The following is a 55,269-nucleotide window of genomic DNA, read 5'->3' on the forward strand; positions in this document are numbered from 1 at the left end:
CGAGCGTGCGCCGGCGAGACCGGCGACGGTCGCGGGGGAGGCCTCGGGACTCCACAGCACGACGGCGTGGCCTTCGACATCGATGCCGCGGCGGCCGGCGCGACCGGTGAGCTGGGTGTACTCGCCGGGAGAGAGGCGCACCGGGCCGTCGGCGGTGGGTTTGACGAGGCGTTCGAGGACGACGGTGCGCGCCGGCATGTTCACCCCCACGGCGAGGGTCTCGGTGGCGAACACGACCCGCACGAGACCGCGAGCGAACAACTCCTCGACGGTGTGACGGAAGGCCGGGATCAGGCCGGCGTGGTGCGCGGCGAAACCGCGTTCGAGTCCTTCGAGCCACTCTGTGTGACCGACGGCGTCGAGATCGGCAGGCGGCAGGGCGGCGGTGTGCCGGTCGGCGACCGCACGGATCTCGGCGACGTCGGCCGCCTCGGTGAGACGGACCGACGATTCGAGGCATTCGGTGACGGCGTCGTCGCAGCCGTTGCGGCTGAACCGGAACCAGATGGCCGGCAACAGTTGTTCGGCCTCGAGCCGGGCGACGACCTCGGGCAGGTCGGCACCGGCCGGTCCGGGTGCTCCGCGCGCGCGTCGCCGTCGTCGTCCACGGCCGGTCGCGGGGGCGGGCGCGGCCTCGACGAGCTGACGGTGGGCGATGTACCGCTCGAGGGTCTCGTCGACGGTGCCGGACGGGGACAGCAGGTCGAACAGTCGCCCACCGGCGAGCATGTGCTGGGTGAGCGGGACGGGCCGGGTTTCCTCGACGACGATCGCGAGGTCGCCGCGGACGCCGCGCAGCCAGCCACCGAACTCCTCGGCGTTGCTCACCGTGGCCGACAGGCTGGTCAGCCGCACGTCGTCGGGGAGCGAGAGGATCGCTTCCTCCCACACCGCGCCGCGTTCGCGGTCGGCGAGATAGTGCACCTCGTCCATGACGACGTGGGTGAGTCCGTGCAGGAGCGGAGAGCCGCCGTGCAGCATGCTGCGCAGCACTTCGGTGGTCATGACGACTACGGGCGCGTGCGGGTCCAGCGAGATGTCGCCAGTGAGCAGACCGACCCGGTCGTCGCCGAACCGGCGCGACAGGTCGAGATATTTCTGGTTGCTCAGCGCCTTGATGGGGGTGGTGTAGAAGCAGCGTCCGCCCGCTGAGAGTGCGAGACGGGCGGCGAATTCACCGACGACGGTCTTGCCCGCCCCAGTGGGAGCGCACACCAGCACGTCGCGGTCGTCCTCGAGGGCGCGGCAGGCCTCGACCTGGAAGTCGTCGAGGGGGAAATCGAGTTCGGTCGCGAACAGCGAGAGCTGCGACCGGTCCTGCGTGCGCACATGTCCACGCTACGGGTCGGCGTGGACACGTGCGCGGCGCAGGGGCACGTCACTCGCTCGTCACCCCTCGGGGGTGACTCAGTCGTCCGTCACCTCGAGGGTGACGGCGATGTTGCCGCGGGTCGCGTTGGAGTACGGGCACACCTGGTGGGCCTTCTCGGTGAGCTCGAGCGCCTGCTCGCGGGGGAGGTTCGGCAGGGTCACCTCGAGGGTGACGGCAAGACCGAATCCGCCGCCGTCGGTAGGGCCGATGCCGACACGGGCGCCGACCGCGGAGTCGCTGACGTCCGCCTTCTCCTGCCGGGCGATCATCTGCAGTGCCGAGTGGAAGCACGCGGCGTATCCGGCGGCGAAGAGCTGTTCGGGGTTGGTGCCCTTGCCGCTGCCGCCCATCTCGGTGGGGATGGACAGGTCGACGTCGAGCTTGCCGTCGCTGGTGCGGGCGTGGCCGTCGCGGCCTGCTCCGGTGGCGAGTGCTTCGGCGGTGTAGATGATGTTCACGATATCCTGCCTTTCTTCGAGAGTGCGCCGGGTGCTTCCTGCAACGCGGCGGTCAGGCGGTGGAGCGTCTCGCGCAGCGCGACCAGTTCGTCGACGTCGAACCGGCTGTCCCGCGTCACGCAGCCGGGGATGTCCGCGGCCTCTGTCCGGAGTGCATCTCCCGCTTCGGTGAGGTGGACGACGACACGACGTTCGTCGGTCTGCTGCCGGCGTCGTTCGACGTATCCGGCGGCCTCGAGCCGTTTGAGCAGGGGGGACAGTGTGCCCGTGTCGAGATCGAGCGAGTCGCACAGATCCTGCACGCCTCGCGCATCGCGTTCCCACAGTGCCAGGAGCACGAGGTACTGCGGGTAGGTGATGCCCAGCCGATCGAGATGCGGCCGATAGGCGGCCGTGATGGTGCGGGAGGCGCGGTAGAGCGCGAAGCACACCTGCTGGTCGAGTTCGAGTGGAGACGGCACGGGAATGAATGTAGCGCCCCGTTTTGTTGTGCACAACATTAATGGCCACAACTCGATACGTGTTCCAGATCACTTCCATGTGGGAATTGAGAGAACTCTGGGCACGTTAGTTGAGTGAGAATGGCTCAAGTTCGACAGAAAGGCTTCGGAATGCCGGCATTCTTCGGGCCTGGTGGCCCCGGCCGAATCGACATCACACGTTTCATGAGCCGCGGTATCCAGGACCTCCTCGCCCACGCAGCGCGTTATGCCACCGACCGTGGTGACGCGGAACTCGACGTGCTGCACCTCCTTCGCGCGATGGCGGAGCAGGATCCGTCCCGCACGGTCATGACGCGCGCCGGAGCCGACCCCGCCGACGTCGCTGCCGCCGTCGACCAGCGGCTGCCGCAGAGCCGCCCCGGTGAGGCCGTCTCCGCACCCGCACTGACCGGTGCAGTGAAGACCGCACTCCTCGAAGCGCACCAACTCTCGCGTGCGCTCGGCTCCACCTACATCGACCCCGAGCACCTGTTCTTCACGCTCGCGGCCGACCAGACCCGCGCTCCTGGACGTCTGCTGGCATCGCTGGGCGTGACGCCGCAGTCGTTGCAGACCGCGTTGCAGCCCACCCCCGCAGCTCCCGTCGCGGAGAAAACCCCGACGCCGACCCTCGACAAGTTCGGCGTCGACCTCACCGAGCGGGCCCGCGGCGGCGGCATCGACCCCGTCATCGGCCGTGCCGACGAGATCGAGCAGACGGTCGAGATCCTCGCCCGACGCACCAAGAACAACCCGGTGCTCGTCGGTGAGGCCGGCGTCGGCAAGACCGCCATCGTCGAAGGACTCGCCCAGCGCATCGTCGACGGCGACGTCCCGGACATCCTGCAGGACAAGCGGATCGTCCAGCTCGACCTGACGGCGATGGTCGCCGGAACCCGCTACCGGGGCGACTTCGAGGAACGCCTCACCGCGGCACTCGACGAGATCACCGCCCAGCAGGGGAAGCTCATCGTCTTCATCGACGAGATCCACACCGTCGTCGGCGCGGGCGCCGGTAACGAGGGCGCGATGGACGCGGCGAACATCCTCAAGCCGAAGCTCACCCGCGGTGAACTGCACGTCGTCGGTGCGACCACCCTCGACGAGTACCGCAAGCACATCGAGAAGGATCCGGCACTCGAACGTCGTTTCCAGCCGGTCACGGTCGACGAGCCCGCCCGCGACGACGCCGTCGCGATCCTGAAGGGTCTCGCCGATCGGTACGCCGAGTTCCACAAGGTCCGGTACACGGACGAAGCGCTCGAAGCGGCCGTCGACCTGTCGATGCGGTACCTGCCCGACCGGCACCTGCCGGACAAGGCGATCGACCTCGTCGACCAGGCCGGTGCACGACTGCGCCTGCGGGTGCCGCGCACCGACGTGACCGAACTGCGTTCGCGGCTGGACGAACTCGAAGCGGAGAAGGATCGCGCGGTCGAGGCCGAACAGTACGAGGAGGCCTCACGCATCCGCGACGAGATCCTGCGCATCCAGGCGCGGATCGATGGTGGTGAGGGTGACGGCGAGGGAACTCCCACCGTCGACCCCGAGCTGATCGCCGAGATCGTCTCGCGGGCCACCGGGGTCCCCGCCGCGCAGATGACCCGTGCCGAGAAGGAGAGGCTGCGCACTCTCGAGGACGAGCTGCACAAGCGTGTCGTCGGGCAGGACGAAGCCGTCCACGCCGTGGCACGCGCCGTGCGGCGCAGCCGCTCCGGCATGAGTGACCCGCGTCGTCCGGTGGGCAGCTTCCTGTTCCTCGGTCCCACCGGCGTCGGCAAGACCGAGCTCGCGAAGGCACTCGCCGAGGTTCTCTTCGGTGACGAGCGCACCATGCTGCGCGTCGACATGAGCGAGTTCGGCGAACGCCACACCGTGAGCCGTCTCGTCGGCGCCCCTCCCGGTTACGTCGGCTACGGCGAGGCCGGGCAGCTCACCGAACAGGTGCGTCGTCACCCCTACTCGGTGGTGCTGCTCGACGAGATCGAGAAGGCGCACCCGGACGTGTTCAACACGCTGCTGCAGGTCCTCGACGACGGTCGCCTCACCGACGGTGAGGGACGCACGGTGGACTTCACCAACACCGTCGTCATCATGACCAGCAACCTCGGTTCGGACATCATCTCGAGCCGCGGTGGCGCGCTCGGCTTCACCACCGGTGACGCCGAGGCGGCCGAGAAGCCGCTGCGCGATCGGGTCATGGGACGGCTGCGCGAATCGATGCGGCCGGAGTTCCTCAACCGCATCGACGAGATCGTGATGTTCCGCAAGCTCGACGACGACCAGCTGCATCGGATCACCGAGCTGCTGCTCGACGACAGCCGGAAGCGGCTGCAGAGCAAGGGGATCGATCTGGAGTTCACCGCCGACGCGGTGGCGTGGATCGCCCGCAACGGTCACCAACCCGAGTTCGGTGCCCGTCCGTTGCGCCGCTCGATCTCCCGGGTGGTCGACGACCGCATCGCCGACATGCTGCTCGACGACGCGCTCGCCGAGGGCAACCGGGTCACGGCGGACGTCGTCGAGGACGAACTGCTGCTCCAGGTGACCTGACCCGCACGACGAGGAAGGGGAGAGATGCCACGGCATCTCTCCCCTTCCCGCGTTCGGGCGGTGGTCAGCGGGCGGTGAGACGACGGATCGCCTCGAGCGGCAGATGCAGCCACGAGGGACGGTGCCGTGCCTCGTAGACCACCTCGTAGACCGCCTTGTCGAGCTGGTAACCGCGCAGCAGGACGTCGGAGTCCCGCGGATCCGTGCCCGAGGCAGCCGCGTAGCCGTCGCAGAAGGCGGCGCAGTTGCGTTCGGCCCACTCCCGTGCCCGGAACTCCCGCTGCGACTCCACCGCCGTGCCCTGTTCGGATTCACGGATCGAGTGGTGCGCGGCGTAGTCGAACGACCGCAGCATTCCCGCCACGTCCCGGAACGGACTGTCGGGTTTGCGGCGCTCCTCGAGGGACTTCGCGGGTTCGCCCTCGAAGTCGATGAGCAACCAGCGCTCCGGGGTGCGCAGCACCTGCCCGAGATGCAGGTCGCCGTGGATGCGGTGCACCGGAACCTGACCCTGCGCCGCGACCTCCTCGAACCGGGCCCGGACCGCGTCGGTGAGTTCGGCGAGCTCGGGGACCTCGGCCGCTGCACCCTCGAGCCGGCGGATCATGCCCTCGGCCAGTTCGGCGGCGGCGCGCTCGTCGGTGCCGAGCGCGGAGCCGAGATGGGCGTGCACATCCGCCACGGCCGCACCGATGCGATGGGATTCCCCAGCGAAGTCGGTGCCCACCTCGTCGGCGCGCAGGTCTCCTTCGAGGAGCAGGTCCCGGACACTGCCGAGCGCCATCGACCAGCCGTCGGCCGAGTTCGCCGCGAAGTCCTGCACCATCGCCAGCGTGGTGCGGACCCCGTCGACCTCCGCTTCGATCCACGCCCGGATCGGGGCGATCGACCGGCATCCGTCCTCGCCGAGCGCGAGCGGCAGCTCGACGTCCGGATTGATGCCGAGCGTGAGCCGACGGAACATCTTGAGCAGCAACTTCTCTCCGAGGACCACGGAGGTGTTGGACTGCTCCGCGCTCAGCGCACGCCCACGCAGGCCCGGTTCGATGACCGCGCCCGGCGCGGTGTGGAGATCCACCGGGCCGGCGGGGGTGCCGCTCGCCAGATTGCGCGAATACCGGTCGAGGATCTCCTGATCGCGGAGGCCGTCGTAGACGTGCAGGCCGTGGTCGTGGGAGTCGTCGGGGCCGACCACGCTCCACGACTGCAGTTCCTCGGGGAGATGGGAACGGAAACCGAGGGGCACCTGATAGATCTGGTCCGCGGTCGAGTCGAGCGAGACCTTCACGATCAGGTGGTCGGCCCCGAAACCGGCCTCTTCCACGAGCGGATGACGAAGGACGACACCGATCCCGGTGATGGTGTGGCCCTTGGCCGCGAACCATCGCTGGTGCGGCATCCATTCGCGCAGATCCTCGACGAGCCGTTCGTCCGGGTAGAGCTCGTTGTTGGTCGTCATGGCTGCACCGCCGCTTCCGCTTCGCTGCTCACCGGGTGTTCGCCCGGTCCCTCCTTCGACGGATCGGGTTGCAGGGCGAACCAGAAGAATCCGTGACCGGGCAGGGTGATCATGTAACCCTCCTCCGTGATCGTCGGGAACGGGACGGACCCGGTCAGCTCCACCGGGATCCACCCGGCGAAGCGCGACAGATCGAGGACGACCGCCTGCGGATAGCGCGACAGGTTGTTCACGCACAGGATGACGTCGCTGTAGTTGCGTTCCGGGCTGGGCGACATCTCGCGCAGATAGGACAGGATCGCGGGATTCGCGCTGCCGAGTTCGGTGAACGAGGCCTTGCCGAAGGCGGGATGCTGCTTGCGGACCTGGATCATGCGACGCGTCCAGTGCAACAGCGAGTTCGTCGAGTTCATCTGCGATTCGACGTTCACCGCCTGGTACCCGTAGGTGGGATCCATGATCACCGGCAGGTACAGCCGGCCCGGGTCGGCGCGGGAGAAGCCCGCGTTGCGGTCGGGGGTCCACTGCATCGGGGTCCGAACCGCGTCGCGGTCGCCGAGCCAGATGTTGTCGCCCATGCCGATCTCGTCGCCGTAGTACAGGACGGGGGAGCCCGGCAGGCTCAGCAACAGGGCGGTGAAGAGCTCGAGCTGGTTGCGGTCGTTCTCCAGCAACGGCGCCAGACGACGGCGGATGCCGATGTTGGCGCGCATCCGCGGGTCGGTGACGTACTCGGCATACATGTAGTCGCGTTCCTCGTCCGTCACCATCTCGAGGGTCAGCTCGTCGTGGTTGCGGAGGAAGATGCCCCACTGGGCGGTCTTCGGGATCGGCGGGGTCTGGGCGAGGATCTCCGAGATCGGGAAACGGTTCTGTCGCCGCACCGCCATGAAAATGCGCGGCATCAGCGGGAAGTGGAAGGCCATGTGGCACTCGTCGCCGATCTCGGGCTCGCCGAAGTACTCGACGACGTCGGTGGGCCACTGGTTCGCCTCCGCCAGCATCACCCGGCCGGGATATTCGGCATCCATCACCGCACGGCACTTCTTGAGGAAGGCGTGCGTCTCGGGGAGGTTCTCGCAGTTGGTCCCCTCGCGCTCGAACAGATAGGGGACCGCGTCGAGGCGGAACCCGTCGATGCCGAGATCGAGCCAGAAGCGCAGGACGTCGAGCATCGCGTCCTGTACCTCGGGGTTGTCGTAGTTCAGGTCGGGCTGGTGCGAGAAGAACCGGTGCCAGTAGTACTGCTTGCGCACCGGATCCCACGTCCAGTTGGACGTCTCGGTGTCGACGAAGATGATGCGGGCTTCCTGGTATCGGTCGTCGACATCCGACCACACGTAGAAGTCGCCGTACGGCCCGTCGGGGTCGCTCCGCGATTCCTGGAACCACGCGTGCGTGTCGGACGTGTGGTTCATGACGAGGTCGGTGATGACGCGGATACCGCGTTTGTGTGCCTCGTCGAGGAAGGTCACGAAATCCTCGACCGTGCCGAATTCCGGTAGGACGGCACGGAAGTCGCGGATGTCGTAACCGCCGTCTCGGAGCGGTGAATCGTAGAAGGGCGGCAGCCAGATGCAGTCGGCGCCGAGCCACGCGATGTAGTCGAGTTTCTCGGTCAGCCCCCGCAGATCGCCGGTGCCGTCGTTGTTCGAGTCGTTGAAAGCGCGGGCGAGGACCTCGTAGAACACCGCGGTCTTGAACCAGTCCGGGTCGACGGGCAGGCTGCGCGCATGGGCGAAGTCCTCGGCCCGGCTCTCGACGAGATGACCGTCTTCGGTGTGTTCGTATTCGGGTACTCGGTCGGACGGATCCGGCATGGCACCTCCGTGCTCGTCGCGTCGCAGGGTGGACTCGCCCCAGAATGCCCCGGCGGACGGATTTCCACACCCGGACCGGACGGAACGCTATGTGAGTGCACGTGTGCGCCGATAGATTGGCGGGCATGACTGCGAACCGGCCCGAAGGGCGGGTGGCCGAACTGTGCACCCGCATGCGTTCGTTCATCGACGACGAGGTGATTCCTCTCGAACCCGTCCTGAGCCACCACGACGACAAGGCCGCCGAGGCGCTCGCCGAGCTGAAGGCCAGGGCGAAGGAACTCGGGCTGTGGGCTCTGGGGCATCCCGAGGAGATGGGCGGGGGTGGGGTTCCCTTCCTCGACTTCGTCTACCTCAACGAGATCATCGGGCGCTCCGAGTACGGTCAGCTCGCGGTGGGATCGGTGTCCATGCAGGACGCCCTGATGATCCAGCGTCACGGCACCGCCGAACAACGCGAGCGCTGGATCCCCGGGCTCGTCTCCGGCGACATCCTGCCCTCCGTCGGCATGACCGAGCCGGACGTGGCCGGATCCGACCCCGTGCTCGTGCAGACCACCGCTCGGCTCGAGAACGGCGAATGGGTGATCGACGGGCACAAGTGGTTCACCACCGGCGCCGCGCAGGCCGGCTACTGCACGGTCTTCGCCCGGACCGAACCCGAGTCGACGCCGCTGCACCGCAGCATCAGCGCGATCATCGTGCCCATCGACACCCCCGGACTCGAGATCGTGCGGGCGATCCCCACGATGGGGCACGACCCGAGCGATCACTACGAGGTGCGGTACGACGGTGTGCGGGTTCCCGAGGAGAACGTGCTCGGTGAACGCGGCAACGGCTTCGTCGTCGCACAGGACCGGCTCGGGCCGGGACGGATCTTCCACTGCATGCGGTGGCTCGGCCAGGCCCAACGGGCCTTCGAACTCATGTGTGCCCGCGCCAACTCCCGCTTCGCCCACGGATCGCTGCTCGCCGAGAAGGGCGAGATCCAGCGCTACATCGCAGAATCCGCCGCCGACATCCAGGCCGCCCGTCTGATGACGCTGGACGCCGCGCGGGTGATGGATGCGGGGGAGGACGCCCGGGTCCAGATCGGACTCATCAAGTTCCGCGGCGCGCAGATGCTGCACGATGTCGTCGACCGTGCGATCCAGGTGCACGGGGCGCTCGGTCTCACCGCCGACACGCCGCTCGAGGGGATGTACCGGCGGGCGCGCTACGCCCGTATCTACGACGGCCCCGACGAGGTGCACCGGATGTCCACGGCACGGCGGATGCTGCGCGACCCGGAACGCGTGCCGTGGCGGTAGACCGCCGGCCGCTCGTGACCGGTACGACCGACTCTTCGCACTAGGGTCTTTCGGCACGCCGGGAGGCCGATGCAAGTATGTGGCGTGGCATCGGGGGAGGTCGGCAACAGGGAGCGGTCGAGCGGCGCACGGCCCGAAGGGCGATGGCGCTGTTCGATCGACGAGGTGGCGCGCAGGATGCGCGCCGAATCCGCATGTCTCGACGACACCCTGCGCCTGATCACCTCGGCGGCCGTCGAGCTGATCCCGGGTGCCGAGCAGGTCGGCATCGCGGTGCGTACGTCCGGCCTGCGCTTCGAATCCCGCGCCGCGACCGGGCCGCTGCCGAGTGCGGTCGACGCAGTGCAGCAGGAAGCGGGCGACGGCCCCTGCGTGGAGTCGATGCGGGAGCGGAGTACGGTTCTCGTCACCGATATGCGATGTGAGAGTCGTTGGCCGGCTGTCTCTTCCGACTCTGCGGCTGCCGGTGTCGGATCGACGCTGGTGCTGTGCCTGTACACCGACGAGGTCCACGGAGCGCTGCACGTACACAGTTCTCGTGCGGAAGCGTTCGACGAGCACAGCATCGATGTGGGCACGAGCCTGGCGACCCACGCGGCGATCGCGCTGGTCGCCTCCCGTCAAGAGGAACAGTTGCGCGACGCACTCGCGTCCCGCGATGTCATCGGGCAGGCGAAGGGCGTGCTCATGGAACGCTTCGCGGTGGGTGCCGACGATGCGTTCGTCCTGCTCCGGAAGCTGTCCCAGGAACGCAACGTGCCCCTGCGACGGATCGCGGGGCACGTGGTCGACGCAGGGCAGTGAGGTATCTACGCCAGTTCGGGCGGGAAGCCTCCCGTGGCCACCGGACCCCAGCGGGTCGGGGTGATCCGGATCAGCGACTTGCCCTGATCGCGCATGGCCTGCCGGTACTCGTCCCAGTCCGAATGCTCACCGGCTATGTTGCGGAAGTACTCGACGAACGGTTCGACGTCGTCGTGGGCATCGATCACCTCCGCGGTTCCGTCGACCTGCACCCACGCGTCGTTCCAGTCGTCGGACAGCACGACGACACCGACCTCGGGCCGGCTACGGGCGTTGCGGGTCTTGGCGCGCCGGGGATAGGTCGCGATCACGATGCGTCCGCTGTCGTCGACGCCGCCGGTGACGGGGGAGGCCTGCGGTGTGCCGTCGTCGCGTTGCGTCATGAGGATCATCCGGTGCCGGGGCCGGACGAAGTCCAGCAGTTCCTGCAGGCCGACTGCGGTGTTGGTGGCGATCTTGCGGGCCATTCACGTTCTCCTGTTCCGAAGGGTCACGACTCGAGGAGCGCCGCGAGTCGCGCGAGGTCCTCTTCCACCATGCGCGTGTCGCGGTCGAACTCGTCGTCGGTCAACTCGATCTGCCGGACGGTGAAGACGATCTCGGCACCGTCCGGATGGGGGAGTACCCGCATCGGGTTGTACACCGTCGTCCTCGACGGCAGTGTCACCTCGTGGTCGAGCACCCCGTGGTCGTTGGTGCCGACGAACCGGACGGTGACCTTGCCCATCGGGGACTCCGCGACGAGGGTGTCGCCGACCCGCCGCACCTCGCTCCGCGCCAGACCGGCCGCCCACTTCGGCAAGTTGTCGGGATCCGCGGCGAACTCGTAGACCCGGCGCGGTGGGCATCGGACGACCCGAGCGACATGGCGGCTGCGGACGACGTGCGTGCTCATGCTCGCCACAGTAGAAGTTCGGCGGGGTGATCGCCGACGGAAATCGTGTTCCCGTTGCCGCACGCACACCGGTTCCCGAGGCGCACACTGGAAGTGTTCGAACCATCCGAAGGAGGCCCGGGAGCCTGCGCCGGGTTCTTCTCCTCCGAAGGAGCCGGCGGATGTCGTACACCGAAGACGACCCCAACGAAATCGCGGTCCCCGTTCACAGAGGCGCCCACATCGCCGACCCCGGACCCTTGGGTCTGGCAGCCTTCGCCCTCACGACGTTCATCCTGTCCTGCGCCAACGCCGGGTTCATCTCGGTGGAGGCGGAAGCCGCCGTCTTCGGGGTGGCGTTGTTCTACGGCGGTCTCACACAGCTCGCCGCCGGGATGTGGGAGTTCCTGAAGGGCAACGTCTTCGGGGCGACGGCCTTCAGCTCGTACGGGGCGTTCTGGCTGAGCTTCTGGTACCTGGTCACCTACACCGCCGAGGAGATGGGTGCCGAGCGGCACGTCGGGGTGGGCATCTTCCTGCTGGCCTGGACCATCTTCACCGTCTACATGTGGTTCGCCAGTACCCGGATCAGCGCGGCCCTCTTCGTCACCTTCTCGGTGCTCCTCGCCGCCTTCGTCTTCCTCACCCTCGGAGCGCTGCTGGAGCAGACCGGTCTGACGAGGGTCGGTGGGTATTTCGGGCTCGCCGCTGCCGCCGGCGCCTGGTACACCTCCGCTGCCGGGGTGCTCAGCACGACCTTCGGGCGTGTCGTCCTGCCCACGGGCCCACGCTGACGAGGCACCTCTTCGTCCCAACACCGGGGGTGGTTTGACAGGCGCATCGGCCGTCCTGGTACAGTCCGGAGCTATGCAGCGTGCATATTTCTGGTTTAGCAGGCCGGCCCGGGGTGGGTCGGTCGGCGTGACCACGCGCTGACTTCTTCACCTACGAGCCGGATCCAGACCGGCTCGTAGGAATCTCAGGTTCTCTCGGGTCGGAATCCGAACCACCGAGAACAGGAACCATCGATGAGCCCCAGCACCGGAACCGCGACCACCGGAATCTCCACGTCGAATCTCGACGAACAGCGCACCGTCAAGGTCAGCCCCCTCGTCGCACCCTCCGAGATCCGTGCCGAGTACGCGCCCGACGCCGTCGTCGCAGCGACCGTCCGTTCGGGTCGCGCCGGCACCGTCGACATCCTCGACGGAGCCGACGACCGCCTCGTCGTGGTGGTCGGCCCCTGCTCCGTGCACGACCCCGCCGCCGCGATGGACTACGCGCGCCGTCTGGCCGCCAAGGCCGAGGAACTGCGCGACGACCTGCACGTCGTGATGCGTGTGTACTTCGAGAAGCCGCGCACCACGCTCGGGTGGAAGGGCCTGCTCAACGACCCGCACCTCGACGGCACCTTCGACATCAACACCGGCCTGCGCATCGGCCGCAAGCTGCTGCTCGACGTCTCCGGTCTCGGCCTGCCCGTCGGCTGCGAGTTCCTCGACCCGATCCTTCCGCAGTACTACGCCGACCTGGTCACCTACGGAGCCATCGGCGCCCGCACCGCCGCGAGCCAGGTTCACCGCCAGCTGTGCAGCGCGCTGTCCATGCCCGTCGGCATCAAGAACTCCACCGAAGGTGACGTGCAGGTCGCGGTCGACGGCACCCGTGCCGCAGCGGCCAGCCACGTCTTCCCCGGCACCGACCTCGACGGTCAGGCCGCGCTGATCGAGACCGTCGGCAACCCGGACTGCCACGTCATCCTGCGCGGTGGCAGCGCGGGACCGAACTACGACGCCGAGACCGTGGCCGACACGATGGCCCGCCTGCGCAAGGCCGGTCTGCCCGAGCGTGTCGTCATCGACGCGAGCCACGGCAACAGCCGCAAGGACCACAACAAGCAGGTCGACGTCGTCACCGATGTCGCCGAGCGCATCGAGGCCGGCGAGAAGGGCATCGTCGGACTGATGCTCGAGAGCTTCATCGAGGCGGGACGTCAGGACCTGACCCTCGGCGAGGCCGACAAGCTCGACTACGGCAAGTCGATCACCGACGCGTGCATCGACTGGGACACCACCGCCGCGCAGCTCGACCGCCTCGCGCAGGCCGTGCGCACCCGTCGCGGCTGAACCGTCTGCGGCGCGAAGGGCCGGCGGAGTCGTCAGCGATGACGAACCGCCGGCCCTCGTCGGTCCGGTAGCGTCGTTTCCATGGCTACGAACAGGTTGTCGATCGTCGTGCCGGCCCACAACGAGGAGCGTTACATCGCGCAATGCCTCGCGGCGTTGCTCGCCCAGAAGTCGGAGATCCACGAAATCCTGGTCGTGGACAACAATTCGACCGATCGCACGGCGCAGATCATCGACGCCATCGCCGCCGGCGAGCCCCCTCGTGCGACGGATCGTCGAGCCACGACCGGGTGTCGCATTCGCGCGTAATGCCGGGTTCGACGCGGCCACAGGAGATCTCATCGGTCGGATCGATGCGGACACGCGGGTTCGTCCCGGCTGGGCGCACACCGTCCGCAGTTTCTTCGCCCGCGACGACACTGCCGAGGTGGGAGCGATCAGCGGACTCAGCAACTCCTACGATTCCCCCTACCGCAGGCTCAAACAGTGGTACATCGACAAGCGGGTCGCGCAAGGAGCATTCGGCGGGGAACGGCGGATCGACAATCTGCACGGCGCGAACATGGCACTGCGACGGTCCGCGTGGGAACGGGTCCGCGACGCCGTCAGTACCGACCCGAAGATCCACGAGGACATCGACCTCGCACTGTGTCTCCGCGAAGCGGACATCGAGATCGCCCAGCTCACCGAACTGTTCGTCGACGTGTCACCGCGCCGCGCCTACACCCCGCCGAGCGAGTACGCGGCCTACATCCGATCGGGCATCGACACTTTCGAACTGCACGGCAGACTCACGCCGCAGATCCGCAAACTCGTTCGTCTGCAGTCGCGTCTCCACGTGATCGCGTATGCGGCATACCGGCCCTACGATCGCGAGCTGGGCAGGTTCACCTTCCGGCGAGCGATCTTCGGCTCACGCGGACGCGCCATGCCCATCGACATGCAGGAGCGCACGACATCTCCGTGACAACGGCGCCCTGCCCGCGGCGCCCCGACAACGGCGCCCTGTCCGCGTCGCTCCCGACGACGGCGGCCGGGACGCCGCAGGGCGTCCCGGCCACAGCCGTGGGAGGTGCTCACCTCATGTCTGTCACTTCAGGGGCGTGAAGTCGCGGCTGCCCAGATAGGACGGACGCGGCTTCGACGCGGCGAACGGCTCGACGAGCGTGTTCTCGACGCTGTTGAACACCACGAACAGGTTCGAACGCGGGAACGGTGTGATGTTCCCGTTCGAACCGTGCATGCAGTTCGAATCGAAGACCGTCGCCGAACCTGCCGGGCCGGTGAATGTCGCGATGCCGTGCTCGGCCGCCAACCGGGTGAGGGTGTCCTCGTCGGGCGAACCCGTCGGCGGAACATGGGTGACCAGGGACTCGCGGTAGTAGTCCTCGGGCGTCTCACCCGCGCACGAGACGTACGTCCTGTGCGAACCCGGCATGATCATCAAACCGCCGTTGTAGCCGTAGTTCTCGGTCAGAGCGATCGAGATGCTCAGGGCACGCGGCTTGGGCATGCCGTCCTCGGCGTGCCACGTCTCGAAGTCCGAATGCCAGTAGAACGGGCCCCCGCGGAAGCCGGGCTTGACGTTGAGCCGCGACTGGTGGACGTACACATCGGATCCCAGCAGTTGCCGTGCGATACCGACGATCTCGGGCCTGCGGATGATGGAGTCCACGAGATCGCTGAGCCGGTGCACGTCGAAGACCGAGCGGACATCGCCGCTGCCCTGTTCGCGGACCACACGGTCGTCGTCACCGAGCTCCCGGCCGAGTCGTGCGGTCTCCTCCAGAAGGTTTCCCACATCGTGTGCGGCGAGAAGCCCTTCGGCGGTGTGGAACCCGCGGCGGTCGTATTCGACCACGGCCTCGGCGTCGAGCGGCCCGCCGGTAGCCGAACCCCAGACGACGGGATCCTTCCTCTCGACGGACTCGCAGGCGGTGCGACCGCGGGTCGGATAGTCGTCGCGAACGATCGTGCGCATAGCTCGTAAATCACCCTCTCGAAAGTCGATGACGGTTCGCTTCCGACGTTCCCACTGAAAATGCAGGAATGCAAGCCGGGCTCCGGCATGTCCGCGTGCCGGCTCCTCGCCCATAGCTCCTGGTCGAATCGAGTTTCGTTCCGGAACCGGCCGGGTATGCGTCGGCGTCGCGACGGTCGGCAGCCGCGAGCGTCAGCGGTGTTCTCGGTATGCGCGAGGGGTGTTTCCGGTCCACCTCTTGAATGCCCGGCGGAAGGCGCTCGGCTCGGAGAAGCCGAGCCGGGACGACAGATCGTCGACCGCTTCACCGCGTCTCAGACCCGCGATCGCGAGGTCGCGGAGGACCTCCTCGCGCAACTGCCCCAGCGACGTGCCCTCCTGGCGGAGCAGGCGTCGCAGATGGGGAGGGCTCACCGCGAGCCTGCCGGCGATGTCCTCGGCGGTCGCCGTCCGGCCTTCGATGCCCGACTCGAAGATCCGCCGCACCTGGGACGACACCGTCGACTCGTACTCACGTTCGGAGAGAATGAGATTCGGAGAATCCCGCAGGTACTCCTCGAGTGATTCCTCGGTCTGAACGAGCGGCGACTTCAGTGCAGCATTGTCGATCTCGAGCGCGGCCCGTCCCACGCCGAAGGTCACCGGCACGCCGAAGATCGCGTCGTAACTGCGCGCCAGGACGGGATCGGGTTCGGTGTACGGCAGGAACACCGATTCGAGGGGGACACGCCCGCCCACCAGCCACGCGGCGAAGCGGTGCAGCAGCATGAGAAGAAAATCCACCACCACACGGGTCTTGTCGTCCACGACCTCCGGCAGTTCCACGTCCAGGAAGGTGGTGGACGCCCCCGGGGTCAGGCTCAACTGCGGCAGGGACCGGATGACATGGTTCACCTCGATCATCCGTTGCAGAGCGTGGTCGAGATCGGGTCGGTGGATAAGGGTCAGGCACATCACGCGGAAGGTGCCGCGGGGCACGGGAGCCGCTGCGATGCCGAAGAGTTCGTCGTCGGTGATCTGCCAGACCACCTGCGTGAAACGACTGACCTGGGCGGGAGTGAGCCGGGCATGGGGATGGGTGAGCACCGCGCGGCTGATACGTGCCGCCTCGAGTGCCGGTTGCAGATCGATACCCTCCTCGGCTCCCACCCGTACCGCTCGCGACACGAAGTCCGACGGGATGGTCGGTCGCAACATCTAGCGCGCCTCCTGCAATCCGTTCAGACGTGCCACCGCTTCGGTGAGCACCTCGTCCTGTTTGCAGAACGCGAAGCGCACCAGATGGTTCCACGACGCAGTGTCGTCCACGAAGACGCTCACCGGTACCGCGGCCACCCCGATACGGCCCGGAAGTTCCCGGCAGAAGGCCACCGCGTCGGTCCGGCCGAGGGGTGTCAGATCGGCACACACGAAATAGGTTCCGGCGGAGTCGAACACCTTCAGACCGGCCTCGGAGAGTGCGTGGGACAGGAACGTTCGCTTGCGTTCGAGATCGGCGCGCATCGACGCGATCCACTCCTGTTCGTGCGTCAACGCATGTGCGACCGCCGGTTGGAAGGGCGCCCCACCGACGAACGTCATGAACTGTTTCGCGGCGCGCACCCCGTCGATCAGCTCGCGCGGGCCCATCGCCCACCCGATCTTCCATCCGGTGACGTTGAAGGTCTTGGCGGCGCTCGAGACCGTGATCGTCCGTTCGGCCATGCCGGGCAACGATGCGAGCGGGATGTGCGTACGGCCGTCGAAGACCAGATGTTCGTACACCTCATCGGACAGCACCAGCAGGTCGCGTTCGCAGGCGAGCTCGGCCAGGGCGGTCAGCGCTTCACGGTCGTAGACGGTGCCGGTGGGATTGTGCGGGCTGTTGACGACCAGCATCCGTGTCCGGTCGGTGACGGCGGCGCGCAGGGCGTCGACGTCGAGCACGAAACCGTTCCCGGAACGGGTCAGCGGCACGGTCCGTCGCGTTGCGCCGGCGAGCGCCACCGAGGCCGCGTACGAGTCGTAGTACGGCTCCGTGAGGAGCACCTCCTCGCCGGGTTCGACGAGCCCGAGGATGGCGGCGCTGATTGCCTCGGTGGCGCCGACGGTGACGAGTACCTCGGATTCGGGGTCGTGGTGCAGGCCGTACCGCGCGGCGCGGTCGGCGGCGACGGCCTCGCGCAGGACCGGCATGCCGGACCCGGGCGGGTACTGGTTGACCCCCTCGGCGATGGCGCGGCGGGCGATCTCGAGCATGGCGGGCGGGCCGTCGACGTCGGGAAAGCCCTGCCCGAGGTTGATCGCACCGTGCCGGACGGCGAGTTCGGTCATCTCGGCGAAGATCGTCGAGGCGAACGGTCGTAACCGGGCGACCGTACGAACTCGTCCCGAAGTCGTCGAATCAGCCATTCCTGCAGCGTAGCGCCCGCGGTGTCACATCCGTGCGGCCCGCCTCGTCTCCATGATGTAGGCCACCTCGAACCGGCGGAGTATCCGTCGGTCGCACCGGAAGGACACCGTCATGGCACGACTCGAAGCCGTCGCTCCCGACCGCACCGGTCCGATGACCCGTGCGATGTATGCGCTCGCCCGCCGCAGGTTCGGTTCGGTCCCCGAACCCTTCGCGGTGGCCGCGCATCATCCGCGGTTGATGCGTACGAGCGGAGTCCACGAGATGCTCGCCCAACGCGCCTCCACCGTCCTGCCCGCCGCGGTTCGGGAGATCGCCGTCTACCGCGTGGCGTGGACCGTCGGATGCTCGTGGTGCATCGACTTCGGGACGATGCTGCAGCGACTGGACGGACTCGACACCGAACGACTCGCCCACATCGCCGAATACGAGACCTCCGATCTCTACAGCGACGACGAGAAAGCGGCGATCGCCTACGCCGATGCGATGACCGGCGACGTGGCGAGGGAGGTCACCGATGAACAGGTCGCCGACCTCGAGCGTCGTTTCGGGCCGGCGGGCGTCGTCGAACTCACCTATCAGATCGCGCTCGAGAACATGCGTGCGCGCATGAACTCGGCGCTGGGCATCCACGATCAGGGATTCAGCACGGACGCCTGCCGGGTGCCGTGGGCCGACGAAGCCGGGAACGCATGACACCTAGTCGAAGATGCTGTCGGGCAGGAGCACTCCGCGTCCGAGCTTCTCGGGGTTCGCGATGTCGTAGGCCGCCCAGATTCGTCCGTCCCGCACGGTCCACGCTGTCACGCGCGGAGGAAAACCCGGGCGACCGTTCTCGGCCGGACGACCGCGGTTCAACAGACCCAGCTCGCCGTTGACGAGGACCGGTTCGAAGGCCGTCAACGCCTCGGCGCCGTAGAGCCGCAACAGTCCGAGGATGAAGCGCGCGACCTTCTCGGCGCCGACCACGATGTTCAGTGCCGTGCGCGTCGTGCCGCCGGCGTCGCCGATCATGCGGGCGTCGGGATGGAGCGCGGCGACGACGGCGTCGAGGTCGGCGCCCGCGAAGGCCGCGACGAGCCGCGCGACGGCCTCCTCGTGTTCGGCCGGTGAACTCGGCGGTGGAACGGCCGAGACCGTGCGGCGAGCGCGGGAGGCCAGCTGGCGCGCGGTCGAGGTGGCGACGCCGAGGATGCGGGCGATGTCGTCGAACGGGATGTCGAACGCGTCGTGGAGCACGAACGCGACGCGCTGGGCCGGTGTCAGGTTGTCGAGGACGACGAGCGCGGCCAGCCGGTTGTCCTCGTCGCGCACGATCTCGTCGAGCGGGTCCGGGGGAGCGGGGGAGCCGAGGGGCGCCACGACGGGTTCGGGTAGCCACTGGCCCACGTAGGTCTCGCGGCGCACCGCGGCCGAGCGCAGTCTGTCGAGGCACAACCGTCCCACGACGGTCGTCAGCCAGGCACGCAGGTCGCGCACCTCGGAGACATCCGCGCCCGCGAGTCGCAGCCATGCGTCCTGCACGGCGTCCTCGGCGTCGGCGATGCTGCCGGTGAGTCGGTACGCCACCGACAGCAGGTGGGTGCGGTTCTCCTCGAATGTCTTCTGGGTGCTCTCGTCGAGCATGGGGACGATGCTAGACGCGATCGGCCCCGGGGCGAAGGGGTGTCGATCGCCCGTACGGATGCCATCGGACGCTTATTCTCGTCCTCGAACGGAAGGGGCGCCGTGGACAAATACGACATCAAGCGTGAGTACCGCGAGCTGTACTCGTGCTCGACCGAGGATTTCGTCGAGGTGCACGTCCCCGAGTTCGGTTACCTCGCCGTGGACGGCAAGGGTGATCCGAACGGTTCCGAGGAGTACGCCGATGCCGTCGAGGCCCTCTACGCGGTGGCGTACACCCTGAAATTCACCTCCAAGAAGGAACTCGGCCGGGATTTCGTCGTCGGACCTCTCGAAGGTCTGTGGTGGAGCGAGGACATGACCACCTTCCTCACGCGGGACAAGGACTCCTGGTCGTGGCGCATGCTCATCGCGCAGCCTCCCTGGATCACCGACGACATGGTGGACGACGCGATCGAGACTGCGGGCGACAAGGCCGGGGCGAAGAAGAAGCCGCTCCCGTCCCTGTCGCGTGTGCGGCCGTTCCGGCTGACGGAGGGCAGGGCGCTGCAGATCCTGCACATCGGACCGTACGACGACGAAGGCCCCGTCCTGCATCACCTGCACACGCAGGTGATGCCCGAACGAGGGGTGACGTTCGCCGGCGACCACCACGAGATCTACCTGTCCGACCCTCGTCGCGCGGCACCGGAGAAGCTGAAAACCATTCTGCGTCAACCTGTCGCAGGAATACAGGAGCGATGATGGCCGTCACCAGCGCAGGTCTGATGTTCTACCGCGTCGACGACACAGGTCTGCTCAGCGTGTGGCTCGTCCACCCCGGCGGCCCGTTCTGGAAGGGGAAGGACGAAGCGGCCTGGTCGGTGCCGAAGGGGGAGTACGGCCCGGAGGAGGACCCCAGGGAGGTCGCCCTGCGCGAGTTCACCGAGGAGTGCGGGATCGAACCGCCGGACGTGCCGCTGTCGTTGCTCGGTCGCTACCGGCAGTCGTCCGGCAAGATCGTCAGCATCTACGCGGGGGAGACGACGGACGAGCTGGAATTCGCCGAAAGCAACACGTGCGAGGTCGAATGGCCGCCGAAGTCCGGTAAGCGGATCACGATCCCGGAGGTCGACGATGCGCGCTGGATCGTCGCGGCGGACGCCGAGACGAAACTGCACAAAGGGCAGCGGCCGGTGCTGGAAGCACTGCGTACGCGATTGGACGAAGAAGGCCTGTACTACCGCGTCGAACCGTAGTCCGGCAGCACCATCGGAACGAGGAACTGCCGGGCGATCGAGGCGAGAGCCTCGTCGTCGTCGATGTCGACGACCTGGCTCGGTGTGGTGAGGAACGACGCCGAGATGCGGACGAGCATCTCGGCCACGAGGTCGGTGTTCAGATCGGCGGCGACCGTTCCGGCGCGTTGTTCACGCTGCAACTGCCCCGCGACGAACCGGCGGACGGCGGCGAGCATCGTTCCGTCGTCGCCCCCGATCGCACCTGCGAACAGCACCGGTTCGGTCTCGAGCAGATTGCCGATCAGCCTGTTGGTGCGGATGACACGCAGCGCGCTGACGAATCCGAGGACCACCCGGTCCGCCACGGTGTCGGCCTGGGCGATGTCCTCGAGGAAACGCAGGAAGTAGCGGCGGAACTCGCGAAGGATGACCTCGTCGACGAGGGCGTCCTTCGATTCGAACTTGCGGTACAAGGTGATTCGCGACAGCTTCGCACGGCGGGCGATCTCCTCCATCGAGGAGCGTTGGATGCCGGTGCGGCAGAACTGTTCGTAGGCGGCATCGAGCAGGCGCACGCGGGTCTCGTCGATCTCGGTACCCATGACGGATTCGTCCGGAAGGAGAAGTGCGTCCTGAAAAGCACGTTCCAGCAACGACGCCGATTCGGCAGGGGGCGGTGGAGAGGCGGGTGAGACCGCTCGGAAAATCGGCGACGCAGAATCCACATGTCCTCCTCGAAGTGCAGAGTTTACCGTTCCGGTCCTGTCGCCGACCATCCCGAGCAGTGACATTTCACGATTCATTGTGACCCGAGCCACGGTGTGGTTCCATGTTACAGAGAAACTCCGGATGTTTCATTGCTACATCCACGAGTCGTAGGGGAGCGACAGTATGGATAATCCGAGCAGGCGCGACGTTCTGAAAACCGGTGGCCTCCTTGGCGCGCTGGGGGCGTTCGCGGTGGCGACACCGGCCCAGGCCCGACCCTGGAGGTGGTCGCCGGCAGGGTCGATACCGGGTACGGGGAGCGGTGCCGATCCGCGACAGGTATGGGACGCCGAGGCCGACCCGCTCGTCGCCTCGTTGCTCGAGCGCGGCGACGTACCGAGGGTCAACGAGCTGCTGCGCACCTGGAAGAAGAACTCCCAGCCGTTGCCCGAAGGGCTTCCGAACGACCTGCGCGATTTCATGGAACACGCCCGGCAGCTTCCGTCCTGGGCCGATCCGGCGAAACTCGAGACGGCCGTCCGGTTCAACGAGAAGCGCGGGCTGTATCTCGGTGTCCTGTACGGATTCGTGAGCGGGATGATGAGCACGGTCATCCCGAAGGAAGCACTGGCCGTCTACTATTCCAAGGGCGGCGCCAACATGAAGGGCCGCATCTCGAAGACGGCGAAACTCGGGTACGACATCGGTTCTCGCAACGCGTATCTGGGCGACGGTGAAATGATCGTCACGTCCGTCAAGACCAGGCTCGTCCATGCCGCCGTGCGCCATCTGCTCCCGCAATCGTCGCACTGGTCCAACATGGCGCCCGAGGATGTGCCGATCAGCCAGCACGACATGATGGTCACCTGGCACAGCCTGCCCACCAGCGTGATGCGCACGTTGAAGGAGTGGAAGGTTCCGATCCCGGCTGCGGAGGCCGACGGATTTCTCCACTCGTGGCAGGTCAGCGCGCACATGCTCGGTATCGAGGATCAGTACATCCCGGCCACCTGGGACGACGCCGAATCCCAGGCGCAGGAAGCGCTCGATCCGATCCTCGCGCCCACGCCCGAGGGTGTGAAGCTCGCCGATATGCTGCTCGACCTCGGTAAGGGTCTCGACTTCACGCTCCTGACCCGCCCCATCCTCGGGGCGCTGACACGGTTCGCGCTCGGCGACGAGATCGCCGACTGGCTCAACATTCCACGCGAACCCGTCTGGGGCACACTGCTCGACGTCGCGTGGGGCCCGTTCATCGCGGTACGCGAAGGGCTGTTGCCGCTCCCGCTGGCGCCGGATGCCTACTGGACGTTCGACGAACTGCTGCGCCAGTTCGTCCTGCTGTACATGGCAGAACTGCGTCCTATCAGCATCGAGATTCCGGAGTACAACAACCCCAACTACCCGTAACTCGTTGACATTTGCGGAGGCCGACGCGATGGACGTGCCGGCCTCCGCGGCCTGTCTTTTCAGCCCTTCGCCGCGTCCGCTTTCAGTGAATCGATGGCGGCCTGCAGGGCGGTGGTGGCGTCATCGGCCACGTCCGCGAGTCCCGGACTGTCGGCGACCTGCACCATCATCTGCGGGTTCATCGCGTCGACCACCACGGTGTCGGGATCCTCGGGGTCGGTGCGGACCACGACGTTGCAGGGGAGCAGGAGCCCGATCTGCCGATCGACCGTCACCGCTCGGTGGGCGAGCGGCGGATTGCACGCACCGAGGATCACGTAGTCCTCCATGTCCTCACCGAGTTTCGCCTTCAGGGTCGCCTTCATGTCGATCTCGGTGAGAACGCCGAACCCCTGTTCGGACAGTGCCTTACGAGTGCGTTCGACCGCATCTTCGAACGACGTGCGCAGGGTGGCCGTCAGTGCGAGTGCCATGATCTCTGCCTTTCTCTCGCAAGCGTTGGTCAGGCCAGCGCGAGGAAGAGCTTCTCGAGCTCGGCCTCGGTCATCGGCTCCTTGCCCTCCTCGGCGTTGCCGGTCATGCATTCCTTCAGGCCGGTTGCCACTATCTTGAATCCGGCGCGGTCCAGTGCGCGCGACACGGCTGCGAGCTGCGTGACGACGTCCTTGCAGTCGCGACCCTGTTCGATCATGGAGATCACTCCGGCGAGCTGACCCTGCGCTCTGCGCAACCGGTTGAGTACCAATGCGATGCTGTCTTCGTCGCCGACCATGGAGATGTCCTTTCGTAGACCTGCCGCCAGTGTACCCCCGGGGGTATTTTTCGAGAGGTTACCGCAGGAAGACGGCATCGACGAGCACGTAGGCGGCCACCGCGAACACCAGGAATGCGAACCAGCGTTGTAGTCGACCCGTGTCGACACGAGAACCGAACCGGCCCGCGACCAGCGAGCCGACGATCGCCGTCCCTGCGAAGGCGGCCGTGATCGCCCAGTCGATGCTCGTACCGCTCAGGTGCGAGACGAGCCCGGAAGCCGAGTTGGCGACGATGATCACCAGCGAGGTGCCCACCGCGACCGGCATCGTCACGCCGAGAAGCAGGACCAGGGCCGGGATGATAAGGAATCCGCCGCCGACACCGAACAGGCCGGTGAGGAAACCCACTGCCAGGCCTGCCGACGCCGAGCGTGGAACGCATCGGCGCCAGTCGATCCCGGAACCACCCGTCGAGCACGCGGTCCCGGTGTTCCCGCGCTCGGCGAGCATCCGCGCTCCCGCCACCGCCATCACCGCCGCGAATCCGACGAGTAGTACGCGCTCCGGGAGCAACCGTCCCACCGCGCTGCCGACGAAGGTGGCGGGCAGGCCGGTGAGAGCAAAGATGCCCGCCAGCCGCCACTGGACTTGACGGGCCCGCACCTTCGGCAGTGCACCTACCGCCGAAGCTGCGCCGACGACGATCAGCGAGATCGGGATGGCCTCCTCGATGCTCAGCCCCATGCCGAAGACCAGTGCCGGCACCGCGAGAATCGAGCCGCCACCGCCGAGCAGGCCCAGCAGCACGCCGATCGCGGCACCGAAACCGACTGCGAGTGTCATGGTCGTCCCCATGTCGGTCGCATTCACTCCCGACAGTCGGACGGGGCCGGCTGCTTCGACGCGACCAGTTGCGCGACGACGGACTGCGGGTCGCTTGTGGCGCTGCGGTTGTACGGAAGCTTGGCGAGCAGCATGCCCATTGCGCACGTGTTCGACAATGCTGCGAAAGCCAGACCGCCACCGATTCCCGCCGCGAGCCACTTCAGTTTCGGGGCGACGGCGCTGCCGAGAACCGACGACAGCACGAGCGAACCCGCGACCAGCCGGACCTGGCGTTCGAGATCCCACCGTTCCAAACCGCGGTCGACGGGGAGATCGGCCGATTCCCATGCCGTCATGCCGCCGTCGAGGATTCGGATGTGGGACAGGCCCGCAGCACGCAAGGTCTGTTCGGCCTGACCCGCGCGTTGTCCGGATCTGCATACCAGCACGATGTCCTCGTCGAGATGTGCGCAGAATTCGTCGCGGTGCTCCCGCAGCAGGTCGAGCGGCACGTTGTAGGAGCCGGGGATGTGTACCGATTCGAACTCGCCCGGCGTACGGACGTCGACGATGCGCACGCGGTCGGCGGCATTCATCGATTCGTGCAGGGCGTTCGGGTCGACGGCGATGGTTGCGGGCTCGGTCATGGGTGCCTTTCGGTGGGGTGCGGATCGGGAGGGGAGACGGGAACGGTCGCTGTGCGGAGGGCCGTACCTCCATCTGGATACCCCCGGGGGTACTTGACATACCCTAGGGGGTATCTGTCAGGCTTGTCCACAACGAGGTCGAATCGACTCATCCGGAGGAATCCATGATTCTCGAGCAGTACTACATCGAGTGCCTCTCCCACGCCTCCTACCTCATCGGCGACGAGCGCACGGGAAAGGCCGTCGTGGTCGACCCCCGCCGCGACATCGACGAGTATCTTTCCGACGCAGCGAAGTACGGACTGGACATCGAAGGTGTGATCAACACCCACTTCCACGCCGACTTCGTCTCGGGTCACCTCGAACTGGTCGACGCCACAGGTGCGTGGATCGGGTTCGGTGAAGCCGCCGAGACCGATTACCCCATCCGGCGGTTGCGCGACGGCGAGAAGATCTCCCTCGGTGAGGTCGAACTCGAGATCCTGTCCACCCCGGGCCACACCTGGGAATCGATATCGGTGCTGGTGCGCGAACACCCCGGCGCCGTCCCGGCCGCGGTTCTCACCGGCGACTCGCTGTTCATCGGCGACGTCGGACGCCCGGACCTGGTCAACCTCGGCGACGGCTCGACCGGCGATCTGGCCCGGGCGATGTACCGCACCGTGCACGACAAGCTTCTGACGTTGCCCGACGAAGTCGTCGTCATGCCTGCTCACGGTGCCGGTTCGTCGTGCGGGAAGAACCTGTCGAGCGAACTGACCTCGACCATCGGCGAGCAACGCGCCACGAACCCGTCCGTGCAGCCCATGAGCGAGGACGACTTCGTCACCCTGGTCACCGAAGGCCAGCCGGCAGCTCCGTCGTACTTCTCGGTCGACGCGGCGATGAACAAGCGGATGCACCCGCTCCTGGTGCAGGACCGCGCGATTCCCGAGTTGACGCCGGAGCAGGTGAAAGACGAACTCGTCGCCGGCACACGTGTTCTCGATGCGCGTGGTGTCGACGACTTCGCCGCCGGGCACCTGCGCGGCTCGGTGAACGTCGGGTTCGACGGCCGTTTCGCGGAGACGGGCGGCATGGTCGCCGAGGTCGGCGAGAGGATCCTGCTGATCACCTATCCCGGTGAAGAACAGGACGCCGCGGTGCGTCTCGCCCGCATCGGATCCGACGGTGCGGCAGGTTATCTGAACGTCGATCGCGACGGTGTCTTCCCGGCCGAACTGACGGATCTGATCGAGACCGCCCGACGGACGACGGTCGAGGAACTCGACCGGTTGCTCGCCGACGATGCGGTCACCCTCGTCGACATCCGTAACCTCGGTGAACGCGAATCCGGCGCGATTCCGGGATCGGTTCCGATTCCGTTGGCACAGTTGCGCGCCCGACTGGAACAGGTGCCGGTCGGTAAACCGATCGTGGTGCACTGCGCAGGTGGGTGGCGTTCGAGCGTGGCGGCATCGCTGCTGCGCGCGCAGGGTTTCGAGAACGTCACCGACCTGCTCGGCGGTTACAACGCCTGGGTCGATTCCCGCCTGTCCGCCTGAACCCGATACGACATTCGATACGAGGAGATTCCCATGTGTTATCCCGTGGCGTGCTCGACCTGCGGTAGGACCGGCTGGGGAGGGTGTGGGCAGCATGTCGACGCCGTGATGGCGTCCGTTCCCGCAGCCGATCGCTGCACGTGCAGTTCCGACAACGTGGACGGCGGACGGCGCCGGCGGAGCCTGTTCTCGCTCTTCCGCTCCTGATCACTGCTGCATCGTCCCCACTGCAACGGAAGGCCGGCACAGTCGATGTGCCGGCCTTCGGCATGCGTGGGGGGAAGGATCCGCCACTTCCGATCACGCTGCGCGCAATCGTTGCGACCCTGCACGCGGGGCGGGATGCTGTCACGGTCGCAGAACGTCGAAGGGGGACGGACCGTGTCCGAGTGTCGGTTGTGTTGTCGCTGAGCGACAATCACATCTCTTGCCGCTGACGAACAGCAGTGCCCATCACCGCACCGCCGGTGCGTAGTTCGCTGTGCCCGGCACGCTCGGGCACCACATCACCGTGCCCGGCACGCTCGGGCACCACATCACCGTGCCCGCACCACGGGCCGACACGAGGACTCGAATCCTGATGCCCGCATCCGCCCTGCGCAGAAATCTGCTGCGCGTCGCCGCTGCCACCGCAGCCTTCCTCACCCTCACCTCCGTCGCCACGGCCTGCTCGGGTTCCGAAGTCACCACCACTGCGGACGGCAAGACCGTTCTCCGCTACGAAGGCTCGGCCGGACAGGTCGGATTCCCCGAACTCGCCGAATCGCTCGGATACTTCGAGAACGTCGAGCTCGAGTGGATCGGCGACAACGGCAACGGCCCCCAGTCGCTCCAGAACACCGCGACGAACCAGATCGACTTCGGCGGCGCGTTCAACGGCGCCGTGATCAAGGCGCAGGCCGGCAACTCCCCGCTGACATCCGTGCTCGCCTACTACGGGTCCGACGAGCAGACCTTCAACGGCTACTTCGTCCTCGAGGACAGCCCGATCCGCACGGCGCGCGACCTGATCGGCAAGAAGGTCGGCATGAACACCCTCGGCGCCCATCACGAATTCCTGGTGCGGGAGTGGCTCGCTCAGCAGGGCCTGACCCCCGAGGAGATCGCGCAGGTCGAACTCATCGTGGTACCACCGGTGAATACCGAGCAGGCTCTGCGTGAAGGGCAGATCGACGTCGGGACGCTCGGCAGCGTGTTCCGCGAGACCGCGGTGGAACGGGGCGGTATCCGACCGCTGTTCACCGACGAGTCCCTCTTCGGCTCGTTCTCCTACGGGACACTCGTGTTCCGCAACGACTTCATCGAGCGGAACCGCGACGCCGTCGCCGACCTGGTGCAGGGCACGGCCCGCGCCATCCGCTGGACCCAGGTGACCCCGCGCGACGAGGTGATCGCGAAGTTCAAGGAGATCATCGACGGTCGCGGACGCAACGAGTCGACGAGCCTCGTCGAGTACTGGCGCAGTCCCGGCGTTGCCGGACCCGGCGGGGTGATCACCGACCAGGAGATCCGGACGTGGATCGACTGGCTCACGCGCAACGGCGAGCTCGACGAAGGGCAGATCGAACTCGACGACGTCTACACGAACGAATTCAACCCCTATGCCAACGGCACCTACGAGCCCACCAGCGGCCCGAACGGTGAACCCCTCGAGGAGGCGAAGTGAGTGAGCCCAAACTCCGGATCGACCACGTCACCAAGCAGTTCCCGGTGCGCGGCACGAACAACACCTTCACCGCGCTCGACGACATCGGTCTCGACCTCGCCGACGGGGAGTTCCTCGTCCTGGTCGGCCCGAGCGGCTGCGGAAAATCCACCCTGCTCGACCTTCTCGGTGGTCTCAGCACACCGACCTCGGGGCAGATCCTGCTCGACGGCAGGCCCGTCACCGGTCCCGGCCTGGACCGTGGAATCGTCTTCCAGCAGTACGCACTGCTCCCGTGGCGCACGGCGCGCAGCAACATCGAATTCGGTCTGGAGGCGAAGGGCCTGCCCAAGCGGGAGCGTCGCGACCTCGCCGGGCACTACCTCGATCTCGTAGGCCTGCACGGATTCGGCGACCGTTACCCGCACGAGCTGTCGGGAGGCATGAAGCAGCGCGTCGCCATCGCACGCAGCCTCGCCTTCGACCCCGAAGTGTTGCTCATGGACGAGCCGTTCGCGGCGCTCGACGCCCAGACCCGCGAGTCCCTGCAGGACGAACTGCTCCGCATATGGCGCGAGACCGGCAAGACGATCCTGTTCATCACCCACGGCATCGACGAAGCCGTCTATCTCGGGCAGCGCGTCGCGATCCTCACTTCCAGACCGGGCCGGATCAAGACCGTCGTCGACGTCGACATCGACCGGAACGTCGACGACGTCCGCTCGAGTGAGGCGTTCCGGGCGCTGCGGCACGACATCTGGTCGCTGCTGCACTCGGAGGTGGCCCGCGCGCACGACCTCGAACTCGCCACAGCAACGGAAGAGGCCCAGCATGTCCAGCACTAGTGCCGTTCTGACGAAGCCCGAGCTCGACGATCACGTCGCACCCGTAGCCACGCCGACCGGATCCCCCGGACGCAGCGCCGGGCGGCGCACCGGCGCCCTGGTGTGGCGTGTCCTCGAGCCGGCCGTCGCGATCATCGCCTTCCTGGCCCTGTGGGAGATCGCTCCCCGGGTCGGACTCGTCGACGAAGTGTTCCTGCCGCCCTTCACCACCGTGGTCGGAGCGTTCCTCGACCTGATCGGCAACGGTCAGCTCGCCGACCATCTGGCGGCGAGCCTGTCCCGCGCGCTCGTCGGGTTCTTCGTCGCCGTCGCGATCGCGGTGCCGCTCGGTGTGGCGATCGGTTGGTACAAGCCGGTCGCGGATCTGCTGAACCCGATCCTGGAGGTCTTCCGCAACACCGCCGCCCTCGCGCTGCTCCCGGTGTTCATCCTGATCCTGGGTATCGGTGAGACCTCGAAGGTCGCGCTGGTGATCTACGCGTGCACCTTCCCGATCCTCCTCAACACCATCTCCGGTGTGCGCACGGTCGATCCGCTGCTGGTGAAGTCCGCGCGTTCGCTCGGTCTTCCGGCGCACCGCCTGTTCCAGAAGGTCGTGCTGCCCGCGGCCGTTCCGACGATCTTCACCGGTGTCCGGATGGCGGCGGCGTCGTCGATCCTGGTGCTCATCGCCGCCGAGATGGTCGGCGCGAAGGCCGGTCTCGGCTACCTGATCACCGCGTCGCAGTTGAACTTCCGGATCCCCGACATGTATGCGGGCATCATCGCGATCTCACTCGTCGGGCTCGTCTTCAACGGCGTCCTCGTGGCGATCGAACGCCGCCTGTCGCGGTGGCGCGCCGACCAGTGATCTCTGCCGAACCGCCACCTGCGACCTGGGCGGAGTTCCTGGCGGCCTGGCGGCTCACCCACGACACAGACATGTTCGCCGGTCCGTTCGCCGTCGGCGCCGTCGCCACGCTGTCTCCGGCCGCGGTGCCCTGACCGTCGGGGGTCCGGCTCTGCTCGGAGCGGTCTGCACGTTCTGCTTCGTTCCGCGATACTCGCCATGGCCGCGGCGCACACTGGAACAGGTGGCGCCGGCCGAACCGGCACTGCACAACGTCACTTCGACCCTAGGACACGTATGCGTTTCGGATTGTTCGTCCCCCAAGGTTGGCGACTGGACCTCGTCGGCATCGACCCCTCCGACCAGTGGCAGGTGATGCGCGATCTCGCGCTCCGCGCCGATCGCGGCCCGTGGGAGTCGATCTGGGTGTACGACCACTTCCACACCGTCCCTGCACCCACCGACGAGGCCACCCACGAGGCATGGAGCCTCGTGTCGGCCTTCGCCGCCGTCACCGAGCGTGTGCGCATCGGCCAGATGTGTACCGCCATGGCCTACCGCAACCCGGCCTACCTCGCGAAGGTCGCGGCCACCGCCGACATCATCTCCGGTGGGCGCATCGAGATGGGGATCGGTGGCGGATGGTACGAACATGAATGGCGCGCATACGGTTACGGCTTTCCGTCGCCGGGCGAGCGGCTGCGCCGACTCGACGAGGGCGTGCAGATCTTCCGACAGGCGTGGACCACGGGTTCCGCGACGTTCTCGGGTAGGCATTACACCGTCGACGGAGCCATCGTCCGTCCGCTTCCGCTGCAGGACGGCGGTATTCCGCTGTGGATCGCCGGCGGCGGAGAGAAGGTGACCCTGAAGATCGCCGCGAAGTACGCGCAGTACACCAACTTCGACGGCACACCCGAAGGGTTCGCGCACAAGTCGGAGATCCTGCGCGAGCACTGCGCCGAGGTCGGCACCGACTTCGACGCCATCGTGCGATCGGCCAACTACAACGTGGCGATCGGCCGCACCGAAGCCGAGGTGCAGAACCGGCTCGAGGCACTGCGGGCCCGTCTCGAACCGATCGTCGGAGCGGAGAAGGCCGACGGGGCGCTCGACGCCTTCCGGGGGATGCCCGCCGTCGGCACCCCCGAGCAGATCGTCGAGAACCTCACCGCGCTGAAGAAGCAGGGGCTCGAGTACGCGATCTTCTACGTTCCCGAAGCCGCCTACGACACCTCGGGGCTGGAACTGCTCGAGAAGGAAGTGCTCCCGCACCTCGCGTGATGCCCACTGCCCCTGAGGCCTAGAGGGGCCAGCCCTCCACGGGTCCGGGTGGGTCGTCGGCGGACAGTCCGGCGACCCACACGTCCCGCGGCACGCCCCGCTGGAGCAGGCCGTTGCGGGCGATGCCCTCGTACCGGAACCCGACCCGTCGTGCGACGGCGGCGGAGGCATGGTTGCCGACGAAGGCACGCCACGCGACCCGCGGGACGTTCATGCCGTCCGGCGCGAACGCGAAACCGCATGCCAGGCGCACGGCGGCGGTCGCGAGTCCGTGGCGCCGCGTCGTCGGTGCGATCCAGTACCCGATCTCCGGGTCCGAGCCCTCACGCGGAACGAATCCGACCATGCCGCGCAATACTCCGTCCGCGGCGGTGCGCACGGCCCAGTCGGGCCATCCCTGGGCCCACTTGGCCGGAACGACGTCCTCGACGAAGTGCAGCGCGTCCGCTCGGGCGTAGGGGGAGGGCACGGTGGTCCACCGGGCGATCAGCGGATCCCGGCACGCCTGGGTGATGGCGTCGACGTCGGCCGGACCCGGTGGCGAGAGCACCACCGCGCCGTCGGTCAGCGTGCGTACGTCCATGTCACCGCAGTCCTGTGTCACCGCATCTCGGGCGGCAGTTCCTTGCTCGCCAGTTCGAGGCGACGCTCGTCGGTGGCGTCGACCTGGTCCACCATCTTCAGCTTGTCCTTCAGCACGCGCCACTCCACCTCGGGGATCTGCGCGACCGCGTCGGCGATGACCTTCTGATCGCGGGTGCCCCAGGCGATCGGCATGGGGCCGACCATCTGCCATACCCCCGAGTCGTTGCGGGTCGTGCGGTCGGACAGGACCGCGGCACACGGCACCCGCTCACCGATCGCGATCCGGTGACCCGGCACCGCCTCCACGTTGCGGGTGACCAGGGCGAAGTGCCGGCCGGACGTCTCGGGCTTGGCGATGTCGACCAGCGCGAGCAGCGTCAGCCCGCGGGCACGCTTGGCGGCGACGACGGCCGGGACGAGCGGGCTGTCGCGGTAGAGCTGCTCGATGGTCCCCACCTTGCGCGGCGCCCACAATGCCACCCACACCGACGTCGCTGCCGCGACCGCCAGCACGGCGGCGACGATGTACGCCCAGGCCTCGCCGAGCAGGAACAGACCCACCGCACCCGCGACACACACCAGGCCGACGAATATCGCCGACCACCGCAGACGACGGACATCCGCGAGGGTCTGGTTCACGGCCTTGGCATGGGGCAGGTCCACAGGGAAGTCGAAGCGGCGCACGCCACCAGCTTATGGGAGCCCTTCGGCCGACCACTGCCGGTCTCCGGCGGCGAGCCCGGCCGCGGCGGGCTCGAGCAGAATGCGCACAACGGCGCTTTCGCGCGCAACGGTGACTCGGTGAGGGACGTGGCCACACACTCTGCTGTAGCAGAGATCACACAATCCTCACGGCTTCGAGCCGGACCCCGCACGAACCTCCGGTCGCACCCGCGACCCGTGGTCGACGTGTGCCCGGACCGGCCCTGATCACGTCAGAAAGTGGGCACCGCCATGCTCGTCGTCCTCGGCTTCCTGATGGTCGCCACGTTCATGTACCTGATCATGTCGAAACGGGCCACCCCGGTCGTCGGCCTGATCCTGATCCCGGTCGCGTTCGGCCTGATCGCCGGAGCCGGCACCGACATCGGCGACATGATCGTCGACGGCGTCGAAAGTCTCGCCCCGACAGCGGCGCTGCTGTTCTTCGCGATCATCTTCTTCGGCATCATGATCGACGTCGGCCTGTTCGACCCGCTCGTGCGGCTCATCCTGCGGCTCGTGCGCGACGACCCGGCACGACTGGTGATCGGAACCGCAGTGCTGGCGATGGTCGTCTCCCTCGACGGGGACGGGTCCACGACGTTCATCATCACCACCTCCGCACTGTTGCCGCTCTACCTGAAACTGAAGGTCAGCCCCGTCGTCCTCACTGTCGTCGCGGGCCTGGCGAACGCCACGATGAACATCATCCCGTGGGGCGGGCCGACGGTCCGTGCGGCCAGCGCGCTCGGGTTGTCCCCGTCCGACGTGTTCGTCCCGATGATCCCGTCGCTCGTCGTGGGACTCGTGGTCGTGCTGGGCTTCGCTGCTCACCTGGGCTTCGTCGAACGTCGCCGCCTCGGGAAGCTCACGTGGAAGCCCGACCTGATGCCGCTCGGCGCCGGTCCGTCCGGAGTGGGTACGACGGTCGGAAAGGACACCGATACGACCGACGGGGAGGTCGGTCGGTTGGCTGCCGGACTCGACCCCGACCGTCCGACCCTGCGTCCGCGTCTGCTGCCCTTCAACGCGATCCTCACGGTGGCGCTGCTCGTCGTCCTCGGTCTCGACATCCTGCCGATCCCCGTGCTGTTCATGATCGCCGCCGGTATCGCGCTGGCCGTGAACTTCCCGCGCGTCGTCGACCAGTCCGCCGCGATCGCACGCCATTCGTCGAGCATCGTGTCGGTCGTCGCGATGGTGTTCGCCGCGGCCGTCCTGACGGGCGTGTTCCAGGGCACCGGGATGGTCGAGTCGATGGCGTTGTGGCTCACCGGCGTCGTCCCCGACTCGCTCGGCCCGTTCCTCGCCGTCATCACCGGTCTGCTCAGCATCCCGATGACCTTCTTCATGACCAACGACGCCTTCTACTTCGGGGTGCTCCCCGTCCTGGCGGAGACGGCAGCGCAGTACGGCATCGAACCGGTCGAGATGGCGCGCGCATCGATCACCGGACAGCCCGTCCACATGCAGAGCCCGCTGGTCCCGGCGATCCTGCTGCTGGTGACCCTCGCCGGGGTGCCGTTGGCCGACCACCACCGCAAGGTGCTGTGGCGCGCGGGAGTGGTGTCGGTCGTGATGCTCGTCGTCGGGGTGGTACTCGGGCAGATTCCGTTCGGATGAGATCGGCTCCGAGCCACACTGGACGGATGGGACGAACGGGAGCGACGCCGTGAAACTTCGCACCCAGGTACTTCTGCTCCAGTCCGCGGTGGTGGCGGTGGCACTCGGCATCGGATTCACGGTGTTCGCCACCACCACCGAGGACCGAGTCACCGACGAGCACGGTCAGCGCGCGCTCGCGATCGCACGGTCGGTGTCCGCGGACCCGACCGTGCGGGACGAGGTCGCACGCTATTCGGCCGCCGACGACGGGGTGGTCTCCCCGGACAACCCGGAACTCGCATCCGGTGCGGTGCAGCAGGCCGCCGAGGCGGTCCGCACCGCGACCGGAGCGTTGTTCGTCGTGGTCACCGACGACCAGGGGCTCCGGCTCGCGCATCCCGATCCGGAGCAGCTCGGCCGGAGGGTGAGCACCGATCCCACCGAGGCACTCGCCGGACGCGAGGTCGTGACCAGCGAGTCGGGCACGCTCGGCGATTCGGTCCGGGCCAAGGTGCCGGTGACCGATCCCGCCTCGGGCAGAGTGGTCGGGGAGGTGAGCGTCGGCATCGCCACCGACCGGGTGCGCGCCGACCTGCGCAGCGACCTCGCCGATGCCGTCCTGATCGCGCTCGCGGCACTCGGGTGCGGTGCTGTCGGATCGTTGCTGCTCGCCAACCGCTGGAAGCGGCTCACCCTGGGACTCGAACCCGAACAGCTCACCGAGCTGGTCCGCGAACAGGAGGTCGTGCTGCACGGGATCTCCGACGGGGTCGTCGGCACCGATGCCCGCGGCAACGTCACCGTCGTCAACGCCGAGGCGCGTCGCCTGCTCGATCTCGACGACCGGATCGGCCGCAACGTCGGTCCCGACGACGGAATCGGCCACAACGTCGACACCCTCGGAATGACCCCGCGGCTGCTCGACGTGCTGCGCTCCGCGGACGGCATCCCGGTCGCGGCGACCACCGGCGACCGGGTCGTCGTCGCCGTCTCGCGGCGCGTGGTGCGCGACGGCCGGGATCTCGGCACGGTGATGTCGGTGCGGGACCGGACCGACATCGAGACGCTCACGCGCGAACTCGACGCGGTCAAGGCGATGAGTACGGCACTGCGGGCCCAGCGGCACGAATTCGCGAACCGGCTCCACCTGCTCGATGGACTGCTCCGCCGGGGGCATGCGGACCAGGCGCTCGAGTACATCGAACAGATCCTCGGTTCGGGCCCGCTCGGTGAGCAGCTCGAGGGCATCGACGCGATCACCGACCCATACCTGCACGCCTTCCTCGTCGCGAAGGCCGCGCATGCGCGCGAGCAGGGAGTCGCGCTCGTGCTCGGCGAGAACACGTGGGTGCACGCCACCGTGCGAGCGCCCGTCGACGTCACCACGGTGCTCGGCAACCTGCTCGACAATGCGATCGAGGCGGCACGCACGAGCGGGCGCGCTCCGGCCGAGGTCGAGGTGGAACTGATGGAGGACGGTGCAGACCTGCACGTGAGCGTCGCGGACACCGGTGACGGAGTCGATCCCGAGCTGCCGGACATCTTCGCCGAGGGCGCGACGACCCGGAGCGATCCGACGGTGCCCGGCGGTCGCGGGATGGGGCTGGCACTGGCACGGCGCATCGCGCGGCTGCACGGTGGCGATGTCGTGCTCGCGGACCGCGGCGGGCAGCGCACCCCGGAGAATCCGACCGGGGGTGCGGTCTTCCTGGCGACGCTGCCCGGGATGCTCGACGAAAGGGACACGGGATGGGCGGAACGGATCTGAAGGTCCTCGTCGTCGACGACGACTTCCGGGTCGCCGAACTCCACGCATCCGTGGTCTCGGGTGTGGCGGGATTCGAGGTCAGCGCGGTCGCCGGGAGCATCGCGGCGGCCCGGGACGCCGTTCGGACCGGTCCCGTCGATCTCGCCCTCGTGGACGTGTACCTACCGGACGGCTCCGGGATCGACCTGATCCGGAGCCTCGAATGCGACAGTTTCGTGCTCGGTGCCGCCGGTGAGGGCACGACGGTGCGCGCGGCACTCACCGCTGGTGCACTGGTGTATCTGGTCAAACCGTTCGCGAGCACCGAACTGGCCCGGCGCCTGGCGGCCTACGCGCAGTACCGCAGGGTCGTCGCGGGGGAGGAGCTCACCCAGACCGAGATCGACACGGGGCTGGCCGCACTGCGGCCGGTGTTGCCGGCCACCCGCCCGGCACCCTCGCGTTCGATGACCGAAGAGCTCGTGATGCAGGCGCTCCGGGAATCACCGGAACCGATGTCGGCGGGGGAGGTGGCCGTGACGATCGGGGTGTCGCGCGCGACCGCCCAGCGCTATCTTGCGGCGCTCGTCGCGAAGAAACGCCTCCGGATGCAGTTGCGCTACGGCACCACCGGCCGTCCCGAACAGGAATACCGGCCGCTGTGACACGGAGTCCTTGTGACGCGTCGCGCAGGGACTCCGTGTCAGCCGATCTGCGGTCCGAGCAGGTCGTCGGCGTCGGTGATCCGGTACGCGTAACCCTGCTCGGCGAGGAACCGCTGGCGGTGCGCGGCGTACTCGGCGTCCAGGGTGTCGCGCGAGACCACGGAGTAGAAGTGGGCCTGGCCGCCGTCGTGCTTCGGACGCAGCAGCCGCCCGAGACGCTGGGCCTCCTCCTGACGCGAGCCGAAGGTGCCCGACACCTGGATCGCGACCGAGGCCTCCGGCAGGTCGATGGAGAAGTTCGCGACCTTCGACACGACGAGCACCTTCAACTCGCCCGACCGGAACCGGTCGAACAGCGCCTCGCGTTCCTTCGTCTTCGTCGAACCCTTGATGACCGGGGCGTCGAGCGCTTCACCGAGCTCGTCGAGCTGATCGATGTAGGCACCGATGATCAGTGTCGGGGCGTCCTGGTGTTGCTCGAGGATCGACTTCACGACCGGGATCTTGGTGCGCGCGGTCGAGCACAGCTTGTACCGTTCCTCGGGCTCGGCCACCGCGTACGCCATGCGCTCGGCGTCGGTGAGGGTCACTCGGACCTCCACGCAGTCGGCGGGCGCGATCCAGCCCTGGGCCTCGATGTCCTTCCACGGCGCGTCGAACCGCTTCGGGCCGATGAGCGAGAAGACGTCGCCCTCGCGTCCGTCCTCGCGCACGAGCGTCGCGGTGAGACCGAGGCGGCGGCGGGACTGCAGGTCGGCGGTCATCCGGAAGACCGGCGCCGGCAGCAGGTGCACCTCGTCGTAGATCATCAGCCCCCAGTCGCGGGAGTCGAACAACTCGAGATTGCGGTACTCACCCTTCGACTTGCGGGTGATCACCTGGTAGGTGGCGATGGTGACCGGACGGATCTCCTTCTTCTCACCCGAGTACTCGCCGATCTCGTCCTCGGTGAGGGAGGTGCGGGCAATCAGCTCGCGCTTCCACTGGCGCCCGGCGACCGTGTTCGTCACGAGGATGAGCGTCGTCGCGCCGGCCTTCGCCATCGCGGCCGCGCCGACCATCGTCTTACCGGCACCGCACGGCAGCACCACTACACCCGAGCCGCCCGACCAGAACGAGTCGGCGGCCAGTTCCTGGTAGTCGCGCAGGTGCCAGGGATTCGTCTCGAAGTCCAGCGAGATCGAATGGGCCTCGCCGTCGACGTACCCCGCGAGGTCCTCGGCCGGCCAGCCGATCTTCAGCAGCATCTGCTTGACGCGTCCGCGCTCGCTCGGATGGACGATCACGGTGTCGTCGTCGATGCGCGCACCGAGCATCGGGGCGATCTTCTTGTTCCGCAGGACCTCGGCGAGCACCGCCCGGTCGAGGCTGACCAGGGTCAGGCCGTGGGCGGGGTTCTTGACCAGCTGGAGGCGCCCGTAGCGGCTCATGGTGTCGACGATGTCGACGAGCAGCGCCTGCGGGACGGCGAACCGGGAATGCGAGACCAGCGCGTCGACGACCTGCTCGGCGTCGTGACCGGCCGCACGGGCGTTCCACAGTGCCAGCGGCGTCACGCGGTAGGTGTGGATGTGCTCGGGGGCGCGTTCGAGCTCGGCGAACGGTGCGATCGCCTGCCGCGCCTCGTTCGCCCGTTCGTGATCGACCTCGAGGAGCACGGTCTTGTCGGACTGGACGATGAGCGGTCCGTCGGCCACGAGTGCCTCCTGTGGATGGAAAGTAGAACTTTCCCATTCTCCAGGTTCGGGCCGTACCGCGCCACCACGACGGTGTACGGCCGTGCGTTCTCCCGTGGCGGGAACGCACGGCCGACCGGTTTCACGGCGTACTCACCGTGCGAGCGACTGCCGCACCTCCATCACGCACACCAGTGCCTCGGAGATACCGGACCGGTAGCCGGCGTCCTTCTCGGAGGCGGGAGGCCTCGAATCCAGTTCCGATTCGAGTCGTTCCTGGATCTTGTCCAGGGCATGCAGCGTCCGCTTCATTCCAGTACCGATTTCTCTTTTCTCAGGCCGGCTGTTTCATTGCGCCGGCACGTTCGTCGAGAACGAACACCCGTGCACGCGCCAAGGCGGCACGATATCCGTGCCGCTGTGCGTCGGTGCCCGTTTCCCGACCGGACAATCCACTTATCTTGTCGTACAGCGCTTCGAGCGCTGCGATTTCGAGATCCATGGCCTGCAACCGGATTCAGCTCCGCTTCCGCTTACGAATGAACTCGCCGGCTTCGGCGACCTTCTGCCGCTTCTCCTGGCGACGTTCCTTCAGGGACTTCGCTGGCTTCTTCGGATTCTTGCCCTTGTCGGCCATTGTCACTCCATCTTCGATGAACAACCACTCGACAGGACCACACCATACGTCATTTCCCGGAAAAAGCCAGTCGCTCGAATTATTCTGTGCACCATCCGAACACAGCGCCGAGATATTCCGTATTCCGGTGTCCGGAGTTGATTTCACCGTGCGTCGATCCCTGTCGCGGAGTTCCGCGCGGCCGATACCGTCACCGGCGATGCTGTGCAGACGGAAGGATGTCCACAGCCCGGGCAGACGGGGAGAGCGATGGGCCGGACCGTGATCGCAGGCCGCAGTGCCTCGCGTCGCGAACACCGTGCGTGTGGCGTCGTCCACCGATCGCGGTTCCGCGGTTGTCCGCACTGTCGCTGTTCTCCGTACCGCGACCGCTGATTTCGGGACTGCTGTTCCCGGGACTGCTGTTCTCGAGGCCGGGCCCGCACTCGGGTTCCCGTTCGTCTTCCGGTAGCGCGCGTCGGCGCATTCGCGCGACGTCGCGCCCATCACCTTCGCAAGGAGTTCTCATGACCGTGTCCTCACTCGTGCGCTCTCGAAGATCGCGCGCTCCGATCGTCGTTGCGGCCGCACTGAGCGTCGTGCTCACCGGGTGCGCCGGTGGTTCGACCGGGGGATTGTCCGCCGACGCCGAACTCCCCGAGGAGATTCCACCGGGGACGTCGTTGAGCATCGCGGTCAAGCCCACTCGTATCCAGCTCGAGGCGACCGGCCGTATCGACGAGTTGCCGTTCACGGTGTCGGACTGGCCCGATGTCTCGGCCGGTCCCGACGTCATCCAAGCGTTCCGCGGCGATGCCGTCGACCTCGCGGTCAATGCGGCGATTCCTCCCATCCAGGCCCACGCCACCGGGCTCGACGCCAGGATCGTCGCCGTACGCGAGAAGGATTCGCCGCAGTACTCGCTCGCGACGGCACCCGGTACCGACATCGATTCGCTGGCCGACCTGCGCGGCAGGAAAATCGCGTTGTCGCCGGGGCAGGCTCAGGGTGTCGTCGTGCTCCGGACGCTGAAGTCGGCCGGAATCGGCCTCGACGAGGTGGAATTCGTCGAACTGCCGAGCACACAGTTCCTCACGGCGCTCCAGGCGAAACAGGTCGACGTCGCACCGCTGGCGGAACCGACCCTCACGAAGTACCTGAACCAGTACGAAACCGAGGGTGCGCGAGGGGTGTTCACGCCCGAGGTCGACGCGCTGAGTGTTCTGTGGGCTCCGGTGTCCGTGCTCGAGGACCCCGCGAAGGTCGCAGCGATCAAGGAGTTCATCCCGCTGTGGGCGCAGGGCGACGTCTGGGCATGGGAGAACCGGGACGAGTGGATCCGGAAGTACTACGTCGAGAGCGAGGGGGTCTCGTACGAGGACGGCAGGCGGATCGTCGACACCGTCGGCCAGAAACCGGCATATCCCACCGACTGGGACTCCGCGATCGAATGGACGCAGGAGACCTCGGAACTGCTCGACGAGGCCGGATGGTTCGACGAGTTCGACGTCGAGCAGATCTTCGATCGCAGATTCGAAACGATTGCTGCGGAGTCGGTTCCGCAGAAGTACCGGAAGGGGTCGGATTCGTGACCAGCACACTGACACAACCGGTGGAGGTCGGCGCCTGCCCGCCGGACCCCGTCGATCCGCCACCGACGGAGGGGATCAGGCCGCTCCGGCGGCTCGGCCTCCGCAAGGCCGTCCCGTTCTCGCGCATGACCGGCGTGGTTCTGCTGCTCGCCGTGTGGGCGCTCGGGTCGGGTGCCGGATGGATCGACGACCGCAAGCTCTCCGCTCCCTGGACCGTGGTGACCAGCGCGGTCGAGCTCGTCGCGGAAGGAACTCTGCAACAACACATCCTGGCATCGCTGAGCCGTGCCGTGCTGGGCTTCGTGATCGGATGCGTCATCGGCACCGCGCTCGCACTCGCATCCGGTCTGACCCGCACCGGCGAAGCCCTGATCGACGGCCCTGTGCAGTTCAAGCGTGCGATCCCGACGCTGGGTCTCATCCCGCTGCTGATCCTGTGGCTCGGCATCGGCGAGACCTTCAAGATCACGGTGATCGCACTCGGGACGGTCGTGACCATCTACATCCAGACGCACAACGCCCTCACGGCGCTCGAACAGCGCTACGTCGAACTCGCCGAGGTCCTCGGTCTCACGCGCGCACAGTTCGTGTGGAAGGTGGTGCTGCGAGGAGCGCTGCCCGGATTCTTCCTCGGTCTGCGCCTGGCGGTGACCGGTGCGTGGCTCACCCTGATCGTGGTCGAGAGCATCAACGCTGTGAGCGGCCTGGGCAAGATGATGTTCAACGCCCAGAACTACGGTCAGCCGGACGTCATCCTCGTCGGATTGCTCGTCTACGGCGTCTTCGGTCTGGCATCCGACGCCGGTCTCCGGTTGCTCGAGCGTCGGGCGCTCACCTGGCGGAAGACGCTGGGCGGATGAGCGCCGTACGCATCCGCGGCCTGATCCGCGGCTTCGGCGACCGGAACGTGCTCGACGGACTCGACCTCGAGATCCCCGACGGGCAGTTCGTCGCCCTGCTCGGCAGGAGCGGATCCGGGAAGTCCACTCTGCTGCGTGCTCTTGCCGGCCTCGACTACGACGTGGAGATCCGCGGCGGTGCACTCGCGGTACCGGAGAAGGTCTCCGTCGCCTTCCAGGACTCCCGTCTGCTGCCCTGGCTGCGCGTGCTCGACAACGTCACGCTCGGTCTCGACAGGCAGGGCAGGAGCCGGGGATCCGAGATGCTGGCCGAGGTCGGCCTGGCCGGGCGCGAGGACGCCTGGCCGCTCGAACTCTCGGGCGGGGAGCAACAGCGTGTCGCGCTGGCCCGAGCCCTGGTACGGGAGCCGCAGTTGCTGCTCGCCGACGAGCCGTTCGGCGCGCTCGACGCCCTGACCCGCATCAGGATGCACGGACTGCTCGACGACCTCGTCCGCGCGCACCGTCCCACCGTGCTGCTCGTGACCCACGACGTCGACGAGGCGATCGTGCTCGCCGACCGGATCGTCGTGCTGGACGAAGGACGCATCGCCGTCGACCGCCACGTGGATCTCGACAAACCCCGTTCCATCACGGATCCCGGCTTCCGGGACATCCGTGAAGACCTCCTCACCGCCCTCGGTGTCATCACACAACCGTGACGAAAGACCTTTCACGACAGGAGAAGACATGACCGATCGTCGATTGCACCTCAACGCCTTCCTCATGCCCATCGGCCACCACGAAGCGGCGTGGCGTCTGCCGGAGAGCGACCCGAACGCGAATCTCGACATTCAGCACTACATCTCGCTCGCCCGCACCGCCGAGCGTGGCAGGTTCGACTCGGTGTTCCTCGCCGACAGCCCCGTACTGTTCGCGAATCCCGAGCGGCGTCCGAGCGGCAAGCTCGAACCCACGATCATCCTCACCGCGATCGCGACGGCCACCGAGCGGATCGGTCTCATCGGGACCGCGTCGACGACCTACAACGAGCCCTACAACCTCGCGCGGCGATTCGCATCGCTGGACTTCGTCAGCGGGGGACGTGCCGGCTGGAACATCGTCACCACCGCCGGGGACGACGCCGCCCGCAATTTCGGTCTCGACGGCGTGCCGGCGCACAAGAGCCGCTATGCGCGGGCCACCGAGTTCGTCGAGGTGTCGACCAAGCTGTGGGACAGCTGGGAGGACGACGCGATCGTCGCCGACAAGGAGGCGGCGATCCACGCCGACTCCGCGAAGGTCCACACCTTCGAACACGAGGGAGAGTTCTTCTCGGTGGCCGGGCCGCTCAACGTGCCGCGGTCGCCGCAGGGCTACCCGCTGCTCGTGCAGGCGGGCTCGTCGGAGAACGGCAAGGACTTCGCCGCGCTGTACGCCGAGGCGATCTTCACCGCCCAGCCCACCTTCGAGGAGGGCAAGGCGTTCTACGACGACGTCAAGGACCGCGTGGGCAAGGTCGGCCGCGACCCGCGGCAGGTGCTGATCCTCCCTGGCATCGTGCCCGTCATCGGCGATACGGAGAAGGAAGCGCGTGAACTCGACGCCGAACTGGCCCGGCTGATCTCGCCCGAGTACGCCCGCCGCCAGCTCGCCGAACGGTTCGGGCTGCGGCCGGAGCAGCTTCCGCTCGACGAGCCGCTGCCGGAGAACCTGCCGTCCGAGGACGAGATCGAGGGAGCCAAGAGCCGGTACACGCTCATCGTGCAGCTCGCGCGACGGGAAAACCTCACGGTGCGGCAGCTCATCGAACGCCTCGGCGGCGGTCGCGGCCACCGCACTTTCGCGGGCACGGCCGAGCAGGTGACCGACACGATCGAGCACTGGTTCCACAGCGGCGCGGCCGACGGTTTCAACATCATGCCCGCGGTGCTGCCGTCGGGGCTCGAGAAGTTCGTCGACGGTGTGGTGCCGATCCTGCAGGAGCGCGGTCTGTTCCGCACCGAGTACACCGAATCCACCCTGCGTGGGCACTATGGGCTCCCGCGGCCGGAGAACCAGTTCACCGTCGGCAGGGCGTTCGCGCGGTTCGCGACGCAGCGCTGAGCCTCTCCGCCCACGGGCCGGTGGTGGGCGGTTCCGCGCGATGCCTGATCGACCGCACCCGGGTCCGTCGTCAGTCGACCAGCGCCACCGACGTGACACGGTGCAGGACGAAGCTGCGCACCGAGCCGGTCGCCGGGTCGAAGGCCTGCACCTGCCCGCCGCCCACCGACACCGGGTCGACGATGCGACGCGTCGCCACCCCCTGCGCGTCGACGTAGCCGAGGGTGACGCTGCGCTTGCCGTGCACAGCCAGTTGCAGCAGCGCGAGTGTCGCCGCACCGCCGGATCGGCTGCCGTCACCACGTGCCGAGGCCGTCGGTGTCGCGGCCTCCGCACGGTCGCCGGCGCGCAGCGTGCGCACGAGGGTGTCGAGTTGTTCGTCGCTCGGCGCGGTGGGCCCGGCGTAGCGGGCCCGGGCGCGCGGCATCGCGACGCGGGCACCCCGGGGCCGTAGATCCACGATCGCTCCCGAGGCGTCCTCCCCGGCGGGAGCGAAACCAGCGGTGCGCAGCTCGGTGAGCACCTCGGCGAGAGGCGCCTGCGAGATCGCGACGGTGGGGGCGACCGCGCGCAGGGCGAGCGTCGCGGCGACCGGGGCGGACAGCACCTCGGTGAGCAGAGCCGGATCGTCGGCGCGGACGAAGGACGTCGCGACACCGGCCCGCAGGCGTCCGTGGCGACGCGCGACGTCGTCGATCAGGTAGGTGAGCGACTGCGGCACCGGGGTGCGCGAATGCGTCGCGAACAGGCCGTGCAGGTCGCTCGCGCCGAGCCCGGCGTCGAGCGCGCGCCGGATACTGCTGTCGCCGATCCGGTAGACGGTCGCGGCACCGGCCGATTCGACGTCGGCGACGAGCGCGATCCGCTCGCCGAGTTCGGGGACGAGCGGCCCGGGGGCGACGACCGTGAGGTCGGCCTGGACGAGCACGTAGTCGACGGGCTCGGGGAGCACCGCCGCCATCTCGGCCTCGGCGTCGCCGCCGTGCAGCAACGCCTTGCCCGGCGACGCGAGCATGCCGTGCGCGACGAGACCGAGTGTCGTCGCCTCGCGCACGGTCTCCACGACGCTCGTCGTGTCGAAGCGACCCGCCCAGCGTGGACGACGCCACGCCGCAGCGGCACGCAGGTCGGCGACGTCCGTGCTCGCTGCCGGCACGTCGGAGAGGACGTCGAGCAGCAGCCGTCGGTCGCGGGCGGCGGTGGGGGACTTCACCTCGTCGGACAGTGCGGCGACCGGCTTGTCGTTCTGGTCGCGCCGGCCGATCAGCCAGGGCCGGCGCGGCAGGTCGAGCCAGGCACCGGCGAGCACGGCCCAGCGGTAGGCGGGGGAGGACGCGAGCCACGCGTCGGTGGCGGTGGTCGGGGCCCAGTGATCGTCGTCCCCGGGTGTCGGCGGGTCGGGGAGGCCCCGCGCGATCAGACCGGCACCCGCGAGGACCTCGACGACGAGCGCCGTCTCGTCGTCGTCGAGTCCGACCGCCTTCCCGATGCGATGCAGTTCGCGGACACCGAGCCCACCGGCCTTGAGGACGGGGGCGGGTTGCGCACCGAGAGTGTCGAGAACGTCCTCGCAGTGCCGCAGCAGTTCGAGGGCGGCGCCGGCGGCGGTCGCATTGACGTCGGCGGTCGACCGGGTGGGTTTCGGTGCGCGCGGGGGAGCGAGCGCCGCCGGATCGAAGGGGGCGTCGTCGCGCAGTGCCTGGCCCACCCGGTGGGGGAGTTCGACGGTCTCGTCGTCGATGCGGAAGAGCAGTCCGGCGGCGAGCAGTTTCTGCACGGGCCGGTCGGCCGGGGTGTCCGGTGCGGCGTCGCGGGTCCGACCGATCGGAGACGTACGCGACAGGGTGTCGAGGATGCTGCGCTGCTCGGGCGGAAGAGCCGCGAGGAGGTCGTCGAGTTCCTGCCGGGACGGTCCGCTGACGTCGCCGGTGCGTCCGACGCGCCACGGAACGGCGTCCACGGCGGCGGCAACGAGGCGCAGTTCGTCTGTGGACCCCCACACGAGCAGCAGCGAGCGCAGGGTGGACAGGATCCGGTCGACGTTCCTCGCGCTGATGCGGCCGGAGACCTCGTCGAGCACGGCGGCGCGGGAGACGGGGGTGTCCACCGCTTTGAGACGGGCCAGCACCTCGATGATCCCGAAGGCGGCGGTGTCGAGATCGTCGGCTGCACGGAACACCGAGGCGCGTTGCTGCGCTCGGCTCGCGAGCACGTTCATGCTCGCCGGTGGCGGCACCACGAGATCGGGACGGGCGCGCAGCGTGGCGGCCAGATCCGTGTCGCGTCGACCTGCCAGCCAGCGGGCGAGGGAGTCCGAGGCGGTGTCGGGAGCGGGCGTGGTCGGGGACATCCCCTCCAGATTAGAGACCTGCGGTAGCAGGCCCCGAACTCACCTGCCAAAATGAGCGCATGGCTACCTCTTCGAAAAAGCATTACGTCGACCACGGATGGCCCGAGCTGGCCGACGGTGAGCACGCTGTCACCGAACTGTCGTCCACGCGTTCCGGTCCGCTCTCCCCGTACGGTGAGGACACCGTGTTCCCGTTGCCGGTCGAGGACCTGCCCTACACGCATCCGAAGACGGTGATCAACCGCTGATCCGATCGCGGATCACCGAACAGGCTCTTCCGTACGACGCCCGGTCCCTTCGGGGGCCGGGCGTCGTCGTGTGTGAGGGATGAACGAAGGTCGTCCGCATATGCGGAAGGGCCCCGCGCCGTGAACGGTGCGGGGCCCTTCCGGGATGTTCGGGGTGTTACTGCGGGAGCACCGCGCGAACGGCGTCCAGGATGTTCGGGTCGAGCTCGACACCGGCCTCCTGGAGTGCGGTGACGCCCTGCTCGAAGCCGGCCAGGATGCCCTGGACCTCGGCGGGGACAGCGGGGGTCTCCGGAAGCTGCGGGACAACGTTCTGGATGGCCGGCGCGGGGGTCTCGGCGGGCGCGCTGGGCGCTGCGTCGACGGAGCGCTGCGTGGGCGCGCTCGACAGTCCGAGGCTCGACGAGCAGGAGGGCCATGCGCCCCAGCCCTGGCCGGCGAGAACACGCTCGGCGACGGCGATCTGCTGCTCGCGGCTGGCCTGGCTGGCCGAGGCGGCGTATTCCTGGCCGCCGTAGGCGTTCCAGGTGCTCGGCGAGAACTGCAGGCCACCGTGGTAGCCGTTGCCGGTGTTGATTCCCCAGTTGCCGCCGGACTCGCACTGTGCGAGGCGGTCCCAGTCGGAGTCGGGGGCGGCAGCGGCCGTGCCGCTGAACGCGACACCCGTGACGCCGAGGACTGCGCCCGTCAGCGCGAACTTCGCGACGGTACGACCGGTATTGGTGGGCTTGCGATGGCGTCCGCTCATGTCGGTTCCGTGTTCCTCTCCGTACGCACCTACGAGGTCAGCTGTCGGGTTCGGGCTGAAGAGGTCGCCCGGCCGTGTCGCTCCGTTGGGAGCGCCTTCGGCTTCACCCCGAGGACCGTCGCGGTTGCGTCGGCCCGGGCCTCCTGGACACCGTCCGGCTGTGGGCCGATCGGTTCCTGGGAGACCGGTGGGTCCCCCGTTTCCTGTCCCCTGTGGATCGTTCGTCGGGACTTCCGGAACCACGGGACAGGAATTTGGCGCGGCGGTTCCGGACCGGTCGAGCCAGGCGGTTCGACCGGACATGACGGTAACGGTTCCGAGGGCGAAGTGTCACCAATTGATAACGCGCCGATTCGCGTGGCGACAGACGTGCGCGGCGCGGACCAGGGGATGAAGTCCCAGGTAGTGGGGTCCGGGTACCCGGAATTCCGTTTCGAGTCCCGCTCGTTATCCGCTCGTTATGTGAGAAAGATCACATGTAACTCGGGCGGGCATCCACAGGAACGATCTCCTTCCCCAGGGGCATCAGGGAGATCGGGATCATCTTCAGGTTCGCGACGGCGAGCGGGATGCCGATGATCGTGACGGCCATGGCGAGCGCGGTGGCGATGTGGCCGAGGGCCAGCCAGATACCGGCCACCAGGATCCAGATGACGTTGCCGATCAGCGACATGGTGCCGGCCGTCGGCTTGTCGACCGTCGTCTTGCCGAACGGCCACAGCGCGTAGATACCGATCCGGAACGACGCGATGCCGAACGGGATGGTGATGATGAGGATGCAGCAGATCAGACCCGCCGCGAAGTAGCCGAGGGCGAGCCACAGCCCGCCGAAGATCAACCAGATGATGTTGAGCAGGATCCTCATGTCCGGTCTCCGTTCCGAGCGCGCCGGCCCGAGCGCAGCGCGAAGGCGATGGCGAGGGCGAAGCCCAACGGCCAGGCGAGGGTCAACAGATACAGCACGAGCCCGGGCTTGCCGTCGGTGAGCGCCGGAATGAGGAAGATGGCGACGACCGCCACCACACCGACGACGAAGCAGGCGATCGCGGCCTTCAGGAGGCCGTTACGCGGGGCGGCAGACGAAGCCGAAGATGAAGTACCCACGTGACCACGGTAGTCGCCGCAAGGACGGACGGTGACGTCCGGGAGCGGGAAGACGATTCGGGGGCGGACCCACCTCTGCGGGTACACTGACAGGTGTCCACGCGTCCCGCTCGACCGAGTCGGGGCGCGTTGTTTTGCATGTTGAACGGTTGCCCCACTGTGGGGCACAGCTGTCGAGGAGCAGGTGAGCGCGGTGCCGACCGGCAAGGTGAAGTGGTACGACGTCGAGAAGGGCTTCGGCTTCCTGTCCCAGGACGAGGGCGAGGACGTCTACGTCCGCGCCTCGGCGCTCCCGGAGGGAGTGGAAGCGCTCAAGCCCGGCCAGCGCGTCGAGTTCGGTATGGCGGTGGGCCGCCGGGGTCCGCAGGCGCTGAAGGTCGAGCTCCTCGAGCAGCCCACGCTGCGGCAGGGTCGCCGCGAGGCTCCCGCCCAGCAGAAGCGCCGCGCGCCGGACGAGCTGCACGGCATGGTCGAGGACATGATCAAGCTGCTCGAAGCAGCGGTCCAGCCCGATCTGCGGCGCGGGCGTTACCCCGACCGCAAGACCGGGCAGCGCATCTCCGAGGTCATGCGGGCGATCGCGCGCGAGCTCGACCACTAGATGTAATCCTGGGACGAACCACGACGGGCCGCCCTCGCCATGTGCGAGGACGGCCCGTCGTCGTATGCGGGGCCGAAGCTCAGAACGTCTTGACGGCCCACACGGCGTGCGCGATCGGTTCACCGGCCTCGTCGACCACGGCCGACGGCAGCTGGATCTCCACTCCGAGCAGCTGCAGCTCCGGAGAGCTCTCCACGGTGAGGGTGCGGCGCGCACCGGCCTCGAACATCGCGCCGTCGATGTAGGTCTGCCCGGTCTGCGTGTCGCCGTAGACGGTGAGGATGCGCCACGGCGCGTCGGCGATCTCCGACGGAAGCGACAGCTGCAGCGGGTAACCGGCCGGCACGTCGAGCTGACCGATCGGGTTCTCCACACAGTCCTCGAGATAGAGATTGCAGTGCTGCGCGGGGTCGACCGTCACGGTCTCTCCCCGTGCGTACGCGGTGATCGTGGGGAGCGTGGGCTCGGCCGAATCGACCAGCTTCCACACCGTGGCGGCAACTCCCGCTACCACGACCACCAGGGCCACCAGCAGCAGCGCGAGAGTCTTCTTCGTCCGGGCCTGCAACTCAACTGTTCCAATCTTCGGTGGGGGATCCACCGGCGCGCCTTCGCCCGGCAGCCGTCTCGGTGGAGACGCGTTCGGGTCGACGGCCGCCGAATCCCGGCAACAATGTCCCCCCACGGTATGTCAGCACCGTCTGCGCGAATCCGAGAACCAGCGCTACGGAGACCACAGCGAACCCGAGCCACAGTTCGGTCGGCAACAGCACACCCATCGCTCCGCCGAACACCCAGCTGAGCTGGAGGACCGTCTCGGACCTGCCGAATCCGGACGCGATCGACTCCTCGGGAAGGTCCTGCTGGAGCGATGCGTCGAGCGAGACCTTGGCCAGCGCGCTGGCGCACGCCGCCACGAGCGCCGCCAGCGCGGCGGCCAGGACGTTGCCGGTCGCGGCGACGACGGCGGCCACGACGACGACCGCGGCGGTGCACCGCACGACGATGAGAGCGGGCCGTCCGAGCGCGAGTCGCGCTCCGGTCGCATTGCCCGCGAAGTTGCCGACCGCGGCGGCGGCACCGACACCACCGAGCATCGCGGCCTGCATCAGCGGATCCTGTCCGGTGGTGTTCTTCGCGACGAACGCCATGAACAAGGTCAGGAAGCCGGTGAGGATGCGGATCGTGCCGTTGCCCCACAGCCCGGTCACCACCGCCCGTCCCAGCGGCTGCTTCCGTTTCCCGGACTTGGTGACGATCACCTCGGTCACCGTGTCGGCGTTCAGCACCTCGGTGCGCGCGTCGGAGCGGTGGTACGACAGCGTCGCCGGCACCTCGCCCTCGGTGACCTCGACCCAGGCGGGGATGCGCATGCTCAGATAGGCGCCGAATGCGGTGATCCCGGCGCACAGCCACAGCGCGCCCGACGAACCGAACGCCCATGCCGCGGCCGCCGCGATCGCGCCGGCACCGATCGTGCCGCCGACCAGGCCGAAGACCGTCAACCGGGAGTTCACCCGCACCAGATCGATCTCCGGTGGCAGGACTCTGGGTGTCACCGCGGATTTGAGTACCGCGAACGATTTGCTCAGCACCATCATGCCGAGCGCCGCCGGATACAACAGCCAGCTGTCGAAGTTGAACACCAGCACCACCGCGAGCACCGTGCGCAGCGCGAAGGACGTCGCCAGCGCGACGCGACGACCGTGCTGCAACCTGTCGAGCAACGGCCCGATGAGCGGGGCGATGATCGCGAACGGCGCGATCGTGATGAGCAGATACAGCGCGACCTTCGTCCTGTCCTCACCGGTGGCCGCCGAGAAGAACAGGGTGTTCGCGAGCGCGACGGCGATGGCCGCGTCGGAGGCGAAGTTCGCCATCGTCGCGTAGGTGAGCGCGGTCAGCCCCGACTTGTCGGCGCCGTCGGCCGTGGCCGCTCGACGGAAGGTCGCGATGCCCTTCGAGGTGAGTTCGCGGCTGCGCAGGGCCGCGACCCGCGTCACCGTCAGCTTCCGCGGCATGCGCGGAGCGCGCGGTGAGTCGGTCTCGGACGAGGACTCCGCCCGACCGCCGGCCGACGCGCCCGGTGGTCGGCGCGGATGGTCGACGGGATGCAGGGGCGGCAGGGGAGTGCGACGGCCCGAGACGCGGCGCGGAGGCGGATAGTTGCTGTACCCCGGATGCTGCGAACCCGGGACACGGCCGTCCGCTCCCTCGGGGGCGGGTCGCTCGTCCGGTTCGGTCACGTCTTCGATTCTTCCCCACGCGACAGCGGTTGTAACACAAGGGCGGCACGTGGCCCGAGTGACGCGTGTCGCGACCGGTATGCCACCCGGATCACTCCACGAAACGCACTTCGAACAGCGTCGGCCAGTACTTGCCCGTCACCAGGAACCGATCGGTCCCGGGGATGTGTGCGATGCCGTTGAGGACATCCACATCGGCCCCCTCGGGCAGCCGATCGCGCAGCGGAGCCGCGTCGACCCGGGCCTCCACCCGGCCCGAGGCCGGGTCGATCAGCACGATCTCGTCCGTCTGCCACACGTTCGCCCAGACCCTGCCGTCCTCGGTGCACTCGAGTTCGTTGAGCTTCGACACGGCACGTCCGTCCCGGTGCACGGTGACGCGTCCGACTTCGTCGAAGGTGGCGGGGTCGCGGAAGATCAGCTCGGCCGAGCCGTCGCTCATCACCAGACGGTCGGGTTGCGCGCACAGCCCCCAGCCCTCGCCGTCGTAGTCGACCCGGCGCTTCTCGAGCAGGGTGTCGCGATCGCGGACGACGGCCGTGCCGTCCTTCCAGGTCAGTTGCCACAACTCGTCGCCGACCACGGTGATGCCCTCACCGAAAAGATCGTCGAGGACGGGTTCGCGGGTGCGCTCGGTCTCGGCGAGGGTGACGGTCCCGCCGTCGAGGTCGACCTCCCGGGCCGACACCCACGAGCGCCCGGCCCGGCCGGTACCTTCGAGCAGCTCGCCTTCGTCGATCTCGAGGCCCTGGGTGAACGCTTCCGGATCGTGGGGGTGCGTGGCGACGACCTCCACACCGAGTTCGGTGGCGGGTGGACCGGGTTCGGCGACGAGATCGTCGCCGCATCCGGCGGTGGTGACGCAGACGACCGTCGCGACCGCGGCCGAGAGGAGAAGACGAGGCACGCGCCCATCCTGCACCTCGCGCGTGAGCGGTGCCTGTACGACCTTCCGCGACCCGCAGGCGCCGGAGCAGACAGGTCAGGCAGAATGGAGGCCGTGAGTGTTGCCTCTGCTTCCACTTCCCGAGGAACGAACCCCGTGGTCGATCCGGCGGTGCGTTCCGTGCTCGCCGACGCCGTCGACCTCGCTCGGGCCGCACTCGACGAACTCGGGGACGGTGGAGTCGGCGCCTATCTGGGCGTGACGCGCGAGGACGAGTGCTCGGCCACCCATCGTTTCGCCTCGGAGCTGCCGGGCTACCGCGGTTGGCAGTGGGCGGTCGTCGTGGCCGCCGCCCCGGATTCGGATCGCGTGACGGTGAGCGAACTCGTGCTCCTGCCCGGTCCCGACGCGCTCGTCGCACCCGAGTGGGTGCCGTGGAGCGAGCGGATCCGTCCCGGCGATCTGGGTCCCGGCGACCTGCTGGCTCCCGCTCCCGACGACGTGCGGCTGGTTCCCGGCTACATGCAGTCCGGCGATCCCGAGGTCGACGAGACCGCCCTGGAGATCGGGCTGGGCCGCAAGCAGGTCATGAGCCTGGAGGGTCGCCTCGAGGCAGCGCAGCGCTGGTTCGACAGCGACTACGGCCCCGACTCGGAGATGGCGAAGGCCGCGCCCTCCTCGTGCCGCCTGTGCGGTTTCTATCTTCCGCTCGCCGGATCGCTGCGTGCGGCCTTCGGCGTCTGCGGCAACGAGTTCGCCGCCGACGGTCACGTCGTGCACGCCGAGTACGGATGCGGCGCGCATTCCGACACGAGCCTGCCCACCGGCGCCGGTTCGCCGATCTACGAGGCGTTCGACGATTCGGCAGTGGAGGTCGTCGAGCTCGGACCGGCCACCCCTGCGCCTGCAGAGTCCACGGACGAGCCTGCTGTCGAGTCGTCCCCGTCCGAGCCGGAACAGACCGACTGACGTGACCCGGCCGGACCCCGCGGATCCGTTCGGGACCGCGGCGTTACGCGAAGGGATCATCGCGGCCTGGTCGTCGTCGCCCACCCGTCTCCGGGAGGACGCGGCCACCGAGGCCGACCACGTCCGCGCGGGGTACCGCGACCGCGTGCTGACCGAGCTCGCCCAGAACGCCGCCGACGCCGCTGCGCGTGCCGGTGTACCGGGTGAGCTGCGGGTCTGGTTCGCCGACGGCCGTCTCCACGTCGCGAACATCGGTGAGCCGCTCGACGAGGGCGGTGTCCACGCGCTGACCGCATTGCGTTCGTCGAACAAGACCGGCGCCGGATCCACCGTGGGGCGGTTCGGTGTCGGCTTCACGGCGGTGCTGTCGGTCTCCGACGACATCGAGGTGCGTTCGCGCACCGGTTCGCTCCACTTCTCGGCCGAGCGCACCCGCGCGGTGCTCGCCGAGCGGAACCTGCCCGAGCCGGAGTCCGGTGTCCCGGCGTTGCGCCTCGTGTGGCCGACGGAGACACCGCCGGCGACCGGCAGCGACACCGAGGTCGTGCTGACCCTGCGCCCCGGTGTGGACCCGGCTGCGCTACTCGACGCCTTCCGTTTCGAGGCCCACGAGCTCCTGCTCGAACTCCCTGGCCTCCACACCCTCGTCGTCACCGACGACGAATTCACCCGTCACCGGCGCGAACTCGACAACGGTCTGTGGGAGGTGCGGATCGGCGATCGCACCTGGTGGGAGTTCACCGGAGCGTCGGCGCGATGGCTGGTGCCCGTCGTCGACGGGCGGGTCGACCCGATCCGCAGCGATGTCCTGCGTGCCCCCACCCGCTCGGACGAGGAGCTGTCGCTCCCTGCGATCGTCGTCGCCGACGTCGCCATGCAACCCGATCGGCGGCGCGTGCTTCCCGGCGCCCACGTCGAGAACGTCGCCCGCGGATACGCGCGGTTCGTTGCGGCTCTGCCCGCCGAGCAGCGACTCGACCTCGTGCCCCTGCCGGGTTTCGCGCGCAGCGAGGTCGACGGACGCATCCGCGAAGCGATCCTCGACGAGTTGGCCGCCGGCGCGTGGCTTCCCGCCGCCGACCGCAGCGCCGATCTGGTGCCCGACCGGGCTGTCGCACTTCCCGGGCTCACCGACGAGCTCGCCGACGTCCTCGGCGAGGTCGTCCCGGGGCTCGTGATCCCCGAGCTGTGCGGGCCGCGACATGCGTCCGCGCTGTCCGCCGCCGGCGTGCATCGGCTCGGTCTCGCGCGACTGGCCGAACTGCTCTCCGGGCACGAACGCGAGCCGAAGTGGTGGAACCGCTTGTACGAGGCGCTCACTCCGCTCGTCGTCGACGCGGTCGCGGCCGAGGAACTCGCATCCCTGCCGGTTCCGCTGTCGGACGGACGGACCGTCACCGGCCCGCGCACGGCCGTTCTCGCAACGCAACTGCAGGATCTCGGTCCGCTGTCGATGCCGTGGGTGCGCCTCGTCCATCCCGACGCCGCGCATCCGCTGCTCGCCCGGCTCGGAGCCGGCACCGTGACGGTCGAGGACCTGCTCGCCGACCCGGCGCTCGTCGCGGCCGTCGAGGACACCGATCCCGACGACCTCGACCCGGACGGCGACCTCCCGGCCGGTGAGCTCGCCGACGTCGTGCTGCGATTGGTGCCGCTCGTGTCGCCCGCGGCCGTGCCCCGTGAACTCGGGGCGCTGCTGCTGCCCGACATCCACGGCGATCTCGTCCCCGCCGACGAACTCCTGCTTCCCGGTGCACCGCTCGCGGAAGTGCTGGTCGAGGACGCACCCTTCGGCACCGTCGACCCGTCCGTCGTCGACCGGTACGGGGCCGAAGCCCTGCGGGCGATCGGTGTGGGCTGGGGTTTCACGGTCCTGCGTGCGGAACTGCCGACCGGTCCCGACCACGACCTACCCGACGAGCACCTGTGGTGGGAGCGGCTCGACGACGATCCCGAGGTGCTCGTCGCCGTGCGCGACCTCGATCTCGTCGACGATCGCCGCTGGTCGCGGGCGTTGACCCTGCTGGCTGCCGAACCCGCGACGGCCGAAGCGATCACCGACCCCGCCGGATACACGGCGTGGTACCTGCGCACCCGCGCGTCGCTCGACGGCCGGCCTCTGGGGCACTACCGGTTCGCCGACGACACCCTCTTCGAAGGGCTGCTCGACCCCTGCACCCATCCCGACGCGTCGGCCTTCCGCGGCGCCCTCGCCGGAACGCGGATCGACGACATCGAACTGGCACAGACACTGCTCGACCGGCTCGCGGACGACAGCAGGTCGCCGGGACCGGCCGCGATCGTCGCCGCGCACGACGCGCTCGCCGCGGCCTTCTCGTCGGGTGGTCTCGACCCCGAGTCGGTGACCCTGCCCGACGGGGTGCGCAGCCTGTCGGGTGTCGTCGTCGACGCAGCCGACGCTCTCGTACCCGACCGTCCGTGGTTCGCGGCCGCGATCCCGCACGACCGCCTCGTCACGGGTGGCCGGAGAACCGCCCACGCGCTCGCGGACGTGCTCGACATCGCCGTGGCGTCCGCGGTGGTCGACGCCGAACCCGTCGAGCAGGGGAGGAGTTCGACGTGGGAGCGCGAACCGGCCGCGGTCCTGGCCGGAATCGTCGCCGGGGTGCCGCTTCCGCGCGGGGTGCTCGCGCTGCACGACCGACTCGTCGTCCGCTGCTCAGGAGCCCTGACGGGTGAGGTCGAGGTCCCGTGGTGGGTCGACGCGGCCGGCACCGTCCACAGCACACCGATCGGCCTGGCCGCGGCACTCACCGCGCTCACGGCTCCGGACGTGAGAACCGAACCGTGACGCTCGATACCGCGGTGCTCGACTGGATGGTGTCGCTCCGCGAGCCCGGGCTGACCACCGCGGTGACCGCACTCACCCACACGGGCGGGGGAGTCGCGACGAGCCTGATCGCCGCGGTGACGACGCTGCTGCTGGTGCGGGCCGATCGTCTGTCCGACGCCGTCCTCGTCGCCGGAGCGGTCCTCACGGGCTGGCCGGTGATG

Annotated in this window: 55 protein-coding genes, 2 pseudogenes and 1 riboswitch (2 of these 58 only partly in view); of the genes and pseudogenes, 28 read left to right on the forward strand and 29 right to left on the reverse strand. The window is 68.1% G+C overall.

What is annotated here, in order from left to right; translation table 11 throughout:
* The 3 genes from ACWPOC_RS05205 to ACWPOC_RS05215 form a co-directional block, all read right to left on the reverse strand.
* Positions 1-1,329, reverse strand: the 5' portion of a protein-coding gene (locus ACWPOC_RS05205) for a DEAD/DEAH box helicase (protein ID WP_455408139.1). Its footprint begins 972 nt before the window's first position; the window shows 1,329 of its 2,301 coding nt (coding positions 1-1,329); the start codon lies at positions 1,327-1,329; its stop codon lies beyond the left edge, outside the window.
* A 78-nt stretch (positions 1,330-1,407) separates the two neighbouring features.
* Positions 1,408-1,830, reverse strand: coding sequence for an organic hydroperoxide resistance protein (locus tag ACWPOC_RS05210; protein WP_455408140.1), 423 nt, complete (start codon positions 1,828-1,830; stop codon positions 1,408-1,410).
* Positions 1,827-2,291, reverse strand: coding sequence for a MarR family winged helix-turn-helix transcriptional regulator (locus ACWPOC_RS05215; RefSeq protein WP_455408141.1), 465 nt, complete (start codon positions 2,289-2,291; stop codon positions 1,827-1,829). Before ACWPOC_RS05215 ends, ACWPOC_RS05210 begins: the two co-directional genes overlap by 4 nt.
* A 150-nt stretch (positions 2,292-2,441) precedes the next feature.
* On the opposite strand from ACWPOC_RS05215, the gene ACWPOC_RS05220 reads away from it, so the two are divergent.
* Positions 2,442-4,865, forward strand: a complete 2,424-nt coding sequence (locus tag ACWPOC_RS05220; RefSeq protein WP_455408142.1) for an ATP-dependent Clp protease ATP-binding subunit — start codon at positions 2,442-2,444, stop codon at positions 4,863-4,865.
* A gap of 64 nt (positions 4,866-4,929) precedes the next feature.
* Here ACWPOC_RS05220 and ACWPOC_RS05225 read toward each other — a convergent pair whose 3' ends face one another.
* Entirely contained in the window at positions 4,930-6,324 is a 1,395-nt protein-coding gene (locus ACWPOC_RS05225; protein WP_455408143.1) for a maltokinase N-terminal cap-like domain-containing protein, read from the reverse strand.
* Positions 6,321-8,144 (reverse strand): maltose alpha-D-glucosyltransferase, encoded by a 1,824-nt coding sequence (treS, locus tag ACWPOC_RS05230; protein WP_455408144.1) that lies wholly within the window; start codon positions 8,142-8,144, stop codon positions 6,321-6,323. Before treS ends, ACWPOC_RS05225 begins: the two co-directional genes overlap by 4 nt.
* A gap of 125 nt (positions 8,145-8,269) precedes the next feature.
* Here treS and ACWPOC_RS05235 point away from each other — a divergent pair, with 125 nt between their 5' ends.
* Together ACWPOC_RS05235 and ACWPOC_RS05240 are read left to right on the forward strand one after the other, a co-directional pair.
* Positions 8,270-9,454 (forward strand): acyl-CoA dehydrogenase family protein, encoded by a 1,185-nt coding sequence (locus ACWPOC_RS05235; RefSeq protein ID WP_455408145.1) that lies wholly within the window; start codon positions 8,270-8,272, stop codon positions 9,452-9,454.
* Between the two features lie 177 nt (positions 9,455-9,631).
* Entirely contained in the window at positions 9,632-10,258 is a 627-nt protein-coding gene (locus tag ACWPOC_RS05240; RefSeq protein ID WP_455408146.1) for a GAF and ANTAR domain-containing protein, read from the forward strand.
* A gap of 5 nt (positions 10,259-10,263) precedes the next feature.
* On the opposite strand, the gene ACWPOC_RS05245 is transcribed toward ACWPOC_RS05240, so the two are convergent.
* Together ACWPOC_RS05245 and ACWPOC_RS05250 are read right to left on the reverse strand one after the other, a co-directional pair.
* Positions 10,264-10,725: a PPOX class F420-dependent oxidoreductase gene (locus ACWPOC_RS05245; RefSeq protein WP_016695676.1), complete on the reverse strand. Its 462-nt coding sequence runs from the start codon at positions 10,723-10,725 to the stop codon at positions 10,264-10,266.
* Positions 10,726-10,748: 23 nt separating this feature from the next.
* Positions 10,749-11,153: an SRPBCC family protein gene (locus ACWPOC_RS05250; protein WP_455408147.1), complete on the reverse strand. Its 405-nt coding sequence runs from the start codon at positions 11,151-11,153 to the stop codon at positions 10,749-10,751.
* A 161-nt stretch (positions 11,154-11,314) separates the two neighbouring features.
* On the opposite strand from ACWPOC_RS05250, the gene ACWPOC_RS05255 reads away from it, so the two are divergent.
* The 3 genes and pseudogenes from ACWPOC_RS05255 (at position 11,315) to ACWPOC_RS05265 (ending at position 14,225) form a co-directional block, all read left to right on the forward strand.
* On the forward strand, positions 11,315-11,926 hold the full coding sequence (locus ACWPOC_RS05255) for an acetate uptake transporter (RefSeq protein WP_120281516.1): 612 nt from the start codon (positions 11,315-11,317) through the stop codon (positions 11,924-11,926).
* Between the two features lie 234 nt (positions 11,927-12,160).
* Positions 12,161-13,258, forward strand: coding sequence for a 3-deoxy-7-phosphoheptulonate synthase (locus ACWPOC_RS05260; RefSeq protein WP_120281517.1), 1,098 nt, complete (start codon positions 12,161-12,163; stop codon positions 13,256-13,258).
* 81 nt (positions 13,259-13,339) lie between these two features.
* Positions 13,340-14,225 (forward strand): annotated as a pseudogene (locus ACWPOC_RS05265) (glycosyltransferase).
* 123 nt (positions 14,226-14,348) lie between these two features.
* Here the strand turns inward: ACWPOC_RS05265 and thpD are convergent.
* From thpD to ACWPOC_RS05280, 3 genes are all read right to left on the reverse strand, one after another.
* Complete coding sequence (gene thpD, locus ACWPOC_RS05270) at positions 14,349-15,239, reverse strand: ectoine hydroxylase (protein ID WP_120281519.1); 891 nt, start codon at positions 15,237-15,239, stop codon at positions 14,349-14,351.
* A 192-nt stretch (positions 15,240-15,431) separates the two neighbouring features.
* Positions 15,432-16,436, reverse strand: coding sequence for an AraC family transcriptional regulator (locus ACWPOC_RS05275; RefSeq protein WP_120281520.1), 1,005 nt, complete (start codon positions 16,434-16,436; stop codon positions 15,432-15,434).
* Positions 16,437-17,630 (reverse strand): pyridoxal phosphate-dependent aminotransferase, encoded by a 1,194-nt coding sequence (locus ACWPOC_RS05280; protein WP_120281521.1) that lies wholly within the window; start codon positions 17,628-17,630, stop codon positions 16,437-16,439.
* 112 nt (positions 17,631-17,742) lie between these two features.
* Here ACWPOC_RS05280 and ACWPOC_RS05285 point away from each other — a divergent pair, with 112 nt between their 5' ends.
* Entirely contained in the window at positions 17,743-18,327 is a 585-nt protein-coding gene (locus ACWPOC_RS05285) for a carboxymuconolactone decarboxylase family protein (RefSeq protein ID WP_120281522.1), read from the forward strand.
* Positions 18,328-18,330: 3 nt separating this feature from the next.
* On the opposite strand, the gene ACWPOC_RS05290 is transcribed toward ACWPOC_RS05285, so the two are convergent.
* Positions 18,331-19,257, reverse strand: a complete 927-nt coding sequence (locus tag ACWPOC_RS05290) for a sigma-70 family RNA polymerase sigma factor (RefSeq protein ID WP_120281523.1) — start codon at positions 19,255-19,257, stop codon at positions 18,331-18,333.
* Between the two features lie 102 nt (positions 19,258-19,359).
* Between ACWPOC_RS05290 and ACWPOC_RS05295 the strand changes: the two genes are divergently transcribed.
* Together ACWPOC_RS05295 and ACWPOC_RS05300 are read left to right on the forward strand one after the other, a co-directional pair.
* The gene (locus ACWPOC_RS05295) at positions 19,360-20,001 is read left to right on the forward strand and encodes a GyrI-like domain-containing protein (RefSeq protein WP_120281524.1); all 642 of its coding nucleotides are present in this window, start codon (positions 19,360-19,362) and stop codon (positions 19,999-20,001) included.
* Positions 20,001-20,495: an NUDIX domain-containing protein gene (locus ACWPOC_RS05300; RefSeq protein WP_120281525.1), complete on the forward strand. Its 495-nt coding sequence runs from the start codon at positions 20,001-20,003 to the stop codon at positions 20,493-20,495. The genes ACWPOC_RS05295 and ACWPOC_RS05300 overlap by 1 nt, the downstream gene beginning before the upstream one ends.
* On the opposite strand, the gene ACWPOC_RS05305 is transcribed toward ACWPOC_RS05300, so the two are convergent.
* Complete coding sequence (locus ACWPOC_RS05305) at positions 20,477-21,079, reverse strand: TetR/AcrR family transcriptional regulator (protein WP_081314495.1); 603 nt, start codon at positions 21,077-21,079, stop codon at positions 20,477-20,479. The genes ACWPOC_RS05300 and ACWPOC_RS05305 overlap by 19 nt on opposite strands.
* 289 nt (positions 21,080-21,368) lie before the next feature.
* Here ACWPOC_RS05305 and ACWPOC_RS05310 point away from each other — a divergent pair, with 289 nt between their 5' ends.
* A complete protein-coding gene (locus ACWPOC_RS05310) occupies positions 21,369-22,595 on the forward strand; it encodes an oxygenase MpaB family protein (protein ID WP_120281526.1) in 1,227 nt (408 codons plus the stop codon).
* Positions 22,596-22,654: 59 nt separating this feature from the next.
* On the opposite strand, the gene ACWPOC_RS05315 is transcribed toward ACWPOC_RS05310, so the two are convergent.
* From ACWPOC_RS05315 to ACWPOC_RS05330, 4 genes are read right to left on the reverse strand one after another with little or no spacing between them, the layout of a single operon-like run.
* Complete coding sequence (locus tag ACWPOC_RS05315) at positions 22,655-23,068, reverse strand: DUF302 domain-containing protein (protein WP_455408148.1); 414 nt, start codon at positions 23,066-23,068, stop codon at positions 22,655-22,657.
* Positions 23,069-23,097: 29 nt separating this feature from the next.
* Entirely contained in the window at positions 23,098-23,367 is a 270-nt protein-coding gene (locus ACWPOC_RS05320; protein WP_059381828.1) for a metal-sensitive transcriptional regulator, read from the reverse strand.
* A 58-nt stretch (positions 23,368-23,425) separates the two neighbouring features.
* Positions 23,426-24,193: a sulfite exporter TauE/SafE family protein gene (locus ACWPOC_RS05325; protein WP_455408149.1), complete on the reverse strand. Its 768-nt coding sequence runs from the start codon at positions 24,191-24,193 to the stop codon at positions 23,426-23,428.
* Positions 24,194-24,216: 23 nt separating this feature from the next.
* The gene (locus tag ACWPOC_RS05330; RefSeq protein WP_120281528.1) at positions 24,217-24,822 is read right to left on the reverse strand and encodes a rhodanese-like domain-containing protein; all 606 of its coding nucleotides are present in this window, start codon (positions 24,820-24,822) and stop codon (positions 24,217-24,219) included.
* Between the two features lie 164 nt (positions 24,823-24,986).
* On the opposite strand from ACWPOC_RS05330, the gene ACWPOC_RS05335 reads away from it, so the two are divergent.
* The 6 genes and pseudogenes from ACWPOC_RS05335 to ACWPOC_RS05360 all read left to right on the forward strand — a co-directional run bounded on the left by ACWPOC_RS05335 (position 24,987) and on the right by ACWPOC_RS05360 (position 30,969).
* Entirely contained in the window at positions 24,987-26,366 is a 1,380-nt protein-coding gene (locus ACWPOC_RS05335) for an MBL fold metallo-hydrolase (RefSeq protein ID WP_120281529.1), read from the forward strand.
* 580 nt (positions 26,367-26,946) lie between these two features.
* A complete protein-coding gene (locus ACWPOC_RS05340) occupies positions 26,947-28,032 on the forward strand; it encodes an ABC transporter substrate-binding protein (protein ID WP_120283962.1) in 1,086 nt (361 codons plus the stop codon).
* Positions 28,029-28,856 (forward strand): ABC transporter ATP-binding protein, encoded by an 828-nt coding sequence (locus ACWPOC_RS05345; RefSeq protein ID WP_455408150.1) that lies wholly within the window; start codon positions 28,029-28,031, stop codon positions 28,854-28,856. The genes ACWPOC_RS05340 and ACWPOC_RS05345 overlap by 4 nt, the downstream gene beginning before the upstream one ends.
* On the forward strand, positions 28,843-29,706 hold the full coding sequence (locus ACWPOC_RS05350; protein ID WP_455408151.1) for an ABC transporter permease: 864 nt from the start codon (positions 28,843-28,845) through the stop codon (positions 29,704-29,706). Before ACWPOC_RS05345 ends, ACWPOC_RS05350 begins: the two co-directional genes overlap by 14 nt.
* 14 nt (positions 29,707-29,720) lie before the next feature.
* Positions 29,721-29,911: pseudogene (locus ACWPOC_RS05355) on the forward strand (MFS transporter); the annotation flags it as partial.
* A 71-nt stretch (positions 29,912-29,982) separates the two neighbouring features.
* Complete coding sequence (locus tag ACWPOC_RS05360; protein ID WP_455408152.1) at positions 29,983-30,969, forward strand: LLM class F420-dependent oxidoreductase; 987 nt, start codon at positions 29,983-29,985, stop codon at positions 30,967-30,969.
* Between the two features lie 19 nt (positions 30,970-30,988).
* Here ACWPOC_RS05360 and ACWPOC_RS05365 read toward each other — a convergent pair whose 3' ends face one another.
* Together ACWPOC_RS05365 and ACWPOC_RS05370 are read right to left on the reverse strand one after the other, a co-directional pair.
* Complete coding sequence (locus ACWPOC_RS05365; protein ID WP_026060962.1) at positions 30,989-31,552, reverse strand: GNAT family N-acetyltransferase; 564 nt, start codon at positions 31,550-31,552, stop codon at positions 30,989-30,991.
* A 17-nt stretch (positions 31,553-31,569) separates the two neighbouring features.
* The gene (locus tag ACWPOC_RS05370) at positions 31,570-32,238 is read right to left on the reverse strand and encodes a DUF3239 domain-containing protein (RefSeq protein ID WP_455408153.1); all 669 of its coding nucleotides are present in this window, start codon (positions 32,236-32,238) and stop codon (positions 31,570-31,572) included.
* A gap of 270 nt (positions 32,239-32,508) precedes the next feature.
* Here ACWPOC_RS05370 and ACWPOC_RS05375 point away from each other — a divergent pair, with 270 nt between their 5' ends.
* From ACWPOC_RS05375 to ACWPOC_RS05385, 3 genes are read left to right on the forward strand one after another with little or no spacing between them, the layout of a single operon-like run.
* Positions 32,509-33,879 carry a CitMHS family transporter gene (locus ACWPOC_RS05375; RefSeq protein WP_120283966.1) on the forward strand — a complete coding sequence of 457 codons (1,371 nt, stop codon included), beginning with the start codon at positions 32,509-32,511 and terminating at the stop codon, positions 33,877-33,879.
* Positions 33,880-33,928: 49 nt separating this feature from the next.
* A complete protein-coding gene (locus ACWPOC_RS05380) occupies positions 33,929-35,629 on the forward strand; it encodes an ATP-binding protein (RefSeq protein ID WP_085469249.1) in 1,701 nt (566 codons plus the stop codon).
* The gene (locus ACWPOC_RS05385; RefSeq protein ID WP_120281535.1) at positions 35,611-36,273 is read left to right on the forward strand and encodes a response regulator; all 663 of its coding nucleotides are present in this window, start codon (positions 35,611-35,613) and stop codon (positions 36,271-36,273) included. The genes ACWPOC_RS05380 and ACWPOC_RS05385 overlap by 19 nt, the downstream gene beginning before the upstream one ends.
* A 38-nt stretch (positions 36,274-36,311) precedes the next feature.
* On the opposite strand, the gene ACWPOC_RS05390 is transcribed toward ACWPOC_RS05385, so the two are convergent.
* The 4 genes from ACWPOC_RS05390 to ACWPOC_RS05405 form a co-directional block, all read right to left on the reverse strand.
* On the reverse strand, positions 36,312-37,970 hold the full coding sequence (locus ACWPOC_RS05390) for a DNA repair helicase XPB (protein WP_019289944.1): 1,659 nt from the start codon (positions 37,968-37,970) through the stop codon (positions 36,312-36,314).
* Between the two features lie 132 nt (positions 37,971-38,102).
* Positions 38,103-38,261: a hypothetical protein gene (locus tag ACWPOC_RS05395; protein WP_016691299.1), complete on the reverse strand. Its 159-nt coding sequence runs from the start codon at positions 38,259-38,261 to the stop codon at positions 38,103-38,105.
* 22 nt (positions 38,262-38,283) lie between these two features.
* Complete coding sequence (locus ACWPOC_RS05400; RefSeq protein WP_019289942.1) at positions 38,284-38,451, reverse strand: hypothetical protein; 168 nt, start codon at positions 38,449-38,451, stop codon at positions 38,284-38,286.
* Positions 38,452-38,466: 15 nt separating this feature from the next.
* Positions 38,467-38,904 (reverse strand): hypothetical protein, encoded by a 438-nt coding sequence (locus tag ACWPOC_RS05405; RefSeq protein ID WP_145707878.1) that lies wholly within the window; start codon positions 38,902-38,904, stop codon positions 38,467-38,469.
* Positions 38,905-39,092: 188 nt separating this feature from the next.
* Between ACWPOC_RS05405 and ACWPOC_RS05410 the strand changes: the two genes are divergently transcribed.
* Genes ACWPOC_RS05410 through ACWPOC_RS05425 form a run of 4 tightly spaced genes read left to right on the forward strand, consistent with a single transcriptional unit; the run spans position 39,093 to position 43,102 of the window.
* Positions 39,093-40,157, forward strand: coding sequence for an ABC transporter substrate-binding protein (locus ACWPOC_RS05410; protein ID WP_085469251.1), 1,065 nt, complete (start codon positions 39,093-39,095; stop codon positions 40,155-40,157).
* Positions 40,154-41,017: an ABC transporter permease gene (locus tag ACWPOC_RS05415; RefSeq protein WP_085469252.1), complete on the forward strand. Its 864-nt coding sequence runs from the start codon at positions 40,154-40,156 to the stop codon at positions 41,015-41,017. Before ACWPOC_RS05410 ends, ACWPOC_RS05415 begins: the two co-directional genes overlap by 4 nt.
* The gene (locus ACWPOC_RS05420) at positions 40,993-41,718 is read left to right on the forward strand and encodes an ABC transporter ATP-binding protein (protein WP_085469337.1); all 726 of its coding nucleotides are present in this window, start codon (positions 40,993-40,995) and stop codon (positions 41,716-41,718) included. The genes ACWPOC_RS05415 and ACWPOC_RS05420 overlap by 25 nt, the downstream gene beginning before the upstream one ends.
* A gap of 28 nt (positions 41,719-41,746) precedes the next feature.
* Entirely contained in the window at positions 41,747-43,102 is a 1,356-nt protein-coding gene (locus tag ACWPOC_RS05425) for an LLM class flavin-dependent oxidoreductase (protein WP_455408154.1), read from the forward strand.
* 70 nt (positions 43,103-43,172) lie between these two features.
* Here the strand turns inward: ACWPOC_RS05425 and ACWPOC_RS05430 are convergent, their stop codons facing one another.
* Positions 43,173-45,452 (reverse strand): helicase-associated domain-containing protein, encoded by a 2,280-nt coding sequence (locus ACWPOC_RS05430; protein WP_455408155.1) that lies wholly within the window; start codon positions 45,450-45,452, stop codon positions 43,173-43,175.
* A gap of 59 nt (positions 45,453-45,511) precedes the next feature.
* Here ACWPOC_RS05430 and ACWPOC_RS05435 point away from each other — a divergent pair, with 59 nt between their 5' ends.
* Positions 45,512-45,700 (forward strand): hypothetical protein, encoded by a 189-nt coding sequence (locus ACWPOC_RS05435; protein WP_006551681.1) that lies wholly within the window; start codon positions 45,512-45,514, stop codon positions 45,698-45,700.
* A gap of 157 nt (positions 45,701-45,857) precedes the next feature.
* On the opposite strand, the gene ACWPOC_RS05440 is transcribed toward ACWPOC_RS05435, so the two are convergent.
* From ACWPOC_RS05440 to ACWPOC_RS05450, 3 genes are all read right to left on the reverse strand, one after another.
* Positions 45,858-46,448 carry a resuscitation-promoting factor Rpf1 domain-containing protein gene (locus ACWPOC_RS05440; protein WP_120281540.1) on the reverse strand — a complete coding sequence of 197 codons (591 nt, stop codon included), beginning with the start codon at positions 46,446-46,448 and terminating at the stop codon, positions 45,858-45,860.
* 10 nt (positions 46,449-46,458) lie between these two features.
* Positions 46,459-46,633, reverse strand: a riboswitch (cyclic di-AMP (ydaO/yuaA leader).
* 287 nt (positions 46,634-46,920) lie between these two features.
* Positions 46,921-47,313 (reverse strand): YccF domain-containing protein, encoded by a 393-nt coding sequence (locus tag ACWPOC_RS05445; RefSeq protein WP_024103083.1) that lies wholly within the window; start codon positions 47,311-47,313, stop codon positions 46,921-46,923.
* A complete protein-coding gene (locus ACWPOC_RS05450) occupies positions 47,310-47,552 on the reverse strand; it encodes a hypothetical protein (protein ID WP_455408156.1) in 243 nt (80 codons plus the stop codon). The genes ACWPOC_RS05445 and ACWPOC_RS05450 overlap by 4 nt, the downstream gene beginning before the upstream one ends.
* A 193-nt stretch (positions 47,553-47,745) precedes the next feature.
* Here ACWPOC_RS05450 and ACWPOC_RS05455 point away from each other — a divergent pair, with 193 nt between their 5' ends.
* Entirely contained in the window at positions 47,746-48,153 is a 408-nt protein-coding gene (locus tag ACWPOC_RS05455; protein WP_006551677.1) for a cold-shock protein, read from the forward strand.
* A 79-nt stretch (positions 48,154-48,232) separates the two neighbouring features.
* On the opposite strand, the gene ACWPOC_RS05460 is transcribed toward ACWPOC_RS05455, so the two are convergent.
* From ACWPOC_RS05460 to ACWPOC_RS05470, 3 genes are all read right to left on the reverse strand, one after another.
* Positions 48,233-48,721, reverse strand: coding sequence for a DUF2771 domain-containing protein (locus ACWPOC_RS05460; RefSeq protein ID WP_088897816.1), 489 nt, complete (start codon positions 48,719-48,721; stop codon positions 48,233-48,235).
* Position 48,722: 1 nt separating this feature from the next.
* Entirely contained in the window at positions 48,723-50,399 is a 1,677-nt protein-coding gene (locus ACWPOC_RS05465; protein ID WP_455408157.1) for an MFS transporter, read from the reverse strand.
* Between the two features lie 91 nt (positions 50,400-50,490).
* Positions 50,491-51,306 (reverse strand): glutaminyl-peptide cyclotransferase, encoded by an 816-nt coding sequence (locus tag ACWPOC_RS05470; RefSeq protein ID WP_159416600.1) that lies wholly within the window; start codon positions 51,304-51,306, stop codon positions 50,491-50,493.
* 84 nt (positions 51,307-51,390) lie between these two features.
* Between ACWPOC_RS05470 and ACWPOC_RS05475 the strand changes: the two genes are divergently transcribed.
* The 3 genes in view from ACWPOC_RS05475 to ACWPOC_RS05485 are tightly spaced (at most 1 nt apart) and all read left to right on the forward strand, a layout consistent with a single transcriptional unit that may run on beyond the window.
* A complete protein-coding gene (locus ACWPOC_RS05475; protein ID WP_269072356.1) occupies positions 51,391-52,254 on the forward strand; it encodes a DUF3027 domain-containing protein in 864 nt (287 codons plus the stop codon).
* Position 52,255: 1 nt separating this feature from the next.
* On the forward strand, positions 52,256-55,066 hold the full coding sequence (locus ACWPOC_RS05480) for a sacsin N-terminal ATP-binding-like domain-containing protein (RefSeq protein ID WP_455408158.1): 2,811 nt from the start codon (positions 52,256-52,258) through the stop codon (positions 55,064-55,066).
* Positions 55,063-55,269 carry the start of a phosphatase PAP2 family protein gene (locus ACWPOC_RS05485; RefSeq protein WP_120281546.1) on the forward strand. It continues 333 nt past the right edge of the window, so only the first 207 of its 540 coding nucleotides appear in the window; the start codon lies at positions 55,063-55,065; the stop codon falls past the right edge of the window. The genes ACWPOC_RS05480 and ACWPOC_RS05485 overlap by 4 nt, the downstream gene beginning before the upstream one ends.

It is taken from the genome of Rhodococcus sp. 5G237, from assembly GCF_053764735.1.

Bases quoted from the DNA above. Each gene is read 5' to 3' on its own strand.
- ACWPOC_RS05220 (WP_455408142.1), top strand. From the start codon at position 2,442: ATGCCGGCATTCTTCGGGCCTGGTGGCCCCGGCCGAATCGACATCACA.
- ACWPOC_RS05225 (WP_455408143.1), bottom strand. From the start codon at position 6,324: ATGACGACCAACAACGAGCTCTACCCGGACGAACGGCTCGTCGAGGAT.
- treS (WP_455408144.1), bottom strand. From the start codon at position 8,144: ATGCCGGATCCGTCCGACCGAGTACCCGAATACGAACACACCGAAGAC.
- ACWPOC_RS05235 (WP_455408145.1), top strand. From the start codon at position 8,270: ATGACTGCGAACCGGCCCGAAGGGCGGGTGGCCGAACTGTGCACCCGC.
- ACWPOC_RS05240 (WP_455408146.1), top strand. From the start codon at position 9,632: ATGCGCGCCGAATCCGCATGTCTCGACGACACCCTGCGCCTGATCACC.
- ACWPOC_RS05245 (WP_016695676.1), bottom strand. From the start codon at position 10,725: ATGGCCCGCAAGATCGCCACCAACACCGCAGTCGGCCTGCAGGAACTG.
- ACWPOC_RS05250 (WP_455408147.1), bottom strand. From the start codon at position 11,153: ATGAGCACGCACGTCGTCCGCAGCCGCCATGTCGCTCGGGTCGTCCGA.
- ACWPOC_RS05255 (WP_120281516.1), top strand. From the start codon at position 11,315: ATGTCGTACACCGAAGACGACCCCAACGAAATCGCGGTCCCCGTTCAC.
- ACWPOC_RS05260 (WP_120281517.1), top strand. From the start codon at position 12,161: ATGAGCCCCAGCACCGGAACCGCGACCACCGGAATCTCCACGTCGAAT.
- thpD (WP_120281519.1), bottom strand. From the start codon at position 15,239: ATGCGCACGATCGTTCGCGACGACTATCCGACCCGCGGTCGCACCGCC.
- ACWPOC_RS05275 (WP_120281520.1), bottom strand. From the start codon at position 16,436: ATGTTGCGACCGACCATCCCGTCGGACTTCGTGTCGCGAGCGGTACGG.
- ACWPOC_RS05280 (WP_120281521.1), bottom strand. From the start codon at position 17,630: ATGGCTGATTCGACGACTTCGGGACGAGTTCGTACGGTCGCCCGGTTA.
- ACWPOC_RS05285 (WP_120281522.1), top strand. From the start codon at position 17,743: ATGGCACGACTCGAAGCCGTCGCTCCCGACCGCACCGGTCCGATGACC.
- ACWPOC_RS05290 (WP_120281523.1), bottom strand. From the start codon at position 19,257: ATGCTCGACGAGAGCACCCAGAAGACATTCGAGGAGAACCGCACCCAC.
- ACWPOC_RS05300 (WP_120281525.1), top strand. From the start codon at position 20,001: ATGGCCGTCACCAGCGCAGGTCTGATGTTCTACCGCGTCGACGACACA.
- ACWPOC_RS05305 (WP_081314495.1), bottom strand. From the start codon at position 21,079: ATGGGTACCGAGATCGACGAGACCCGCGTGCGCCTGCTCGATGCCGCC.
- ACWPOC_RS05310 (WP_120281526.1), top strand. From the start codon at position 21,369: ATGGATAATCCGAGCAGGCGCGACGTTCTGAAAACCGGTGGCCTCCTT.
- ACWPOC_RS05315 (WP_455408148.1), bottom strand. From the start codon at position 23,068: ATGGCACTCGCACTGACGGCCACCCTGCGCACGTCGTTCGAAGATGCG.
- ACWPOC_RS05320 (WP_059381828.1), bottom strand. From the start codon at position 23,367: ATGGTCGGCGACGAAGACAGCATCGCATTGGTACTCAACCGGTTGCGC.
- ACWPOC_RS05325 (WP_455408149.1), bottom strand. From the start codon at position 24,193: ATGACACTCGCAGTCGGTTTCGGTGCCGCGATCGGCGTGCTGCTGGGC.
- ACWPOC_RS05330 (WP_120281528.1), bottom strand. From the start codon at position 24,822: ATGACCGAGCCCGCAACCATCGCCGTCGACCCGAACGCCCTGCACGAA.
- ACWPOC_RS05335 (WP_120281529.1), top strand. From the start codon at position 24,987: ATGATTCTCGAGCAGTACTACATCGAGTGCCTCTCCCACGCCTCCTAC.
- ACWPOC_RS05340 (WP_120283962.1), top strand. From the start codon at position 26,947: ATGCCCGCATCCGCCCTGCGCAGAAATCTGCTGCGCGTCGCCGCTGCC.
- ACWPOC_RS05350 (WP_455408151.1), top strand. From the start codon at position 28,843: ATGTCCAGCACTAGTGCCGTTCTGACGAAGCCCGAGCTCGACGATCAC.
- ACWPOC_RS05360 (WP_455408152.1), top strand. From the start codon at position 29,983: ATGCGTTTCGGATTGTTCGTCCCCCAAGGTTGGCGACTGGACCTCGTC.
- ACWPOC_RS05365 (WP_026060962.1), bottom strand. From the start codon at position 31,552: ATGGACGTACGCACGCTGACCGACGGCGCGGTGGTGCTCTCGCCACCG.
- ACWPOC_RS05375 (WP_120283966.1), top strand. From the start codon at position 32,509: ATGCTCGTCGTCCTCGGCTTCCTGATGGTCGCCACGTTCATGTACCTG.
- ACWPOC_RS05385 (WP_120281535.1), top strand. From the start codon at position 35,611: ATGGGCGGAACGGATCTGAAGGTCCTCGTCGTCGACGACGACTTCCGG.
- ACWPOC_RS05395 (WP_016691299.1), bottom strand. From the start codon at position 38,261: ATGAAGCGGACGCTGCATGCCCTGGACAAGATCCAGGAACGACTCGAA.
- ACWPOC_RS05400 (WP_019289942.1), bottom strand. From the start codon at position 38,451: ATGGATCTCGAAATCGCAGCGCTCGAAGCGCTGTACGACAAGATAAGT.
- ACWPOC_RS05410 (WP_085469251.1), top strand. From the start codon at position 39,093: ATGACCGTGTCCTCACTCGTGCGCTCTCGAAGATCGCGCGCTCCGATC.
- ACWPOC_RS05425 (WP_455408154.1), top strand. From the start codon at position 41,747: ATGACCGATCGTCGATTGCACCTCAACGCCTTCCTCATGCCCATCGGC.
- ACWPOC_RS05430 (WP_455408155.1), bottom strand. From the start codon at position 45,452: ATGTCCCCGACCACGCCCGCTCCCGACACCGCCTCGGACTCCCTCGCC.
- ACWPOC_RS05435 (WP_006551681.1), top strand. From the start codon at position 45,512: ATGGCTACCTCTTCGAAAAAGCATTACGTCGACCACGGATGGCCCGAG.
- ACWPOC_RS05440 (WP_120281540.1), bottom strand. From the start codon at position 46,448: ATGAGCGGACGCCATCGCAAGCCCACCAATACCGGTCGTACCGTCGCG.
- ACWPOC_RS05445 (WP_024103083.1), bottom strand. From the start codon at position 47,313: ATGAGGATCCTGCTCAACATCATCTGGTTGATCTTCGGCGGGCTGTGG.
- ACWPOC_RS05475 (WP_269072356.1), top strand. From the start codon at position 51,391: ATGGAGGCCGTGAGTGTTGCCTCTGCTTCCACTTCCCGAGGAACGAAC.